At 59.3% G+C, this 52,530-nt stretch carries 51 protein-coding genes, 1 tRNA gene, 2 rRNA genes and 1 pseudogene (2 of these 55 cut by a window edge); 28 read left to right on the top strand and 27 right to left on the bottom strand.

Features of this window, described 5'->3' with window-relative positions; all coding sequences use genetic code 11:
- The 6 genes from N2A41_RS20160 to N2A41_RS20135 form a co-directional block, all read left to right on the top strand.
- Positions 1–2,020: ribosomal RNA gene (locus N2A41_RS20160) — 23S ribosomal RNA — on the top strand; it begins 858 nt to the left of the window's first position.
- A 260-nt stretch (positions 2,021–2,280) separates the two neighbouring features.
- Positions 2,281–2,395, top strand: a 5S ribosomal RNA gene (gene rrf / locus N2A41_RS20155).
- Positions 2,396–2,540: 145 nt separating this feature from the next.
- Positions 2,541–2,617: transfer RNA gene (locus N2A41_RS20150), tRNA-Met, on the top strand.
- Between the two features lie 226 nt (positions 2,618–2,843).
- Positions 2,844–3,398: a hypothetical protein gene (locus N2A41_RS20145; protein WP_260109550.1), complete on the top strand. Its 555-nt coding sequence runs from the start codon at positions 2,844–2,846 to the stop codon at positions 3,396–3,398.
- 18 nt (positions 3,399–3,416) lie between these two features.
- On the top strand, positions 3,417–5,273 hold the full coding sequence (locus N2A41_RS20140; protein WP_260109549.1) for an AAA family ATPase: 1,857 nt from the start codon (positions 3,417–3,419) through the stop codon (positions 5,271–5,273).
- Complete coding sequence (locus tag N2A41_RS20135; protein ID WP_260109548.1) at positions 5,270–6,070, top strand: ATP-dependent Zn protease; 801 nt, start codon at positions 5,270–5,272, stop codon at positions 6,068–6,070. The genes N2A41_RS20140 and N2A41_RS20135 overlap by 4 nt, the downstream gene beginning before the upstream one ends.
- A 254-nt stretch (positions 6,071–6,324) precedes the next feature.
- On the opposite strand, the gene N2A41_RS20130 is transcribed toward N2A41_RS20135, so the two are convergent.
- Positions 6,325–7,271 (bottom strand): IS630 family transposase gene (locus N2A41_RS20130; RefSeq protein ID WP_222282285.1). Its coding sequence is split into 2 segments (ribosomal slippage): positions 6,325–6,930 and positions 6,933–7,271, totalling 945 coding nucleotides; the frame shifts between segments, so codons are not numbered across the junction.
- Between the two features lie 508 nt (positions 7,272–7,779).
- Here N2A41_RS20130 and N2A41_RS20125 point away from each other — a divergent pair.
- A pseudogene (locus N2A41_RS20125) lies at positions 7,780–7,932 on the top strand (NADP-dependent oxidoreductase); the annotation flags it as partial.
- A 663-nt stretch (positions 7,933–8,595) separates the two neighbouring features.
- Here N2A41_RS20125 and N2A41_RS20120 read toward each other — a convergent pair.
- Complete coding sequence (locus tag N2A41_RS20120) at positions 8,596–9,096, bottom strand: YciE/YciF ferroxidase family protein (protein ID WP_017967227.1); 501 nt, start codon at positions 9,094–9,096, stop codon at positions 8,596–8,598.
- 463 nt (positions 9,097–9,559) lie between these two features.
- Between N2A41_RS20120 and N2A41_RS20115 the strand changes: the two genes are divergently transcribed.
- Complete coding sequence (locus N2A41_RS20115; protein ID WP_170262995.1) at positions 9,560–10,087, top strand: sigma-70 family RNA polymerase sigma factor; 528 nt, start codon at positions 9,560–9,562, stop codon at positions 10,085–10,087.
- 194 nt (positions 10,088–10,281) lie between these two features.
- Complete coding sequence (locus N2A41_RS20110) at positions 10,282–11,082, top strand: SDR family NAD(P)-dependent oxidoreductase (protein WP_222280630.1); 801 nt, start codon at positions 10,282–10,284, stop codon at positions 11,080–11,082.
- 58 nt (positions 11,083–11,140) lie between these two features.
- Here N2A41_RS20110 and N2A41_RS20105 read toward each other — a convergent pair whose 3' ends face one another.
- Positions 11,141–12,241: a flavodoxin family protein gene (locus N2A41_RS20105; RefSeq protein ID WP_222280631.1), complete on the bottom strand. Its 1,101-nt coding sequence runs from the start codon at positions 12,239–12,241 to the stop codon at positions 11,141–11,143.
- A 175-nt stretch (positions 12,242–12,416) separates the two neighbouring features.
- On the opposite strand from N2A41_RS20105, the gene N2A41_RS20100 reads away from it, so the two are divergent.
- Complete coding sequence (locus N2A41_RS20100) at positions 12,417–13,814, top strand: cytochrome P450 (RefSeq protein ID WP_260109547.1); 1,398 nt, start codon at positions 12,417–12,419, stop codon at positions 13,812–13,814.
- Positions 13,815–13,858: 44 nt separating this feature from the next.
- On the opposite strand, the gene N2A41_RS20095 is transcribed toward N2A41_RS20100, so the two are convergent.
- Genes N2A41_RS20095 through N2A41_RS20060 form a run of 8 tightly spaced genes read right to left on the bottom strand, consistent with a single transcriptional unit; the run spans position 13,859 to position 23,295 of the window.
- The gene (locus tag N2A41_RS20095) at positions 13,859–14,620 is read right to left on the bottom strand and encodes a TIGR04290 family methyltransferase (protein ID WP_162115716.1); all 762 of its coding nucleotides are present in this window, start codon (positions 14,618–14,620) and stop codon (positions 13,859–13,861) included.
- Between the two features lie 33 nt (positions 14,621–14,653).
- The gene (locus tag N2A41_RS20090) at positions 14,654–15,709 is read right to left on the bottom strand and encodes a UDP-glucuronic acid decarboxylase family protein (protein ID WP_162115715.1); all 1,056 of its coding nucleotides are present in this window, start codon (positions 15,707–15,709) and stop codon (positions 14,654–14,656) included.
- A gap of 10 nt (positions 15,710–15,719) precedes the next feature.
- Positions 15,720–16,838, bottom strand: coding sequence for a CgeB family protein (locus N2A41_RS20085; protein WP_260109546.1), 1,119 nt, complete (start codon positions 16,836–16,838; stop codon positions 15,720–15,722).
- Positions 16,835–17,923: a CgeB family protein gene (locus N2A41_RS20080; protein WP_260109545.1), complete on the bottom strand. Its 1,089-nt coding sequence runs from the start codon at positions 17,921–17,923 to the stop codon at positions 16,835–16,837. The genes N2A41_RS20085 and N2A41_RS20080 overlap by 4 nt, the downstream gene beginning before the upstream one ends.
- Complete coding sequence (locus tag N2A41_RS20075) at positions 17,920–19,050, bottom strand: CgeB family protein (protein WP_260109544.1); 1,131 nt, start codon at positions 19,048–19,050, stop codon at positions 17,920–17,922. Before N2A41_RS20075 ends, N2A41_RS20080 begins: the two co-directional genes overlap by 4 nt.
- Positions 19,047–20,126, bottom strand: coding sequence for a glycosyltransferase family 4 protein (locus N2A41_RS20070; RefSeq protein ID WP_260111077.1), 1,080 nt, complete (start codon positions 20,124–20,126; stop codon positions 19,047–19,049). The genes N2A41_RS20075 and N2A41_RS20070 overlap by 4 nt, the downstream gene beginning before the upstream one ends.
- 23 nt (positions 20,127–20,149) lie before the next feature.
- Positions 20,150–22,192, bottom strand: a complete 2,043-nt coding sequence (locus N2A41_RS20065) for an NAD-dependent epimerase/dehydratase family protein (protein ID WP_260109543.1) — start codon at positions 22,190–22,192, stop codon at positions 20,150–20,152.
- Positions 22,189–23,295 carry an NAD-dependent epimerase/dehydratase family protein gene (locus tag N2A41_RS20060; protein ID WP_222296023.1) on the bottom strand — a complete coding sequence of 369 codons (1,107 nt, stop codon included), beginning with the start codon at positions 23,293–23,295 and terminating at the stop codon, positions 22,189–22,191. The genes N2A41_RS20065 and N2A41_RS20060 overlap by 4 nt, the downstream gene beginning before the upstream one ends.
- Before the next feature lie 273 nt (positions 23,296–23,568).
- Here N2A41_RS20060 and N2A41_RS20055 point away from each other — a divergent pair, with 273 nt between their 5' ends.
- The gene (locus N2A41_RS20055; RefSeq protein WP_222296022.1) at positions 23,569–24,555 is read left to right on the top strand and encodes an MDR/zinc-dependent alcohol dehydrogenase-like family protein; all 987 of its coding nucleotides are present in this window, start codon (positions 23,569–23,571) and stop codon (positions 24,553–24,555) included.
- Positions 24,555–25,577 carry a Gfo/Idh/MocA family protein gene (locus N2A41_RS20050; protein ID WP_222296021.1) on the top strand — a complete coding sequence of 341 codons (1,023 nt, stop codon included), beginning with the start codon at positions 24,555–24,557 and terminating at the stop codon, positions 25,575–25,577. Before N2A41_RS20055 ends, N2A41_RS20050 begins: the two co-directional genes overlap by 1 nt.
- A 39-nt stretch (positions 25,578–25,616) precedes the next feature.
- On the opposite strand, the gene N2A41_RS20045 is transcribed toward N2A41_RS20050, so the two are convergent.
- On the bottom strand, positions 25,617–25,829 hold the full coding sequence (locus tag N2A41_RS20045) for a hypothetical protein (protein WP_170282043.1): 213 nt from the start codon (positions 25,827–25,829) through the stop codon (positions 25,617–25,619).
- A gap of 205 nt (positions 25,830–26,034) precedes the next feature.
- Here N2A41_RS20045 and N2A41_RS20040 point away from each other — a divergent pair, with 205 nt between their 5' ends.
- From N2A41_RS20040 to N2A41_RS20010, 7 genes are all read left to right on the top strand, one after another.
- Positions 26,035–26,592, top strand: coding sequence for a DUF1003 domain-containing protein (locus tag N2A41_RS20040; RefSeq protein WP_170282042.1), 558 nt, complete (start codon positions 26,035–26,037; stop codon positions 26,590–26,592).
- A 233-nt stretch (positions 26,593–26,825) separates the two neighbouring features.
- Positions 26,826–29,225, top strand: coding sequence for an FdhF/YdeP family oxidoreductase (locus tag N2A41_RS20035; RefSeq protein WP_260109542.1), 2,400 nt, complete (start codon positions 26,826–26,828; stop codon positions 29,223–29,225).
- A 134-nt stretch (positions 29,226–29,359) separates the two neighbouring features.
- Positions 29,360–29,965 carry a c-type cytochrome gene (locus tag N2A41_RS20030; RefSeq protein ID WP_162115708.1) on the top strand — a complete coding sequence of 202 codons (606 nt, stop codon included), beginning with the start codon at positions 29,360–29,362 and terminating at the stop codon, positions 29,963–29,965.
- A complete protein-coding gene (gene coxB / locus N2A41_RS20025; RefSeq protein WP_260109541.1) occupies positions 29,962–30,954 on the top strand; it encodes a cytochrome c oxidase subunit II in 993 nt (330 codons plus the stop codon). The genes N2A41_RS20030 and coxB overlap by 4 nt, the downstream gene beginning before the upstream one ends.
- Complete coding sequence (ctaD, locus tag N2A41_RS20020) at positions 30,951–32,864, top strand: cytochrome c oxidase subunit I (RefSeq protein ID WP_170258596.1); 1,914 nt, start codon at positions 30,951–30,953, stop codon at positions 32,862–32,864. The genes coxB and ctaD overlap by 4 nt, the downstream gene beginning before the upstream one ends.
- Entirely contained in the window at positions 32,861–33,463 is a 603-nt protein-coding gene (locus N2A41_RS20015) for a cytochrome c oxidase subunit 3 (RefSeq protein WP_162115705.1), read from the top strand. Before ctaD ends, N2A41_RS20015 begins: the two co-directional genes overlap by 4 nt.
- Before the next feature lie 391 nt (positions 33,464–33,854).
- A complete protein-coding gene (locus N2A41_RS20010) occupies positions 33,855–34,262 on the top strand; it encodes a c-type cytochrome (protein ID WP_260109540.1) in 408 nt (135 codons plus the stop codon).
- Position 34,263: 1 nt separating this feature from the next.
- On the opposite strand, the gene N2A41_RS20005 is transcribed toward N2A41_RS20010, so the two are convergent.
- From N2A41_RS20005 to N2A41_RS19985, 5 genes are all read right to left on the bottom strand, one after another.
- Positions 34,264–35,124, bottom strand: coding sequence for a c-type cytochrome (locus N2A41_RS20005; protein ID WP_017967251.1), 861 nt, complete (start codon positions 35,122–35,124; stop codon positions 34,264–34,266).
- Between the two features lie 142 nt (positions 35,125–35,266).
- Positions 35,267–37,069 carry a thiamine pyrophosphate-binding protein gene (locus N2A41_RS20000; RefSeq protein WP_260109539.1) on the bottom strand — a complete coding sequence of 601 codons (1,803 nt, stop codon included), beginning with the start codon at positions 37,067–37,069 and terminating at the stop codon, positions 35,267–35,269.
- A 114-nt stretch (positions 37,070–37,183) separates the two neighbouring features.
- Positions 37,184–37,354: a hypothetical protein gene (locus N2A41_RS19995; RefSeq protein ID WP_168724663.1), complete on the bottom strand. Its 171-nt coding sequence runs from the start codon at positions 37,352–37,354 to the stop codon at positions 37,184–37,186.
- A complete protein-coding gene (locus tag N2A41_RS19990) occupies positions 37,354–37,506 on the bottom strand; it encodes a hypothetical protein (RefSeq protein WP_168724662.1) in 153 nt (50 codons plus the stop codon). Before N2A41_RS19990 ends, N2A41_RS19995 begins: the two co-directional genes overlap by 1 nt.
- Before the next feature lie 59 nt (positions 37,507–37,565).
- The gene (locus N2A41_RS19985; protein ID WP_017967255.1) at positions 37,566–37,985 is read right to left on the bottom strand and encodes a response regulator; all 420 of its coding nucleotides are present in this window, start codon (positions 37,983–37,985) and stop codon (positions 37,566–37,568) included.
- A 352-nt stretch (positions 37,986–38,337) separates the two neighbouring features.
- Here N2A41_RS19985 and N2A41_RS19980 point away from each other — a divergent pair, with 352 nt between their 5' ends.
- The gene (locus N2A41_RS19980) at positions 38,338–38,598 is read left to right on the top strand and encodes a hypothetical protein (protein WP_017967256.1); all 261 of its coding nucleotides are present in this window, start codon (positions 38,338–38,340) and stop codon (positions 38,596–38,598) included.
- A 52-nt stretch (positions 38,599–38,650) separates the two neighbouring features.
- Here N2A41_RS19980 and N2A41_RS19975 read toward each other — a convergent pair whose 3' ends face one another.
- Entirely contained in the window at positions 38,651–39,997 is a 1,347-nt protein-coding gene (locus tag N2A41_RS19975; RefSeq protein ID WP_260111076.1) for a PQQ-dependent sugar dehydrogenase, read from the bottom strand.
- Positions 39,997–40,443 (bottom strand): DUF2231 domain-containing protein, encoded by a 447-nt coding sequence (locus N2A41_RS19970; RefSeq protein WP_170258592.1) that lies wholly within the window; start codon positions 40,441–40,443, stop codon positions 39,997–39,999. The genes N2A41_RS19975 and N2A41_RS19970 overlap by 1 nt, the downstream gene beginning before the upstream one ends.
- A gap of 565 nt (positions 40,444–41,008) precedes the next feature.
- Here N2A41_RS19970 and N2A41_RS19965 point away from each other — a divergent pair.
- Positions 41,009–41,728, top strand: a complete 720-nt coding sequence (locus tag N2A41_RS19965) for a Crp/Fnr family transcriptional regulator (protein WP_162115701.1) — start codon at positions 41,009–41,011, stop codon at positions 41,726–41,728.
- 34 nt (positions 41,729–41,762) lie between these two features.
- Here N2A41_RS19965 and N2A41_RS19960 read toward each other — a convergent pair whose 3' ends face one another.
- Both N2A41_RS19960 and N2A41_RS19955 read right to left on the bottom strand, forming a co-directional pair.
- Entirely contained in the window at positions 41,763–41,990 is a 228-nt protein-coding gene (locus tag N2A41_RS19960; protein ID WP_162115700.1) for a hypothetical protein, read from the bottom strand.
- A gap of 95 nt (positions 41,991–42,085) precedes the next feature.
- Entirely contained in the window at positions 42,086–42,457 is a 372-nt protein-coding gene (locus tag N2A41_RS19955) for a hypothetical protein (RefSeq protein ID WP_017967262.1), read from the bottom strand.
- A 256-nt stretch (positions 42,458–42,713) separates the two neighbouring features.
- Between N2A41_RS19955 and N2A41_RS19950 the strand changes: the two genes are divergently transcribed.
- From N2A41_RS19950 to N2A41_RS33455, 3 genes are all read left to right on the top strand, one after another.
- Positions 42,714–43,013: a hypothetical protein gene (locus N2A41_RS19950; protein WP_162115699.1), complete on the top strand. Its 300-nt coding sequence runs from the start codon at positions 42,714–42,716 to the stop codon at positions 43,011–43,013.
- Positions 43,010–43,318 carry a hypothetical protein gene (locus N2A41_RS19945; protein WP_020486205.1) on the top strand — a complete coding sequence of 103 codons (309 nt, stop codon included), beginning with the start codon at positions 43,010–43,012 and terminating at the stop codon, positions 43,316–43,318. The genes N2A41_RS19950 and N2A41_RS19945 overlap by 4 nt, the downstream gene beginning before the upstream one ends.
- 122 nt (positions 43,319–43,440) lie before the next feature.
- The gene (locus N2A41_RS33455) at positions 43,441–43,692 is read left to right on the top strand and encodes a DUF6894 family protein (RefSeq protein ID WP_162115698.1); all 252 of its coding nucleotides are present in this window, start codon (positions 43,441–43,443) and stop codon (positions 43,690–43,692) included.
- Here N2A41_RS33455 and N2A41_RS19935 read toward each other — a convergent pair.
- The gene (locus N2A41_RS19935; RefSeq protein WP_162115697.1) at positions 43,676–44,416 is read right to left on the bottom strand and encodes a Crp/Fnr family transcriptional regulator; all 741 of its coding nucleotides are present in this window, start codon (positions 44,414–44,416) and stop codon (positions 43,676–43,678) included. The genes N2A41_RS33455 and N2A41_RS19935 overlap by 17 nt on opposite strands.
- Before the next feature lie 412 nt (positions 44,417–44,828).
- On the opposite strand from N2A41_RS19935, the gene N2A41_RS19930 reads away from it, so the two are divergent.
- Positions 44,829–45,971: a Crp/Fnr family transcriptional regulator gene (locus N2A41_RS19930; RefSeq protein ID WP_260109538.1), complete on the top strand. Its 1,143-nt coding sequence runs from the start codon at positions 44,829–44,831 to the stop codon at positions 45,969–45,971.
- A 23-nt stretch (positions 45,972–45,994) separates the two neighbouring features.
- Here the strand turns inward: N2A41_RS19930 and N2A41_RS19925 are convergent, their stop codons facing one another.
- From N2A41_RS19925 to N2A41_RS19910, 4 genes are all read right to left on the bottom strand, one after another.
- Positions 45,995–46,249 (bottom strand): hypothetical protein, encoded by a 255-nt coding sequence (locus tag N2A41_RS19925; protein WP_017967270.1) that lies wholly within the window; start codon positions 46,247–46,249, stop codon positions 45,995–45,997.
- A gap of 67 nt (positions 46,250–46,316) precedes the next feature.
- Positions 46,317–46,577, bottom strand: a complete 261-nt coding sequence (locus tag N2A41_RS19920; RefSeq protein ID WP_026154469.1) for a hypothetical protein — start codon at positions 46,575–46,577, stop codon at positions 46,317–46,319.
- Positions 46,578–46,690: 113 nt separating this feature from the next.
- Positions 46,691–47,218, bottom strand: coding sequence for a DUF4142 domain-containing protein (locus N2A41_RS19915; RefSeq protein ID WP_017967272.1), 528 nt, complete (start codon positions 47,216–47,218; stop codon positions 46,691–46,693).
- Positions 47,219–47,386: 168 nt separating this feature from the next.
- Positions 47,387–48,163, bottom strand: coding sequence for a cytochrome c oxidase assembly protein (locus tag N2A41_RS19910; protein WP_222296010.1), 777 nt, complete (start codon positions 48,161–48,163; stop codon positions 47,387–47,389).
- Positions 48,164–48,366: 203 nt separating this feature from the next.
- Here N2A41_RS19910 and N2A41_RS19905 point away from each other — a divergent pair, with 203 nt between their 5' ends.
- Together N2A41_RS19905 and N2A41_RS19900 are read left to right on the top strand one after the other, a co-directional pair.
- Complete coding sequence (locus tag N2A41_RS19905) at positions 48,367–49,536, top strand: zinc-dependent alcohol dehydrogenase (RefSeq protein WP_260109537.1); 1,170 nt, start codon at positions 48,367–48,369, stop codon at positions 49,534–49,536.
- 323 nt (positions 49,537–49,859) lie between these two features.
- A complete protein-coding gene (locus N2A41_RS19900; RefSeq protein ID WP_260109536.1) occupies positions 49,860–50,363 on the top strand; it encodes a gamma-glutamylcyclotransferase family protein in 504 nt (167 codons plus the stop codon).
- A 54-nt stretch (positions 50,364–50,417) separates the two neighbouring features.
- Here the strand turns inward: N2A41_RS19900 and N2A41_RS19895 are convergent, their stop codons facing one another.
- Positions 50,418–51,443, bottom strand: coding sequence for a sensor histidine kinase (locus N2A41_RS19895; protein WP_170262967.1), 1,026 nt, complete (start codon positions 51,441–51,443; stop codon positions 50,418–50,420).
- 207 nt (positions 51,444–51,650) lie between these two features.
- Between N2A41_RS19895 and N2A41_RS19890 the strand changes: the two genes are divergently transcribed.
- On the top strand, positions 51,651–52,530 hold the 5' portion of the coding sequence (locus N2A41_RS19890; RefSeq protein WP_162115693.1) for an HWE histidine kinase domain-containing protein. It continues 158 nt past the right edge of the window; only the first 880 of its 1,038 coding nucleotides appear in the window; it begins with the start codon at positions 51,651–51,653; its stop codon lies beyond the right edge, outside the window.

The following is a 52,530-nucleotide window of genomic DNA, read 5'->3' as shown; positions in this document are numbered from 1 at the left end:
TCTGTTGCAATAGATTGGGATGACTTGTGGCTAGGGGTGAAAGGCCAATCAAACTCGGAAATAGCTGGTTCTCCGCGAAATCTATTTAGGTAGAGCGTCGAGCGAATACCCCCGGGGGTAGAGCACTGGATGGGCTATGGGGACTCACCGTCTTACTGATCCTAACCAAACTCCGAATACCGGGGAGTACTACTCGGCAGACACACGGCGGGTGCTAACGTCCGTCGTGAAAAGGGCAACAACCCTAACCTCCAGCTAAGGTCCCCAAGTCATGGCTAAGTGGGAAAGGATGTGAGGATCCCAAAACAACCAGGATGTTGGCTTAGAAGCAGCCATCATTTAAAGAAAGCGTAACAGCTCACTGGTCTAAATAAGGGTCTTTGCGCCGAAAATGTAACGGGGCTGAAGCCATGCACCGAAGCTGAGGATGTGTAGCAATACACGTGGTAGCGGAGCGTTCCGTAAGCTGATGAAGGGAGACCCGTGAGGGCTCCTGGAGGTATCGGAAGTGCGAATGTTGACATGAGTAACGATAAAGAGGGTGAGAGACCCTCTCGCCGAAAGACCAAGGGTTCCTGCTTAAAGTTAATCTGAGCAGGGTTAGCCGGCCCCTAAGGCGAGGCAGAAATGCGTAGTCGATGGGAACCACGTTAATATTCGTGGGCCTGGTGGTAGTGACGGATTGCACAAGTTGTTCTGGTTTATTGGATTATCAGGGCAGCGGAGCGGTTCCAGGAAATAGCTCCACCGTATAGACCGTACCCGAAACCGACACAGGTGGTCAGGTAGAGTATACCAAGGCGCTTGAGAGAACTATGTTGAAGGAACTCGGCAAATTGCACGCGTAACTTCGGAAGAAGCGTGACCCCATGGTAGGCAACTATTATGGGGTGGCACAGACCAGGGGGTAGCGACTGTTTATCAAAAACACAGGGCTCTGCGAAGTCGCAAGACGACGTATAGGGTCTGACGCCTGCCCGGTGCTGGAAGGTTAAGAGGAGAGGTGCAAGCTTTGAATCGAAGCCCCAGTAAACGGCGGCCGTAACTATAACGGTCCTAAGGTAGCGAAATTCCTTGTCGGGTAAGTTCCGACCTGCACGAATGGCGTAACGACTTCCCCGCTGTCTCCAACATAGACTCAGTGAAATTGAATTCCCCGTGAAGATGCGGGGTTCCTGCGGTCAGACGGAAAGACCCCGTGCACCTTTACTATAGCTTTACACTGGCATTCGTGTCGGCATGTGTAGGATAGGTGGTAGGCTTTGAAGCGGGGACGCCAGTTTCCGTGGAGCCATCCTTGAAATACCACCCTTATCGTCATGGATGTCTAACCGCGGCCCGTTATCCGGGTCCGGGACAGTGTATGGTGGGTAGTTTGACTGGGGCGGTCGCCTCCGAAAGAGTAACGGAGGCGCGCGATGGTGGGCTCAGACCGGTCGGAAATCGGTCGTCGAGTGCAATGGCATAAGCCCGCCTGACTGCGAGACTGACAAGTCGAGCAGAGACGAAAGTCGGTCATAGTGATCCGGTGGTCCCGCGTGGAAGGGCCATCGCTCAACGGATAAAAGGTACGCCGGGGATAACAGGCTGATGACCCCCAAGAGTCCATATCGACGGGGTTGTTTGGCACCTCGATGTCGGCTCATCGCATCCTGGGGCTGGAGCAGGTCCCAAGGGTTTGGCTGTTCGCCAATTAAAGCGGTACGTGAGCTGGGTTCAGAACGTCGTGAGACAGTTCGGTCCCTATCTGCCGTGGGTGTAGGAATATTGACAGGATCTGTCCCTAGTACGAGAGGACCGGGATGGACATATCTCTGGTGGACCTGTTGTCCTGCCAAGGGCATAGCAGGGTAGCTACATATGGACGGGATAACCGCTGAAGGCATCTAAGCGGGAAACCCACCTGAAAACGAGTATTCCCTATCAGAGCCGTGGAAGACGACCACGTTGATAGGCCGGGTGTGGAAGTGCGGCAACGCATGAAGCTTACCGGTACTAATAGCTCGATCGGCTTGATCGTTCTCATTGACTATGCTCATCGAACAAAGTTCGATGTGCCAGACCTTTGTCCTGACGCGCCATGGCGCTGCGGACGGCCCGCCAAACGATTGGCGACGGCCTCTGGCCTGTATGGGTGCCACAAGCACCCGCAGCCGGAAGAGGTTCCAAAAGACGTGTTCAAAACCAGCGAAAGAGAACCAAATAACGCTATTCGCTATTGGCTACTCCCTATTCGCTCCAAATCCAGCTTCTCAAAACAACAAAGTTGCGCTTTGCCGACCTGGTGGTTATGGCGGGGTGGCTGCACCCGTTCCCTTTCCGAACACGGCCGTGAAACGCCCCTGCGCCCATGGTACTTCGTCTTAAGACGCGGGAGAGTAGGTCGCTGCCAGGTCTGCAAAACGCAACTTTGATAAAACAATCTTCTCTAAACAAAACAAACGGCCCATGCCGTCGCAAAAGGGCCGCTCACAAGCGGCCCTTCTGCGTTGAACAGACAGACAAGAAATACCATATTTGCCATAGGCAAAATAAAATGGCGCGGGGTGGAGCAGCCCGGTAGCTCGTCAGGCTCATAACCTGAAGGCCGCAGGTTCAAATCCTGCCCCCGCAACCACTGAAACTTGCAAATTTGCCCACTCCGGGTATTTGCTCTTGAGTTCCTCCGCGTAAGCGTCGAGGAGCTTTTGTTTTTTGGCTTCCGTGTCGATCTCGCCGGAGGCAATCTTCGCCATCAGGTCGTTCTGGGCGGCAGCCAGAAATTGCTGCTCGAGCACGTCAATCGCCTCCATGGATGCCATGATGTTGGCGATTGATCCGTGGACCTGCAGGGATGCCGGCTGATGGCCCGGCGTCTTGCCGATCACGACGGTCTGGATCAAATCGCGCACTATGGGCATCAGCCGCTGCTTGGCTTGTTCATCGGCATTGTGGCGAGCGAGGAAGATGAGCTTGCGGATGATGATCTCCATATTAGTGGGATTGAACTGCGCCTTGAGCTTGGCGATCTTCTCCTGAAAATCCTCCACCGGCTCTGCCAGTGCATTCAGGTCCGCCGCCAGCTTCTCGCGCGTCGCTTCCAGTTCGTCCAATTGATCGTCGAGCGCGGCGAGGCGAGGGCGGCCTTCCGCAGCTCGATCGCTGATCTGCTGGATGATGCTGTTCTGGCGTTGGGTGGTCGCCTTCAGCGCGGCCGTCAGCTCATCCCGTTGGGAAGGCGACTGCTTCAGGAGGTTGACCTTATGCGTAATCATCCTCTGCGAAATGCGATCGAAAATCTCCATCGAGTAGAACGCCACCGGAATGCAGTTCAGGACCCATTGGGCCGCCTTGAGCGATCTTCACGCTGCCATGCCTCGTGCTGGTGCTGCGGAAATTGTTTCCGCTTCTTTGGTTGATGCGATGGAGGAAGGCTGATGGATCGTCTCTCTTCTTTCCTGCTTCGACGCCTGCGTCATGTCCAGCGCCGTAAGACCCGGCGGTTGGCCGTCCGTACCGGCCTGCTGACCATGACCGCCGCCATCGTCGACGGCCATGTCGTCGGCCGCTTTACGCCGGCCTTCGATCAGTCCTATCTGACGGGCGAGGCCGAGCGAGATCGGCAGTGGGTGCGCGATCATCTCGCATCCTTCCTGATCGAGGCCCCGATGGACGCGAGCAGGCGGCCCGACCTCCTGTCCCCCGCATCTGTCTGGCCGGCGCATCTCAAGCGACACTCTCCAACCGGAAGCGGCGTCGATGATACGACGCCTATCTATGCGGTGAGGGCTGTCGGCGAAGCCGGTGAGGTGCCGAGCATCAAAGACATGGCGACAGTGCTTTTGCTCGCAGCGACCATGGAGGAATCGGGTGTTGAGCTGCGCGATGTGGTCTCGCTCCTTCGTCGGCCTGCTGCAGTCTTCGCCGTGGAGGTGCTGGTCGAAGGGTTCGAGCGGGCGCTGCCGCAGCTTGTCGAAGCGACAGCCTTTATGCCGTTCGGCCCCTATGTCGGCATGGCCGCGGATTTTACCTTTGTTGACGAAATCTGGAGGTGGGTAGAAGGCGAAACCAAACGTGTCTTCCTGCAGATTCCGGTCGCCCGGACTGACCGCCCAAGCCGCTCGTCCATGCGGCGCCAGTTGCTCTGGGCCGTGGCGCACGGCTCGCCGGTTCTTGCCGTATCGGAGACTGATCAGGGCGTTCCGGATCAAATCGATCTGACTTGCGACGTGCGGCTTAGCGGCAGCGGAATCGACACTATCCTCATCACGGATCTGCTGGAAGCGGTATACGGAAGCGGCACCGTCTCGTCCCATGCCGGCTCCATTGCCGAGATCGACGCGGGCGCATTGACTCTGGACGATCTTGCCATCGCCATCCGGCCTAGCCGAGCGCTGCTTGCCAGCATTGATGCGCTGGCCGGGCTGGCGGACCACAATCGCGAGGATCGCGACGGTGAAAAAGACAGAGACACTACTGCCTCCGCGCGGCGGCTGATCATGCAGAGCCCCACTGATCGAGCGCGCCAGACATCGCAGGAGCGCACCGCCGATGGCGACGCCTCGTCCTCATCGACGGACAAACGCAAAGGCGGATCGAAAGGCAAGCCGACCGGTGCGGAGGTCATCCAGCCAGAGCCTGCCGACCGTGGAGTGTCGGGAAAGGGTGGACCGGCGCTGCTGATCGAGACCTTGACCGGATACGGCGCGGCAAAGGACTGGGCGCTCGGGTTGAAATCGGACCTGGCGGATTATCTTGCCGGGGATCTTGCCTGGTCCGATATGAGCACCAAGCTTCTCTTGTCCGGCCCACCGGGAATCGGCAAGACGACCTTTGCACGCGCTTTATGCAATAGTCTGCAAGTGCCTCTGGTCGTCACCTCCGTCTCGACCTGGCTGCAAGGAGAGTATCTTCATGCAGTGCTTGATCGTATGGCGGACACTTTTACCCAAGCGAGGGCACAGGCGCCGTGCATCCTCTTCGTCGACGAGATCGATGGCATCGGCATGAGGGTAAGCGCTTGGAGGCAGTACGCGGACTACTGGAACGCTTGCGTCAACAAGCTGCTTGAGCTCCTCGATGGCGCGGTGAAGAGCGAGGGCGTCATCGTTGTCGGCGCCACCAACCGGCCGAATGAGATCGACGAAGCGATCCGTCGATCAGGGAGGCTGGAGACGCACATCGACATCCCACGGCCCGACATTCTGCCGCTCGCTGGCATTCTCGCCCATCAACTCGGTCCCGATCTCGACATCATCGTGGGAGTGGAAGGTCTGGAAGGAGCGCAGCCATGATCAGGATCACGGAAACCAGACGCGAAACGTTTCGGCCCGATAGCGCTCGGGAAGGAAGTAACGGGGCGGATCGGCATGAAAGAGACAACCTCGTTGCGCAAACTCTCCTGCGTCTGGCAACGCGGGCGATGGGCCTCACCGGCGCCGACATTGAACGCATCGTGCCCGAGGCAAGGCTAAAGGCGCGATGCGAAAAGCGGCGCCTGACTTATGACGATATCGAAGCCGGCATCCGCGGTCATCGACCGCCGGTTCCTTATGACGTCCGCTGGCGATTTGCGATCCACGAGGCAGGTCATGCCATCGTCCATCACGCTCTGCGTCTCGGATCCATCAAGGGCCTAACGATTGATACCAAGGACGGGGGCCACAACGCGGTGTCTTTCGCGACTGGCGCACCGGATACCGCGGAATGGTATGAGCGGCTCCTCGCCATGTTACTAGCCGGACGCGCGGCCGAACTGATCGTGCTCAAATCTGCGTCGGCCGGTTCCGGCGGCGCAGAGCACAGCGATCTCGCCCGTGCGACATGGATCGCTCTCGACATGGAGCAGGCCCTCGGCTTCGGCGGTCATCATCCCTTGCTCTATCTCGCACACCGGGATCTAACCGTTGCCCTGACGCGCGACGTCGAGCTCGCAGATCGAGTTCATCGGCGGCTGGAGTTTGCGCAGGCAAGGGCAACCGAGGTGATCCGCGAAAACCGAGCCGCCTTCGACCGGCTGGCGCGGGAACTCTTTGATCACCAGGCGCTCGATGGGGATGCGGTCGCCGCGATTCTAGGCGCGCCGGCCTGAAAGGCTATCATAGACCAGCACGCCACTGCTCAGACGGCGGCGTGCGAACACTATCAGGACTTGGCCGTCCTGCGATCCACGTCGCCTTTGGTTGCGGGCACGTTGAAACAAATTGAGCTCATTTATTTCAATGCCACGGAAATCCGATTCAGAACCTGAAGATTCCGTTTCTGCGACAAACGCCTTGCGCCGGTCCTCTCTCCATCGACGGCTATCAACGACAACAAGAGGGAAACACTTAGAGCGGGATTGTTTTATGTCCGTTCATATCCGGCTTCCTTGAAGTAGTTTTGGCACTCTTTCGGCGAGACGGTTTGAAGGGTGGCTGCCAGCGCGTCGTCGATGGCCTGTCGGGTTCGAGCCTGCGCCTTGCGCAGCTCGTGCTTGATCTTGGCGAAGAGTTTTTCGATCGGATTGAGATCGGGGGAATACTGCGGCAGGAAGAACAATCTGGCGCCGGCCTTGCGGATGGCGGCACGGATAGCGCCGGCCTTGTGCGAGCCGAGATTATCCATGACGACGATGTCGCCGGGTTTGAGCTCCGGTACCAGCACCCTCTCGACATAGATGCGAAAGCGTTCGCCATTGATCGGGCCGTCGATGATCCACGGTGCGCTGACGCGGTCGGCCCTGAGGGCTGCGACAAAAGTCATGGTATTCCAGTGGCCGAAGGGCGCATGGCCCAACAGCCGTTCGCCGCGCGGCGCCCAGCCCCTGAGCGGCGTCATATTCGTCTTCGTCCAGGTTTCGTCGATAAAGACAAGGCGAGATGGATCGATGCGATGGCGATGCTTCAGCCAGCGCGCCCGCCGGGCGGCAACATCGGGCCGCTCGCGCTCGCTGGCGACCAACGTCTTTTTTTATAACTCAGCCCTTCCTCATGCACGAAGGTCCGGACGGCGCTGTAATCCACTTTCAGGCCGCGCTCTCCGAGTTCCGCCACCAACCCGCGCAAGGTGAACGCCTGCATGTGGCAGCGATCGATCAACCAGACCCGATGTTTACCTGAGATCGCCCGTGGCTTGTGCCCGCCCATCTGGCCGGGAGCCGCGCTGCCCGTCTCACGCAAGCGCCGGACCCAGTCGATCGCGGTGCTGATGCCAATGCCGAAGCGCTTTGCCGCCGCTCGACACGACAGGCCCTCGCGCGTTACTGCGCCAACAACGCGTTCCCGAAGATCATCCGAAAAAGGTTTCGCCATCCAGACCGGCCTCCTGCACCGGCCAGAATGGTGAATCTGATTTGCACCAGAAAGGGAATCCCTGTTCCGATTCCGACTAAAACAATCCCGCTCTAGCACCTCAGTCTCAGCGCGAGCTGAACGCGAGGCAGCCGCGGATCCGACGCCGGTAGATAATAATATTAAGAATAATTCAGGGTGAATTTCGGGAAAAGTTAAATAAAATAGCCATAGAAGAAGTTCTAGCGTCTAGAATTAATATAATTTCTCCTTTTATTATAGAAAATATAACCATCGATAACCAGTACTTATCGCTGGTCAGGATCTGATTTAAAATTTACGGCCATGGCGGAAGATAAATCGCATATCGCTTCTGGTTAATTGCTTATTTACCATATCTTCAATGCCTTACGATCTCTCAAAATTGCCGACCCGGACCCTGCTGCGGCTGCTGCGGCCGATTTCTCGCCCCGGCCTCGCATTGGCGCGCCTGGACGAGCGCATCGCCCGTTCTTCGGTCGGACCGGGCGATCGTACCCAGCTGTCCGAGCTCGTTCAGCGGGTCCGGGACGGAAGAGTTCGGACGAACATCGGCAAAGTTCCAAGTCTGGACGATGCGGTCGCCGCCTTCAATTCGACGGAGCGGCGCGCGGGAAAGACGGTCATCCGCATTCTCCCGTGAAAAACAACGGAAGGCGCTGAGCACTGTGCCGCGAGTGCGCTGGTCCCGTTCGCCGGAGGCGCGTCAGCGGTCCGTTGTTGTTTGTGAGAGGATGATGTCACTGCCGGCGGTCACCATTTGTGATCTTTCTGTTGAAACGCATCGCGCCTTGCGCGCGCGACTCGCCTATGAGCCGCCGGAGCCGATATGTTCGCGAGGCAACGGAGAGTGTTGCAGCTCTCGGTAGGGCATGCGACGCCGCGTTGCCAGCCTTATCAGGAAAGTCAGGAGCGGCGGATCTAGCTGTCCACCGTCGATCGATTGCTTTTCGGTCGATTAAGCGCCTATCGACGTATGCATCTGCCCGCAGACCGTAAGGCTCTCACGCATTGCCTTCACCCGCATTTCGGCATCTTCAAATGAATAGGCCCAGATCTTGGCAGACCAAGTCGATTGGCCCATCTCGTATTCAAGTGCGAAGAGATACATTACCTGCCCGTGGTCGTCCGCTCGGACGAATTGAGCGTCAGGCCGTTCGCGCCTGTCGCGGAGTTTATCGAAACTGATTACGCTCATATCGAACTCATCTAGCATTGGGGCATGATGGCTTGCCGTCTATCGCCGAGGCCGAGTGCAAAACGATAAACGGCCGCCATGCGGCGGCCGTGAAGGCGCGTTACCGTATCAGGCCGCTCGCTTTCCCTTGGCATTTGCTGTGGACTCGGCAATCTGCGTGAGTTTCTTGTCGGTCGCCTCTTCTTCCGCAAGTGTTGCCTGCAGCAGCGGGACGGCGTCCTTGAGGCCGAGTTGCTTTGCCCATGCGATCAGCGTGCCATAGCGAGCGATCTCGTAGTGCTCCACGGCCTGAGCCGAAGAGATCAGTCCGGCATCCAGGGCAACCGTGCCCTTGAACTCCTCCATGATCTCATCAGCTTCGGCAATGATTCCCTGAATGGCTTCGCAGGTCTTGCCACGTGCCGGCTTGCCGATCATTTCAAACACCTGTTCGAGACGTTCGACCTGGGCCTGGGTCTCGTCCCGATGCTGCAGAAAACCGGCTTTGCCTTCCTCCGACTGGGCGGCGCGGGCCATTTTCGGCAGCGCCTTCAGGATCTGTTTTTCGGCGTAATAAATATCCTTGAGCGTGTCGAGGAACAGATCGTTTAGGGTCTTCTCGGTTGCCATTGAGTCCTCCTATGGCTGTTAATGAGCTCTCGCCGGTCGAACATTTGAGCGCGGAGATGACGCCCCGGTAACGGCGGCGCCATCTCTGTCCGGCCAAGGACGAGGCCGACTCAAAGGGTTGCAGTCGGCGATAGATCAAACCATTGCCGGCGTTTGTTGTTCCTGCCCTGCCTATCTTTTCACGAGATCTGGCACCTTACGCACGGACCTCGCCGGATAACGTGAGCGTTATCAATGCTGCGGCATCGCCGCAGGAACGATTTTTGCCGGATCGTCGTTTCAAGTCTGGATCGTGTCGCCTACCAGCGATGCCTTTGGACGATCTGCCACTGCCTTCCGGCATCTTTGTGCGTCCTGTTGCTTTGGAAGAGGTATGCCGATGAGCGAAAATGAGATTTTCGTCCGTTATCGTACAGCAACAATTAAGATGTCCGGAACTTTCCTTTCATCCCAGGAGAGAAAAATGACGTCTTTATCTTCACCACGTCCCGCGTCGCATTGCCAAAAAACATCCTCGGTCGAGCTGGAGATTGTTGAACTGACACCGGCGTTGCACGCGTTTGCCCGAAGATTCCTGCGCAGTGAGGACGACATCGATGATCTCGTGCAGGAAACGCTGCTGAAGGCACTGAATTCAATTCATCTCTACCATCCCGGCACCTCTCTTAAATCCTGGCTCTTCACCATCCTTCGAAATACGTTCTGCAGCAACTATCGTCGCCGGCAGCGCGAGCCGGTCGGGATGGATGTGACGATGGAGCAAGTCGCAATCGCGCCAAGCCAGGAGTGGGCGCTTCGCGAGCGCGAACTGCGACAGGCATTGACGCGCCTCTCCGACGACAGACGCCGTGCCCTGACGCTGGTCGCCGCCGGAACGAGTTATGAAGAGGCCGCCAGGATCTGCGGCTGCCGGGTTGGCACCTTGAAAAGCCGCGTCAGCCGCGCCCGCGAAACCCTGCAATCGCTGCTGGGGAACCAACTCATCGACTGATGCCGCTCCTGTTCCGCCAGCCGCCAATCAGCAATCATCACACAGCCGTCCTTTTATGCGGCTGAACATCGGGAGCCACATGGCGCACCACCGAGCTCCCGCACCACACGTTCGAGACGCCGCCCCTCGCCGGAACATACCCTCTCTTTTCAGGTTCGGTGGCTGCAGCTTTTCCGAACTCTAGGAGACAAAACATGGATAGGAATGAACCTGGCAAAGGTCTCGCGGTGATTACCGGCGCCTCGACGGGTATTGGCTATGAACTTGCCAAATGCGCGGCGCAGGAAGGCTATGATGTGATTATCGCCGCCGACGAGAGACGCATCCAGCAAGCAGCGGCGAGCCTCAAGGAATTTGGCACTTCGGTCGAGGCGATCGAAACCGATCTTTCCACCGAAGAAGGCGTCGACCGGCTGATGGAAGCCATCGAAGCTTCTGGGCGGTCGGTCGATCTGCTGATGGCCAATGCCGGGCGCGGCCTCGGCAACGGTTTCCTCGACCAGGATTTTGCGCAGGTCCGGAAAGTCGTCGATACGAACATCGTCGGCACCATTTATCTCGTCCAACAGATCGGCAACCTGATGCGCAGCCGCGGCGAGGGTCGCATTCTGCTGACCGGCTCCATCGCCGGTTTCATGCCTGGTTCCTATCAGGCCGTCTACAATGGCACAAAGGCTTTCATCAACAGCTTCTCTTTCGCGTTGCGCGAGGAGTTGAAAGAGACCGGCGTGACCGTCAGCTGCCTGATGCCCGGCGCGACCGACACCGAATTTTTCAGGCGCGCCGACCTCATGGATACCTCCGTCGGACAGGCCAAAAAGGATGATCCCGCCGAGGTTGCCAAGATCGGCTTTGACGCCATGATGGACGGCGAAGGCGATGTCGTGAGCGGCTGGAAGAATAAGCTGCAGGCAGCCGTTGCCAAGGTGACGCCGGCGAGCATTCTTGCGCATCAGCATGCCAAGATGGCTGAACCAGGTTCGGGCAAGGAGTAGATTATCCCGACGGGTCTAACGAGATCGGCAATCACGTCTAGACCCGTCGGGCTGCCGCTCATTTCTCACGCGGCTGCTTCAACCGCCTTCCCGCCGTCACCATCTTGCTGTTGCGTCGTGACGTGATGCCTTCCAACAGCGTCCGGGCGGCATTGCGCACTTCCTCCTGAAAGGCTTTATCTCTTTCGAAGGCGTCGTGGCTGGTGGCGTAGGGCTCCCAATAGCCGATGTAGCGTTCGACCTCGGCCAATGCTCCTGCCGGTATGAGGTCCATCGACGTCAGCCAGTTCGAAACGCTGTGGCGGACATTCTCGACACCTTCGGTATCGCCGTGGACGACGACCGAAAACAGGCGGCCGGAAAGATGGCGAGGATAGTCCCATCCCTGCATCTCAAGCTCTTTGGCCTCCTTGGCATGTTTTCCATGCGTGCTTGTCGGATCCGGATTGCCTCCGTCGGCGCAGACAAGCCGGTCGATCATCAGTTTCAGCGGCGAGGACGTCTGGTACCAATTCACCGGACTGACGATCATGATGCCATGGGCCTCGACCCACATTGGGTAGATATCGTTCATCCAATCGTGGATCTGTCCGAGCGAGTAATTCGGATAGCAGGAGCACGGCCAATGACAGAGTGCGGCCGATGTCGAGAAGCACGCCTTGCACGGATGGATCTGTCGGCCGTATTCGGAAGCGATGCGACTGAGGTCGAGGACATTGACGATGGCGCCGGCGGCGGCGAACACCTCCTTGGCGATTTCGACCATCCGAAAACTTTTCGAAAGCTCGCCCGGACAGGTATGTTCGCTTCGCGACGAACCGTTGATGAGAAGGACGCGCGATGGCGCGCGCTCGTCCTCGAAGCGCGCTTGCGCAGCGCGAATTTCGCCGCTGGCCACAATCCAATCCACGGCGAGATCATAGTCTGGATCGGCAAAGCCTGGTCCAGCCTTTCTGGTTATGGGACTCTTTCGCGAATGGGCGTAAGCATCCCAGGCAGCCGCGGCGAGTTTGCCGAGTTCGGCTTCCAGGGGCTGATACGCTGCATCCATGAACTGGCTCAGGAAACGCGTCTTGAATTCGCTCTCGTCGAGGCGAGGGCTTGGGCTGCCTTTTCGCGGTTCGAGGTCAGGTGCGTCTGCGGCTGGTTCGTCAGGCATGGGGCCTCCACGCATCTATGCGCTCGACACAACGCGGTGAGCCGACTTCTGTTCCGCTGTCTCCAAGTTGCATCATGTATCAAGGATCAGTGATTCAGACCGGAACAATCGGCCGTTGTCCTGGTTCGGAAATGAAGCCGATCAAATATCCCATGCAGCAAGGGGCTTTGCGGTCATGAATTCTCGCAACCAAGCCGTCTTTTCCAATGCAAGACCCGCCGGCTTCGCCCGCATAAATCGCGCCAGCTGGATCGACACACTGCGCGTGGTTGCGGCTGTCATGGTTCCGACGGCTGCCAAAGGCATCATCATTCGCCGCCCGATTATGGAACGCCTGGCACAGCGGCAGGGTCTGGATACCGGCGCCGTCAAGCAGATGCCGCGGCTGGTGAAAAAATATGGTCGGGCACCTCTCCTTTTGCCTATACCATTCCGGCCGCAGTTGCTTATCCTTGACCCTGTCGACGTCTCGACGGTGCTCCAGTGTTCGCCCCAGCCATTTGACACGGCAACCCGGGAGAAGCGTGCCGCTCTTGCGCATTTCGAACCGGAAAACGTGCTCATTTCAGACGCCTCGCAGCGAGCCGAGCTTCGGCCGATCCATGAACATGCTTTGGCAAGCGCGGACCGGCTGCATCCATCTACGGCCCGCTTCAAGGCCATCGTTGATACCGAACTCCTGGAGGTTTTGAACGGCATCGGTTCCGACGGCCGGAACGAACTCGATTGGTCAGCTTTCTCGCAAGCCTGGTTCCGGATTGTCCGCCGGATCGTACTCGGCGATCTCGCACGCAACGACGTCACTTTGACCAAGACCTTGAACGACCTTCGAAGCCGGGCGAATTGGGCTTTTGCAGCTTCCATCGATCGGCGCAAGCGCCGGCAGTTTCAGCAGCAGCTCGGCCAATATCTGCGCCAGCCGGGAGAGGGCAGTCTGATCGGTCGGCTGCCGAAAGGCAGCGATTTCGGTTTGGAAAGCCAAGTGGCCCAATGGCTGTTTGCCTTCGACGCTGCCGGAATTACCATTTTCCGGACGCTTGCGCTGCTTGCCTGCCATCCGAGCTACTGGGCCAAAGCCGTTGACGAAGCCAAAGATCCCGAACTTGATCGTCCTTTCACGCGCAATTGCCTGCTCGAGGCGCTGCGCCTCTGGCCGACGACCCCCGTCATTCTCAGAGAGCTGACGGCGGATATCAAAACCGGCGATAGGACCGTGGCGCGCGGCACTGGCGTCGTTATCTTCGCGCCTTTTTCTCACCGGGATCCGGAGTTGGCTTATGCCAACCGCATGGAACCGAGTATCTGGGGACCGAACGACGCGTTGCCGGCGATCGGATTCGTGCCTTTCAGCGCCGGCGCTGCCATATGTCCAGCCCACAACCTCGTACCGACGATTGCAAGCCTTGCCATTGGCACGCTGTTGTCGGGGACTGATGTCACGCTGCTTCAGCCATCTCTGACAGTCGACGATCTGCCCGGCACCCTCAACCATTTCGATATTCGGCTACGGCTCAGCAGGCAGCGGGTTGGGGCCAGTGCACCGCATGCTGCGGCAGGCTTTCCGCCTCATTGAAATCCATTCCTCGTCGCAGTGGCGATCCGCAGCAACGATAGTCTTTAGATCATTACTACCAGGGGCGGCTCTACCGCATAATGGCGTTGGCCTCGTCGGCAAAGATAGACCTCGCGTTCCGGATGGGCGTCAATTCGAAAGCCGGCGCTGCGCAGCATTGCCTCGGCCGCCGCCTGGTTGGGAATGAACCAGTTTGTCGGATCGGATGCATAGCGTTCTTCGACAAAGAAAAGCTTCGGATATTCAGGCTGGTCGAAGATGTTCCATTCTGAAAAGTCGTAATCTTCCCTAAGGTCGGGAATGCGCTCGTCGCCGCGCTGGAGGCATTGGAACAGCATCATGTCACCGACAGCGTGTTCATAAAGAAGATCCAGCGCCAGCAGGGGGTGTCGCAGGTGATAGAGCACACCCATGAAGATTACCAGATCGAATTTCTCGCCTAGTCGGGCGACGTCATAGACCGACATCTGCCGGAATTCGATTTCCGCTTGCAATTGTTCCGCCGCGAAGCGGGCCTGCGCCAGGTAGCGCGGGTCGGGATCGATGCCGACGACACGGGCGGCGTTGCGGCGTTTCATCTCGAGGGAATAGAAGCCGGCGTTGCAGCCGACATCGAGCACGGTGAAGCCGCTGAGATCGGCCGGCAGCACATGCTGGAACCCTTTCCATTTGAAGGTGGGATAATCTCCGAGGAAATGATCGGCCGCTGTCATGTGGCCGCCGATGTTCAAATTCTGAAACCACGGCCCGAGTTCCTGAATCCGCTTTTGCAGCTCCTGATCTCTCGTCGGCTGTGCTGCATCCATCTCGGCTCTCCTTTGTCATTTATCGCTCGCATGTCAGACGCCGATCGCGGTGCGTCCGGCTTTTGCACGCCGCCGCCAAGTCGACCGCCGCGTGACCTGCGCGCCATCGAAGCCGCCGTCAGGACGGGCCGCGGCGATGAACCACTCGGCGGTCAGACGAAGACCTTCGGCAAGCGGAATCGTCGGATGCCAGTCGAGAAGTTCTTTTGCCCGTGAGATATCGGGCCGTCTGCGCTGAGGGTCGTCTTCCGGCAGCGGCTTGTGGACGACAACGGATGTCGACGGCACCATGGCCAACACCATATCGACCAGCTGGTTGATCGTGAATTCGCCGGGATTGCCGAGATTGACCGGGACGCCCGGATTGGGATCGACATCCATCAGCGCCATCAGGCCCGCGACGAGGTCGCTGACGAAGCAGAAGGAGCGCGTCTGATCGCCGCTTCCATAGATCGTCAGCGGCGCGCCTGATATGGACTGCACCAGCAGATTGGAGATGATCCGCCCGTCGCTCGGCTGCATACGCGGCCCATAGGTGTTGAAGATGCGGGCAACACGTGCGTCCACCTTGCCGGCCCGCAGCGTATCGAAGCAAAGCGCTTCCGCCGCCCGCTTGCCTTCGTCGTAGCAAGCGCGCGGGCCTATGCAGCTGACATTGCCGCGATAGTCCTCCGTCTGCGGATGCTCGACGGGATCGCCATAGACCTCGCTCGTCGACGCCTGCAGGAGCGAGGCATGATGCTGTTCGGCCAGCGAAAGCAAATTGCCGGTGCCCGCGACACAGGTCATCATCGTATGCACCGGGTCTGCCTGGTATTGTGGGGGCGATGCCGCACAGGCGAGGTTGTAGATCTGGTCCAAAGGCTCGTCGAGGCTATGGAGATGGCAGATGTCCTTTTCGACCAAACGAAACTTCGGATGGTTGATCAACGGCCGGACATTGTCCTCCGATCCGGTGATATAGCTGTCGACACAGATCACTCGGTCGCCGCGTGCCAGCAGCGCATCGCATAAATGCGAACCGACGAAACCGGCTCCTCCGGCGACCAGCACAGTCTTCACTCTTCCGTTTCGCGTCCTTTGCAGCATCATGCGTCTCCTAGGCTGAAATGGATTGAGGTTCGGGGGCGCTGTCGTTCACCCCTTCTTCTGGCAGTTCTCGCAGGGCGGCGGCGAGTTCACGAGCCCGCACCTCGCCGGTATGGCGCTGCATCACCGTCGCCGCGGCGGCCGAAGCCAGCGCACGACGCCCTGCGGCAGAGGTGGTTGTCAGGGCGTCGACGACATCCCCCGATCCTTTGGCGATGATGATTGCCTGACGGTCGGCAAAGAGCTCGTCCAGGCCGCGCCAGTCGTCGCTGATGATCGGCGTGCCGCAGGCAGCGGCCTCGAACAACCGCACGCTCGGCGACCAGCCCGCTGCGATCATGTCGCTTCGAGTGACGTTCAGCGTAAAACGCTGCCGGCTGTAGAAGCTCGGATGATCAGGGGGAGGCAGGTGCTCGATGCGCTCGACGTTTGGCGGCCAGTCGATATCCCCGGGATATTGAGGACCGGCAACCACGAAGCTTAGATGCGGCAGCTGCCGGGCAGGCTCGATCAGCAGCCGCTCCAGCGTTGGCTGCCGGTCGGGGCTATAGGTGCCGAGATAGCCGAAATCCCAGCGGAAGGCTTCGCCGGTCGATTTGTATCGGCTCGCATCGACGGAGCAGTAGAGAGCGATCGCTTTGCGCGCGCCGTATCTGCGTTCGAGCCTAGCCAACACGTCACCGCCGGAAAACGAGAAGTAGCCGTCGAAGGTCGCAAGCTGTCGGCGCGCCAGATACTCCTCGTCGCCACGGTCGAGTTTCGCCAGCGTGACCGGCGTATCGATGTCGTAAAAGCAAAGGCGCCGCGGCTTCAGGGCGGTGATCCTGTCGATGACCGTCACGCCAGAGGGCACATAAGACCCGATGACGACCGCGTCCGCCGCCTTGATACGATCGGCATGTTTTTCGATCATCTCATCGATGTCGCTGTAGTGGACGAGCTGGCAGAAGTCAGGGTCGGGAAGATCTCGATGCGCTGCATACCAGGGCACATCGTGTTCCAGGAACAGCACCCGGTGCCCCTCAGCGCGCAAGCCGCCGATGAGGGCGCGATAGGTCGTTGCGTGACCATTGCCCCAGGACGACGACAAGGAGAGGCCGAGGATGACGATATCAAGAGGACTGGTCATTCGGCAGCCTCCGCTCGCGTGGCGCGGGCGCGGAAGATGGCATCGGCGGTCTCGGCGCGATTGCTATAGGTATGTTCGGCAAGCACGCGTCTCAGCGCCCGCTGTCCGATCGCCTTGGCCTGCGGCCATGTCAGGCCGGTCAGAAGATCGGTGACATCCTTGCCGTCCCGCGCCACCAGGATTTCGTCACCAGGCTTGAGAAACAGGTCTATGCCCTGCCAGTAGTCGGTGATCAGGCAGGCGCCGGCGCCGGCGGCTTCGAAAACGCGGGTTGCCGGCGAAAAGCCGTTTTCGGCCATGCTGGCGCGGGAAATATTGAGCACGGCTTTCGGCGTCGCATTGAAAGCATTGTGGTCACGGGTCGGGACATGCCCGATGTGAACGGTATTCGAAGACATGGATTTGTCGCTCCAGCCGGACCCGCCGAGCAGGAAATTTTGCTGTGGCAAGCGGGCAGCCGGCTCGAGGAAAAATTGCTCGACCCGCGCTTCGCGGTCAGGGAGACGGTTTCCGAGAAAGGCAAGATCCGCGGTGAACCGCGCCTCCTCCTGCACCGGATAATGGGTTTGAGGATCGAGCGCGTTATAGATCGGCACACAGTCGGCTGCCCCGAGGCTGCGATAGGCGTCGACCACGGGGTTGCCGCCGCCATAGGTGAGGACGAGGTCGATCCCGCCCAGGGATTTGCGAAGCGGGTGCTCGGGACTCTGCCGCAGCTCTGAGAGCGTTGCCGGCGCATCCACATCCCAAAAGATTTTCAGAGCCCCTTGTCTGGCATGGCGAAGGACTTCCTGCAGCAGGAGATCGTCCTCGAAACCGACGCCGCTGGCTTTGACGACGATATCGGCCTCGGCCGCAGCCGCCGTCACCTCCTTCAGCGCCTCGACGGTGCCTTGGTAGACGACGACCTTGCACCATTCGGGCGGATCGATATCACGGTTTTTCTGCCGCTCGTAGACGTCGGGCTCGTAGAAGGTGATGTCGTAGCCCTTCTGCGCCAGAGCGCGCAGCAGGCCGCGATAGTAAGTGGCGGCACCGTTCCAGTAGGCGGAAACCAGGCTTGATCCGTAAAAGGCGATTTTCATTCGGCAGCCTCCTTGGCTGGCAGCTGGCCGACGACGCCCGCCGTGCCGCATTGCTCCAGAATGGAGAAGAGTTCATCGACGCGATGCCGGCAGGTGTGCCGCGCCCGGATCGTCTCGAGACCGGATGTGACCAGCGCAGCCGCGAGAGCATCGTCCGTTAGCACCTCACGCAACAGGCGCGACATCTCCCGGCCATTCTCGGCGACGAGATAATCCCTGCCCGAGCTGAAAAGCGCCTCGGCATCTTGCCAGGGTGCTGAGATCAGCGGGATGCCGCAGGCCAGCGCTTCGAAGACACGGATCGTCGGAATGCCGGGGAGGTTTTCGACATAAGGGCGCCGCGGAATATGCACGGTCGCTTTGTGGCCGGCGAAAGCGAGCGGCGCCTCTGCATTGGCGATCCAGCCGCCATAGTCGATGCCTGCATCCTCAAGAGCGTCAAACGCCTGTTTGGGATAGCGCACCCCGCGAACGGTCGTCTTCAACCCGAGCTCACGCGCGGGGCGGACGAGGAATTCCATCAGCTCGGCGGAGCGCTCGTCATCGCCCCAATTGCCGATCCAGATGAGATCGCCTGTCTTTTCGATCTCCGGCCTCGGATAAAACAGCGCGTCGTCAGCCGCCTCATGCCAGGTGAACACCGATCTGCCCCAACCGGCCTGCAGATAGCGCTGCCGCAGCGTCTCGCCGAAGGCGAGCACGCCGTCATAATCCTCAAGCGTCAGTCCGGCGATGTCGCTCTTTGCCGACACGGCGCGGTGATGTGTGTCGTGGAACAACAGGGTGAAATCGGCGCCGCTGCGCCGGGCTTGGCCGATCCGTTCCACCAGAGCCGGCTCCGTCCATTCATGGACGACTACGACGTCCGCCTCGGCGATCGCCGCCTCGTGATCGAAATGCGGTCCGTACATTTGCGAACGAAGCTGCGGGAACGTCTCGTGAAATTTCTCGACCGCCCTCGGCCCTTGATCGCTGAGCAGGTTGCTCCGGCTCCAGGATTCCTCGGGTTCGAGCGCTAGCGCCTGGTGATCGCGGCGTGTCAGCTCCCGCATGATGCCGCGCAGGAAGTGAGCGTTGCCGTGGTTCCAATCCGAAACAAGCGAATGGGTGTAAAACAGGAATTTCATGATTGCTCCGCCGTTGCCGGGGTGAAAATGTCGTTCATCAGTCGCGCGTATGTTTCGAGCATCGATGCCGCCTGGCGTTCCAAACTGAAGGCTCGCGAGCGCTCCAGCGATCGCACCACGAGTTCGGCGAGCAATTGCTCGTCTTCGCAGAGGCGCATGCACGCTGCTGCAAGGGACTGGGGATCATGCGGATCGAAGAACAGCGCGCACCCATCCCACAGCTCGCGATAGGTTGGGATATCAGACAGCACCAGAGCCGCGCCGCATCGCGCCGCCTCGAGAGCGGTCAGGCCGAAGGGCTCGTAAACGGACGGCGATACGACAATTTGCGCGCTCTGCATCAAGGCGATGGTCTTCGGATAGGGGAGCGGCCCACGATCGTCGGCGTCTTTGAGCTGCAATCGCTGCCCATTGGGACCTGAGCAAGAGCCTGCCATGACGACGGGCAAGGGCATTGCTGCTGCCGCCCTGTCGAGGACGACCCCGTTCTTGCCGTCATCCCACCAGCGCCCGGCCGCGAAGACGAAAGTCTTCTTTGGACGCTGGTCGGATCCGACGCGGCTCGCATTGTAGACCACCCTCAGCCGCGAGAGCGGACCATAGGCGGCTTGCAGTGCATCCGCATGGCTCATGCTTGGCGCAAGGACGGCATCGGCGCGGTCGAAACCTTCTTTGTTTGCATCGCACTGCCATCCCCAATCCGGCGGCACCAGCGTCTGGCGCACCGCGGCAAACCAGGTGACGACGCAGGAATGGGACACGACGACTACGGGCAGCGGCGTGTCGATCCCGGCGGCCTGGGACGGCAGGTTGAGATGCAGCAGATCGACGTGATAATCCCTGGCAATGCGGGAAATTTCGGTGGGCGCGGCTGATATTTCGGCCCTGCTCGACGCCATCCAGTCGAGAGGGGCATCGAGCCATACCAGCTGTCCCAGCGCTTTCGCCTCTGCGGTCTGCGTTGCCGACGGTGCGGGGCCGAGACCGGCAAAGACGATTTCCATCCCCTGGCGCCGAAGCCCGGCGGCGAGATCCATCGCATAGCGCCAGACGCCGCCAACCGCATCCAGGGTCATCAAAATCCGGACTCGTCGACGGATCATGCGGAGGCCCTCCGATCGCGGCGCAGGAGCGGTCGGCCGCCGAAACGATTTTCGACAAGCCACTCCGCGAGGTGCTGCAGTCCGCTTTCCCAGCCGACACGCGCACTCCAGCCGAGAGTCTGTTGCAGCTTGCGGGTGTCGGCGACGAAGAAATACTGATCGCGTGATCGCCAGTCGTCGAAGGAGGTTTCGACCGGGTGCCCAATCAGCCTGCCGATCGCGCGCAGGACTGCAAGCACGCTGACGGCATTCGCCGGACCGCCGCCCAGATTGAAGACGCGGCCTTTGATCCCGTCAATGCCATCGAGAACGCCGCGATAGGCGGCAATCGCATCCGCGACGTGAAGAATATCGCGAACCTGCTTGCCGTCGCCGTAAATTGAGACCGGTTCGCCGGCGAGCGCCCGGATCAGGAAATGCGCCACCCAACCCTGGTCCTCGGTGCCGAATTGGCGCGGGCCGTAGATGCAGCTCATGCGCAGCACGGCCGTCGGGATGGAGAAGGATTTCGCATAGTCCAGCACGTATTGGTCGGCCACGCCTTTCGAGCAGCCATAGGGGGTGCAGAAATCAAGCGGCCTGTCTTCGCCGATCCCGTATGATCGGACGGTCTCATCGACCGGCATGTAGCGGTCCTCGGCCTCCCGCATGGCAAGGTCGTCGAGCCCGCCATACACTTTGTTGGTGCTGGCAAAGATCACCGGAGCCTGGCGACCGGCCTTTCGCACCGATTCCAGCACATTGATCGTGCCGCGCGCATTGGCCTCGAAGTCATTGATCGGGTGAATGAGGCTGGTGGTGACCGCGGTCTGGGCGGCGAAATGAAAGACTGCTTTGGCGTCGGCGAAGGCTGCCTCGATGCTTCTGGCGTCGCGCACGTCGGCAAGCACCGGATGTAGCCTTGACCCATGCCTCTCGGTCAGCCAGCCGAGGTTTTGGTCGACGCCGGGCCGCCCGAGATTGTCGAGCACGACGACGTCTTCGCCGTCCTGGAGGTAGCTGTCGGCGAGGTTCGAGCCGATGAAGCCGCAGCCTCCGGTGATGACGATCGGGGCGGCTCCCTTGTCGAGGTTGGGCGTGGCGAGCCGCGCGACCTGCTCGAGCCGATCGACGCCGCCTTCCATCAGCAAACGCGCGAGCAGCTTCGGCTGATTCTCGTGGGTGACGGCACCAAGATGATAGTGCCGCGGATCGAACCACAGGCCCTCCTGCACCGGCACGTCCGGCGGCACATCGCGCCAGGAATACCAATACATCCGGTCGGCCGGCACGCTCAGAGCCCTCACGAAACGCCGTGCCTGCTCCATCTCGTCGTTGCGCCAGGTCGAATAACCGGTTTCGGTAATCCAGATCTCGGCCTTGTCATTAAAGCGGTCGATAATGTTTCGCATCTCGCCGAGATGCATGTCCCAGCCGCCCCAGGTGCCTTCCTCGCTGTCCCACGTGCCGGGAAAACCGTGGAAGCCGACGGCATCGACGACGCCGAGCACACCGCGCTCGCCCATCAGGTTAAGCCAATAGGGGTCGAAGGGGCATGGCCCGCCGAGCACCGGCTGCCAGCCGCGATGTTTGGCCCAGTAGGCGGCGGCGCCGACCATCTCGCAAAACAGCAGGAAGTCCTTGTCCTCGCGCCAATCCCAGTCGAGCAGGTTGTTAGGCTCGTTCCACAATTCGATATGACTGAAATACTGACCGTATCGGGTGAGCACGTGGTCGACGAAGTCGGCATAGGATTTGAGATCGGCCGGTGCGCCGGAGGACCTTCCGGTCCGCGACAAGGACGGCGGCGTGTAGTGAAGGCAGGGCAGGAGATCGATCTCGCGGCCAAGCTTCGGGATCAGCCAGTCAAACCATGCTTCGCCACCCGGAGCGAGGTATTCGGCCCATGACAGATGGGTGCGCAAGTAGCTGGCGCCGCTGATGCGGACGTCTGCGATCGTCTGCGACGTCCGCTCGTATTCGCCCGGGCGGAACCATTCGACGAAGCCATAGGATCTTGAGGACGTGCCGGTCGCGGCGGACAATGCGGCTATGGTCATGATACCAGCCCCCTTTCCTCCAACTGCCGCTTCATTTCCGCGCCGCGATCGATCGCTCCGGTCTGTTTCACCCAATCGACGAAAGGTCCGAGCGCGTTTTCCAGCATGAAGCGCGGCTCAAAGCCGAGCAGTTCACGCGCCTTCGCAATGTCGGCAAAGCAGTTGCGGATATCGCCGGACCTCGCCTTGTTCATGATTTCGGGCAGGATCTCAGGCACGCCCATCGCATCGGCGAGAAGCGTTGCGACTTCCGCGATCGTATAGGCCTGACCGCTGCCGATATTGATCACATGTCCCGGCGCATTGGGTTTTTCGAGCGCCAGGCGGAAAGCGCGCGCGACGTCGCGCACATGCACGAAATCTCGCCGCTGCTCGCCATCCTCAAAGATCATCGGCGGCTGACCATTGGCGAGCCTTGAAGCGAAGTTCGCCAACACTCCGGTATAGGGATTGGACAAGGCCTGGCCGGCGCCGAACACGTTGAAGAGACGGAGCGCCACCGCCTCGAGGCCATAGGCTTCGCCAAAGATCAGGACCTGTTTTTCCTGCGCATACTTGGTCAGCGCATAAATCGAGGAGAGATCCACCGGCTTTTCTTCATCCGTCGCAACCGGCCTCAGGACTTTGCCGTCAACGCCGCGCGGATTCCATTGACCGGCCTTGATCTCGTCGCTGCGCCGCCTGACCAGGTCGAGCTGCGCACCGTCGGCGGTTTCATAGCGGCCCTCGCCATAGACGCTCATAGACGAGGCGACGACAACGCGTTTGGGTCGGCGGCCGATCATCGCCTCCAGAAGAACCGCGGTGCCAAGATCATTGCCCCCGACATATCGAGCGATCTCGTACATTGACTGTCCGACACCGACCTCCGCAGCGAGGTGGATGACGCCATCGGCACCCAACAGAGCCCGTTCGACCGCAGTCTTGTCTCTGACGTCGCCGCGGATGATTTCGGCAGCCTCCGGCAGCGACGTTTCAGCATCGCCGTGAACCTGATCGATCAATGCATCGAGAACCCGTACCTCATACCTATTGTCGAGAAGCTCCTCGACAACATGTCTTCCGATGAAGCCGCAGCCGCCAGTTACAAGGATCATCGCCATCTGATTTCCGTCCGCTCAAGTTGAAGATGACCTGCCGAACCAACCGAGGCGAAGATTGTTCCTGCATCAATGTCATCTTCTTTGACATGTTCTTTGACATCGTCCGGAACAACTGGCGGCGTCGCTGGTTCGGCGGCCAATCTATAAGCGAAATAACGTCTCGAAGATTGAGAAGCGGCGACCTGGTGAGAGGTCGATGGTCGGAATCGGAGCCACACTGCGGCAACGACGTCTGCCAACACCAAGCCGGCCAATTAGATGAAGGAGCAACTCATGAACGTGTTGCCAAGGGCGACCGAGGGAGCGATCCGGGCGGCAATCATCACCGGCCCCGGACAAATATCGGTCGAAGAGAGGCCTCTTCCCCAGCCAGGGCCGGGCCAGGTCAGGATCAGGATCGAAGGGTCGGGCGTGTGCGCTTCCAATCTTGCGCCCTGGGCAGGGCCAGAATGGATGACCTTTCCGACGGAGCCGGGTGGTCTCGGTCACGAGGGATGGGGCAGGATCGATGCGCTTGGGGAAGGGGTGTCTGGCCTCAGCCTGGGAGACCACGTCGCTGCACTCTCATATCATGCCTACGCAACCCACGATATCGCGGATGCCGACATGGTCGTGCCGCTGCCGCCGGCGCTCGACGGCCAACCCTTTCCGGGCGAACCGCTCGGCTGCGCGATGAACATATTCCGGCGCAGCCGCATCGAGCCGGGCCAGACCGTCGCCATTATCGGTATCGGATTTCTCGGCGCCTTGCTGACGCAGCTTGCCAGCGGCGCCGGTGCGCGCGTCATCGCCATCTCGCGCCGTCCGTTTTCCCTCGAGACCGCCAAGCGCATGGGCGCCGCCGAAGTACTGGCGATGGACGACCACTGGCGGATCATCGAAGCTGTGAGAGTGTTGACCAACGGTGCTTTCTGCGACCGCGTCATAGAGGCGGTCGGCAAACAGTGGCCGCTCGATCTCGCCGGCGAACTGACCGCGGAGCGCGGCCGGCTGGTTGTGGCCGGATACCATCAGGACGGTCCGAGGCAGGTCAATATGCAGCTCTGGAACTGGCGTGGCCTCGACGTCATCAATGCTCATGAACGCGATCCAAGGATTTATATCAGCGGCATGCGCCAGGCGATCGAAGCGGTCGTTTCCGGCAGGCTCGATCCATCATCGCTCTATACCCATGTTTATCCGCTCGAGGGCCTGGGCGAGGCGCTCGACGCCACTCGGGACAGGCCGGATGGTTTCCTCAAGGCGATGGTGACGTGCTGATGAACAGGTTGGTAGAGCGCTCTCTGCAGATGCGGGTCAAGCCTGTCAGACTCGGCTTCCTCGGTGTCGGCTGGATCGGCAGAAATAGAATGGAAGCAATCCTCCGCACGCAGATGGCCAAAGCTGTTGCCATCGCCGATCCCTCCGAAGACATGCGGAAAGAAGCCCTGCGCCTTGCGCCGGATGCGGAAATCGTCGCCGATCTCGATGCGCTCCTGTCGCTCGACCTCGACGGCGTCGTCATCGCCACTCCGAGCGCCCTGCACGCCGGGCAGTCGATCCGGGCGCTACAGGCTGGGGTTGCAGTATTCTGTCAGAAGCCACTCGGCCGATCTGGCGCGGAAGCGGCAGCGGTCGTGGCCGCCGCCAGATCAGCCGACAGGCTGTTGAGCGTCGATTTCTCCTATCGTTACACGCAAGGCATGCAGCGCATCCGCGATTTGCTCAGATCAGGCGAGCTTGGCACGGTCTTCGCCGCCGATCTGGTCTTCCACAATGCCTACGGTCCCGACAAATCCTGGTTTTACGACAAATCGCTGTCGGGCGGAGGATGCGTGATCGACCTCGGCGTCCACCTCATCGACATGGCGCTCTGGTGCCTCGACTTTCCCGAGGTTGTCGACACCACGAGTACCCTGATGAAAGGCGGCGAGCCAATCAGCGCAACGGGGGATGTCGAAGATTTCGCTGTTGCCACCCTGACGTTGGCGACTGGCGCGGTCCTCCGCCTCGCCTGCTCCTGGCGGCTGCAGGCAGGATGCGATGCGGTCATCGGCGCCGACTTCTTCGGAACATCGGGGGGTGCATCTTTCAGGAACGTCGGCGGGTCGTTCTATGACTTTGCGGCCTATCGCTTCCGCGGCACATCGACCGAAGAAATTGTCCGGCCTCCCGACGATTGGGGTGGCCGGGCGGCAGCGGACTGGGCCGCCCGGCTCGCCAGTGGTCAGGCTTACGATCCGTCCTGCGAACGCCTTGTCGAGGTCGCCGAAATCATCGACGACATCTATCGGCGCGGATGAAGCGGCGGCGTCGGGGCGACCGGACGAAATTGTTTGCGGTCATCGGTGAATCGGCTGGAACCGCCGAGCCTCTTTCCGGTTTTGGCGGTCGCAAATCATCTGCGGGATGAACATGGCCTCTCGAACAGCAGGGAAGACATCAAAGCCGCCGGGAGCCTCGAGCGATATGCTCGCCCGCAGCAAAATTCCTGCCTGGATCGTCAAGGCGCTTTTTTCCAGCGGCATCAAGCGTGTCAGTAAATTGTCCTCCATGACCGACGACGAACTCCTGGCGCTTCCCGGCATAGGTAAGCGGGCCGTGGAATTCATCCGGTCGTCTCTGAACAGCTGTGAAAGCGGCGGGAGCGGGAAGCCAAGCCATCGCGAATCGCCGGTTCGCCGGTGAAATGAGCAGCACTGCTACGCGCGGAACTCTCTGCTTTCAAGGAGGTTTGGATTTCCCAATATGGAAGATTCAATGTCGGTGCCGAGATCCGAGCAGAAGCAAAGCACGATATCGAGACGTCTCGACCGCAACATCGAGGCTCTGCTGAAGCGGCGAGAGGAGGAGGCGCGACAATCGAGCCGGCAGGAGCGGGTGGCCGATGCCATTACCCGTTTCGCGGGATCGATGAAGTTCGTCTACCTGCACCTGCTGGTCGTTACGCTCTGGATCATCTTCAATACCGGCCTGCTTCCGCTCATGCCGGTCTTCGACCCGTCATTTGTCATTCTGGCGATGGTCGCTTCCGTCGAAGCCATTTTCGTCTCGACATTCGTGCTGATCAGCCAAAATCGTATGGCGGAAGCTGACGACAAGCGCGCCGATCTCAACCTGCAGATCTGTCTTCTGGCAGAGCATGAGACGACGGAGTTGCTGACCCTGGTCTCAGCCATTGCCGAGAAGCTCGGCATCGAAATCGAGACGACAGAAGAGCTCGAGGAACTAAAGGAGCAGGTGAGACCGGAAGAGGTGCTGGACGAAATCGAAGAGAAAATGCACCGGCGGGGAACTACAAAACCGCCGCCAGCGTAAAAGGGGCCCAAGGCCCGCCTGATCATCGGTGCACTACCGCATGATGTGGCAGAATTCCGGCGGGTCCCAACCGCATCTCCGCGACCGCGGAACAACGGGTCCTTTCGGGAGTTTGGCAGCAACACTGGCGGCAGTCGATTCGACCTTCCAGTGTCAGGACTGGATGTCCGACCGGCGGCTGCCCCGCAGGGCATCAGCAGCAGTTGCGATAACTCTCGGGATAGTTCAAAACCATGACGTCAAAACCCAGAAGAACACCGAAGATCGGATTTGACAGCGGGCCAGCGGGCGGATGGGGCTCGGCAAAATCGGTGGGAGAAATCCTTGTCCGCGAACATATCCCCCTCTCGGGCCCAGCGCTCTTGGCGCATCAGAACAAGCCGGATGGATATATGTGCGTAAGCTGCGCCTGGGCCAAACCCGCCAAGACCCATCCGCTTGAATTTTGCGAGAACGGCGCCAAGGCGACGACATGGGAGACGACAAATCAACGAGCAGATCGGGCTTTTTTCGCGGCGCATACCCTGACCGAACTCGAAAGCTGGCGCGACCACGACCTGGAGGAACAGGGGCGTCTCACCCATCCGATGCGATGGGATCCGACAGCGGATAAATATGTTCCGGTCTCGTGGGCTGCCGCTTTCGAAGAGATCGGCCGCGAATTGCGGGCGATTTCGCCGGAGAAGGTGGACTTCTATACGTCGGGCAGGGCTTCGCTCGAGACATGCTACATGTATCAGCTCTTCGCTCGCATCTTCGGCAGCAATAATCTGCCCGACTCCTCCAACATGTGTCACGAGAGTTCATCCGTCGCGCTGCCGGAAAGCATCGGCGCTTCCGTCGGCACGGCGGTTCTTTCCGACTTTCAAAATTGCGACTGCATATTCTATATCGGCCAGAATGTCGGAACGTCGTCGCCACGTCTGCTGCATGACCTTCAGGATGCGGTCGACCGTGGTGTTAAGATCGTAACCTTTAATCCGCTGAGAGAACCGGGGCTACTGCGCTTCATCAATCCGCAGGCGCCGAGCCAGATGCTGACGGGTAAGGAAACACCGATTTCCAGCGAATATTATCAAGTCAGGAACGGTGGGGACGTCGCGGCCATCTTTGGCGTCTGCAAGGCTTTGATAGAGGCCGACGACGCCCTGCATAGCTCCGGTTTCAGCAGAGTCGCTGGATCCGATGCAGTGCCCGGCGATCCTGCCAATGCGGCAGCCGTTGCCTTTGCGGCCTCGATGCGGGCGGTCGATAGAAAACACGTCCTGGACCATGATTTCATCACCGAACACACCTCCGGCTTCGAGGAGTTCGCCGCCGCCGCGCGGGGCTATCAGTGGCCGGAGTTGGAACGAGTATCAGGGTTGACCCGCGAGCAGATGACGCACGCGGCCCGTACCTATGCCGCTTCCGATGCGGTTCTTATGGTCTATGGGATGGGGCTGACACAGCATGTCATGGGCGTTCAAAATGTTCAGATGGTGGTTAATCTTGCCCTGTTGCGGGGCAATATTGGCAAGCCCGGCGCCAATATCTGCGCCGTCAGAGGCCACTCCAATGTCCAGGGGCAGCGCACGGTCGGCATAACCGAAAAGCCGGGTCTTGTACCGCTGGACAAGCTGGCGGAACTTTATCATTTCGATCCGCCGCGCTGGAAGGGTCACACGACCGTCGATGTCTGCAAAGCCATTCTGGGCGGCGAAAGCCGGGCCTTCGTCGGCCTCGGCGGCAATTTCCTGCGCGCAGCCCCTGAGACGGAGGCGATGGAAGCTGCATGGCGAAAGCTACGCCTGACCGTGCAGATTGCCACTAAGCTTAACCGAAGCCATGTCATCCATGGCGAGATCGCTTACCTTCTTCCGTGTCTTGGCCGGTTGGAGATCGATAAGCAGGCAAGCGGCCCGCAGGCGGTGTCGATGGAAAGTTCGGTGGCACATTTCCACGGCTCGCGGGGCAGGGCGACGCCGGCCAGCCCGGACCTGCTGTCCGAGCCGGCCATCATCGCCGGCATCGCGAAGGCGACGTTGCCGGAAAGCCCCGTGCCTTGGGATAGCTGGGTTGCGGATTATTCCGAGATTCGCGATGCCATCGAGCGGACATATCCGGAGACCTTCAAGGGATTCAACCGGCGGCTCTTCCAGCCCGGCGGTTTTCCACGGCCGCTGCCAGCCAGGGAGCGCCGCTGGGTGACTCCGAACGGCAAGGCGAATTTCATCACTCCGCAACGCCTGTTTCCGCAGTTCGAAGGCGTTGGCGACGAACGAGTTCTTCACCTTATGACCTTACGGTCAAACGATCAGTTCAACACGACGATTTATGGTTACAGTGACCGCTTCCGGGGCATCGACGGTACGCGCCGCGTAGTTTTTGTGAACGCCGCCGATATTGCCCGGTTGGGTTTTGTCGCCGGAGACTTTGTCGATCTGTCGACGGCCATTGAGCCCGAGACTAGACGCATGATCTCCGGCTTCAGAATTGTCCCCTACGACATTCCGGTCGGATGTTGCGCAGCCTATTACCCTGAAGCCAATCCGCTCTTTCCACTCGACCACCACGACGAGAAGGCCAAAACGCCATCTTACAAGCTGCTGCCAGTCCGCCTCAGTCGATGTGAAACAGCACCACTCGAGTGAATGGCTTATAAACAGGATGATTTTAGGAGATCAGTCGGCCCAAGACCGAATTCTGTTTCACAATACATAGCTGGAGCATGATGTCATCCGAAATCCGGTCATGCGTTCGGGATCATGCTCTAGAGGATCAAGCGATGCCGGAGAAGATTTTGAAGGGGAGCCTTGGCTGGTATTCGAGCATCTTAGTTTTAATCCTTGCCATCATCTTGGCCGCCGCTATCGGTTGGCTGCGGGAGCCGAGGCAGTACCGTGTCGACCCGCCGGTAGCGGCGGCGCTGGACGGTATCCGGTTGATGGCAAACGGGATCAGCGGCGCGCCCCCGGAAATCTATTTTGCGCTCAACAAGCCTTATGAGGCGACTGGCTACGACCTAAGCCAGGGTAAGCGGCTCTACAGCTGGTTCGGTTGTGCGTCCTGTCACGGTGACGGCAGAGGCGGGGCTGGTCCGTCCTTCCTCGACGGATGGTGGCTCTATGGCCCTTCAATGGTGTCGATCGTCGCCTCCATTCGCGACGGACGGCCGCATGGGATGCCGGCCTTCAAAGACAGGATGACGATCGATCAGATCTGGCAGCTCGCCGGCTATGTCAAGACGATCGGAGCCTATTCCGCCAACCCTGTCGCCCCCGGCCGCAACGACGATCGATATACGCGCCCGGCCGAAAACCGAGCGCCCGCCGCCAAATTTTTCGAGGAAGGTCCAATCCCGCTGCATCCTCAGCAGGGGCCATCGCCGTGAAGCTCCGCTGTCTGCCGCTCGCGCTATTGATCATGCTTTCCGGGTGCAGCACTGCGCAGTCGGTACTCCACGCTCATGGTGAAGCGGCCATTGCGCTTAAGAACCTGATCATCTTCATTGCGTGGGTAGCTGCCATCATTTGGCTCGCCGTGGTGGGTTTTTTGACATTCGCGCTGGTGCCCCGCAGGAACCACTCCGCGGGCCCGGATAATCGCTCGGAGCGGACGATGACGATCGCCGTTGCGACGGCCACTGCTGCCACTGCGCTCATCATCGGCATCCTCACCGTGGCAAGTTTCTATACGACCCGCGCCTTGAACAGCGGTGGAAACGCCGATGTGACGGTCGTTGTCCGGGCCCAGCAGTGGTGGTGGCAGTTCATTTATGCCGATCACGATCAAACGCAGATATTCCAGACGGCGAATGAGCTTCACATCCCCGTGGGTAAAACCATCCGCCTTCGACTTCAGGCGGTCGATGTCATTCATTCCTTCTGGGTGCCGAGCCTCGCAGGCAAGTTGGATCTTATCCCGGGGCGAGAAAATACCCTGACTCTGCGGGCCGAAAGGCCAGGTATCTATCGTGGCCAGTGCGCCGAATTCTGCGGTCTTCAGCATGGCCACATGGCCTTCGCCGTCATTGCAGAAGACGATGCGGACTATCAGCGCTGGTTGGCCAGGCAACGCCTCGATGCCGCAAAGCCGACCGAAGCCGAGGCGATCGCCGGGCAAGGGGTCTTTCTGGCAAAACAGTGCGCCGCCTGTCACGCGATCCGCGGAACCTCCGCATCGGGATCAACCGGACCCGACCTCACCCATGTCGCGGGGCGGCGCACTATCGCAGCCGGCCTGCTTGAGACCACCCGCGGCTCGTTCGCCGCCTGGATTGCCGATCCCCAGACCCTGAAACCCGGAAACAACATGCCGATGGTACCGCTGACGGCCGATGAGCTGCGGCAGCTTTCCGCCTACATGGAAAGTCTCCGATGAAAAAGGATCAAGCCTCAGCGGTTCCGGCCGATACCGGGCTTGCCGATGCCGAGGTCGAGCGCCAGCTTACGACAATCTGGGGCTCGCGCCCGGGTTTCTGGGGCGCCGTCGCATCCGTCGATCACAAGGTCATCGCCCGACGCTACATCGTGACGGCCTTCATCTTCCTCATCCTCGGCGGATTGCTTGCGCTCGCCATGCGCCTGCAATTGGCGCAGCCGGAAGCCCGCTTCATCAGCCCCGACCGTTACAACCAGATTTTCACCATGCACGGGTCGAACATGATGTTCCTCTTCGCCGTCCCGGTGATGGAAGCCATCGGCGTTTACTTCGTGCCTCTCATGGTCGGCACCCGCAACATCGCGTTCCCGAGGCTGAACGCCTTTTCCTATTGGGTATTCCTTTTCGGGGGAGTCCTGCTCTGGCTGTCCTTCGCGCTCGACACCGCCCCCGATGTCGGCTGGTTTGCCTACGTGCCGCTATCGGGACCCGAATATAGTGCGGGCAAACGCGCCGATATCTGGGCGCAGATGATCACCTTCACCGAACTCTCGGCGCTCGCGGTCGCCGTTGAAATCGTGGTCACCGTCTTTAAGCAACGGGCGCCGGGTATGTCGTTGGACCGGATCCCGGTGCTTGTCTGGGCGATGCTTGTCATGTCGTTCCTCGTCATCATGGCCATGCCGGCGATCATGTTCGCCAGTTCGACGCTGATCCTCGACCGCCTCGTCGGAACGCAGTTCTACAACCCGGCGGAAGGGGGCGATGCGCTGCTGTGGCAGCATCTGTTCTGGTTCTTCGGCCACCCCGAGGTCTACATCATCTTTCTGCCAGCCGTCGGAATGGTGTCGACCATCCTGCCGGCGTTCGTCGGGCGTCCGCTCTTTGGTTATCTCCCGCTGGTGATGGCGATGATCGCCACCGGCGTGCTGTCGTTCGGGCTCTGGGTGCATCATATGTTTACGGTCGGGCTGCCGCGGCTCGGAGAGAGCTTTTTCACTGCGTCCAGCATGGCGATTTCCATCCCGGCCGGTATCCAGATCTTCTGCTGGCTGGCGACGATGTGGGCGGGGCGACCGGTCTTTCGAACGCCGCTGCTGTTCGTGATCGGCTTCATCGCCACATTCGTAATCGGCGGTCTGACCGGAGTCATGGTGGCGTCGGTTCCTTTTGACACCCAAGTGCACGACACCTATTTCGTCGTCGCACATTTTCATTACGTGCTGATCGGCGGCGCTGTCTTTCCCTTGATAGCCGCCATTTACTACTGGTTTCCCAAGATGACCGGCAGGATGATGAGCGAACGGCTGGGCCGTTGGGCGTTCTGGTTGATCTTCATTGGTTTTCACCTGACGTTTTTTCCGATGCATCTTCTCGGCCTGCTGGGCATGCCGCGTCGCGTCTACACTTATCAGCCCGAGCTGCCCTGGGCCGGTCTGAACCTGTTCATCAGTCTGAGTGCGGTCCTGTTGGCACTGGGCTTCCTCGTTTTCTTCGTCGACGTCGTCCGCAGCTGGCGAAACGGCCTGCCCGCCGGCCCCAATCCCTGGAAGGCAACGACCCTGGAATGGGCGACATCTTCGCCGCCGCCCTCCTACAATTTTCGCCGCATTCCCGTCGTGGATGCGCGCGAAGCGCTTTCGCCGAACGATGGCGAGCTGGCGGTTGCAAGCGGGCTGAGAACGGATCGTCGGGAGCTTCTGGTGACGAGTGTGGTCGAAGCGCTGCCGGAAGCGCGCGAGTCGTCGCCACGTGACAGCGTCTGGCCGCTCTGGGCGGCGATCGCCACAGCGGTCATGTTGATCTGGTCGATGTTCTCGCCTTGGGCCGTCGTCTGGGGCTCCATTCCGATTGCTGTCACATTGATCGGATGGTTCTGGCCAAAGGGCAGCCCGGAGGATGAATCATGAAGGATCGGATTGTGCTCGACGTCTCGAAACTGTCCCTGCACGGGATGGGCACTGCGTCTCCGACGTGGTGGGCGACGGGAGCCTTCATGCTCATCGAAGGGTCGGGCTTCGGCCTGGCGATTGCCGTCTACTTCTACCTGATGAGCCTCGCACCGCAGTGGCCGATCGATGCGCCACCGCCAGACTTGCTGGCCGGTACGTGTCTGACAGGCCTGCTTCTTATCAGCGTCATCCCTAATATGATGGTATCGCGTTGGGCAAAGCATAAGAAACTGAGAAGGGTACAGCTCGGCCTCGTGGTGATGTCGCTCTTGGGCATTGCTCCGCTTGCTTTGCGCGTTTTCGAATTTCCGGCTCTTCATATCAGTTGGGATGACAACGCCTATGGCTCGATCGTCTGGACCCTGCTCGGACTGCATACGACGCATATCCTTACCGATCTGATCGACACGCTGGTGCTGACATGTCTGATGTTTTCCCGGCACGGCGACAACGCCCGTCGTTACGGCGACGTCCAGGACAACGCGCTTTATTGGAACTTCGTCGTCATTGCCTGGCTTCCGCTCTACCTCTGCATCTATTGGGTGCCTCGCCAATGAGTGTCGCTATCGCAAGAATTTCAGGATTGACACTGTCCCCGGCCGCCTGGGCCGTAAGCACCCAGCTCGGGCAGATGCTTCCCTCCGCAGATTGCGACACGGGAACCGGATGGATCATATTCGCAACTTTTCTGTCAGCTGCTCTGGCTATGGCAGGCGCGCTGATCTCATGGCGGAGCCATCTCTCCGCTGTCTCACGCAGCGCCAGCTTCATCAGCAATGTGGGTATCTTGTTTGGGGCCGTCTTCGCCTTTGCTCTCATTCTACAGGGGGCGGCGACGCTGCTGCTGAATCCATGCGCGCACTGATCACCTTCATCCTGATGATTCCGGTTCTGCGGTGCTCGATATGGCGTTGCTGCAGATCGATACAATAGACAAGAGAGGCGCCAATGCAGATCTCTTATGCTCGCCTTAGCTACGTCATGGCCGGTGTCGTCCTGATACTGGTCTCGATCGGCGTCGCAGCCAATATCGTCAAAGACCGGGAGAGGCGGCAGAACGTTGCCATCGCCATGACATCAGGCGACCCCACGCGGGCGGCGGAGATATTTCGCCGCTATGGATGTGTGGGATGCCACATTATCCCAGGCGTTCCCGGCGCCGACGGGAAGGTCGGCGGGCCGCTGACCGATCTACGGCAACGCGTCTACATCGGCGGCGTCGTCAACAACACGCCGGAGAACCTCGTGCAATGGATCGTTTTTCCGCAACGGTTTTCGGCGAATTCGGCCATGCCGGCAACCCGGATTTCCGAGGCCGAGGCAAGGGATCTCGCCGCCTATCTCTACGAGCAGTAACTCACGGATGCGGCGTCGGCCGAGGCGGCAGCGATTTGACATAGCGTGCAATCGCATCACGATCGCCTTGCGGGAGCTGTGCAGTGTTGATGACCACATCCGCCATTGACGAGCCAACCCGGCCATGGTCCGGCGTCTCACCGGTGCTAAGCATGAGGGCGATCTGCGCCTCAGACCAGTGGCCTATCCGGCGCGGAGTGATGTTCGGCACAAAGCCGGTGCCCTCGGGGTCCGAGCCTCCGGCAAAGCGTGTCGACGGCTTGATGGCGCCAAGCACGTTCCGGGTCGAATGACAGTCGGCGCAGTGGCCGAGCGTTTCGACCAGATAAGCGCCGCGATCAGCGGCGTTGCCCCCGACCGTCGCCCCCGACTTACCCTCGCGGAAGAACAGCAGCTTCCAAAACGCAAGGAGACGGCGAAATTTGAGCGGCAGAGCCAGATCGTGTGGTGGCGGCCGTCCGGCTACCGGCGGCAACGTCTGCAGGTAGGCGTAAAGGTCTCTCACATCGTCGAGCGACATGCCGGTATAGCTTGGATAGGGGAATGCCGGATAGTAGTGCTCGCCACGGGGAGAAACGCCGGCGATCAATGCATTGGCGAGATCGGCGACCGACCACGCTCCGATTCCGTCCGTTGGATCCGGCGAGATGTTCGGCGGCCTGAATATTCCGAACGGTGAGGCGAGAGCCAGACCGCCACCTAATTTTAATCGGTCGGGCTGGCCCGGGGTCGCGTGGCAAGACGTGCAGTCGGCGGCCAAAAAAACCAATTTTCCTTTCGTTGCGTCGCCAGCCGTTAATGCGGCGGTCTTTGAATCGAAGTGCGGATCAGCATCGGTGATGTAGCGAAAGAGAAAAACCAAGGCGAAAGCGCAAGCCAGAACCCCGGCTATTAGCCCAATTGGTAGGGGCGACAACAAGCTACGCAAGCGATGCGCTACGCCGCGAAGACAGTCATCGACAGTAGACAAACTGCTCACAATGTTCTTTCCGCCAGCTCACAGTTCACGGCGTGCCCGGCAAATCGGTCGTAGTTTCGGATATCTCCTGTTGCTGTTCGCCAGCGATCATCATCTCGCGAAGCGGCGGGCGGGATATGTTTGCCTCGATCGCCTCATGACCAGGCGTCTCGGGAAGAGCATCGCGAAAGTTCTTGGCGTAGTCTCTCGGCATCTTAGGCGGCATCATCGGCTCGTATTGGTCGACGAAGGCTTGGACGATGACAGGCCCGGCAACTGAGAAAGCTTCAGTCAAAGCCGGTTCGATCTGATCGAACTCCCGGATCGTGAAGCCGCGGCCTCCCATTGCTTCTGCGGCGAGGGCGAAATCGATCGGTGCCAACTCGCAGGCGAATTGCGGATTTCCAAGAAACATCATCTGTTCCCAGGCAATCTGATTGAGCATGCCGTTGCAAATCACCAGCAATTTCAGCGGGAGAGCGAGACGGACGGCCGTCGAGAACTCTCCGAGCTGCATACCGAACCCGCCATCGCCGACGACCGCGTAAATCGGTCGTTTCGGATCGGCAACGCCAGCGGCGATCGTGTAAGGCAGGCCCGAGGCCATCGAGGCGAGCGCGCCCGAGACGGCGAACCGGTTCCCCGTGCCGAGATCAATATGGCGGGCCGCGAGTTCGGTGTTCTGTCCGGAATCGGCTACGAGGACACCGTCAGGTGCAATGCGATTGCCGAAGGCGCGGACCACCGCCTGCGCCTTCAAGGGCGCACTTCGCTCCGTCTCCATCATTTCCATCTTTCGGCGCCAGCCGGACATTGCTGTTTGCGCCTGTTCCAGAAACGAGCGATCCGTCTTCCTCCTCAGCCTGACATTGAGGAGCCGCAGCGTTTCCCTCGCGTCGCCCACTAGGCCAGCATCGATAGGGAAGCGCAGACCCATCCGCTGGGGGTCACTGTCGACCTGCACGCCACGGGCGGCTTCGGGTCGCGGATAATATTCGATATAGGGAAAGGAGGAGCCGACGATCAGCACAGAGTCGCATTGCTCCATGACCTCTTGCGACGGTCCAGTGCCAAGAATTCCGATTCCGCCGGTCGTCAATGGATCGTCGTCGGCGAGAGCCGTTTTGCCGAGCAAGGCTTTGGCGACCGGCGCGGCGAGCAGGTCGGCAGTCTCGCGCAATTCTTCCTGGGCGCCGACGGCGCCCCGGCCAGCGAGGATGGCAACCTTGCGGGCGCTATTCAATATCTCGGCGGCATGATCGAGCTCGCTATCGTCGGGCACTTGGCGGCCGCGGAAAAAGCGGTTCGGCACGTGTTTTGGCCGGTTGCGTTTCGAGCGCGATTTCGAGTCCATCTCCTGGATGTCGTTGGCGATGGAGAGATGCGCAACACTGCGGCGCGAAAGCGCAGAACGACAGGCAAGGCTGGCGACATTTTCCATATGCGAGGCATCACTGACATGCGCATTGTAGATAGCGACATTGTCGAAAACGCGGGTCAGGTCGACGTCCTGCTGGGTGAAGGTCTCGATCAGGTCGTGAAACTGCGTTCCGGTGATCGCAAGCACCGGCATCTGGTCGAGCTTGGCATCGTAGAGACCCGTCAGCAGATGCGTGCCTCCCGGTCCAGACGTCGCAAGGCAAACGCCGAGATTTCCGGTGAACTTGGCGTAGGCGCTCGCCATGAAGGCGGCCGATTCCTCATGCCGGACCTGGATGAAGCGGATCTGATCTTGGCGCTTGCGCAACGCCTCCATGACCCCGTTGATCCCGTCTCCAGGAAGGCCGAAGATGACCTTCACGTCCCACTCGATCAGCGTGTCTATCAATATATCGGCGGCATTGGGCATCGAACTCGTCCTCTGCTTGTCAAAGACCGCAAACCTTTGTCGCAATGAAAGGTTCCGAGCTTGCGTCCTTGGGCCAGCACCCAAATATGCCAGGCAGATCCGCCACGGATGCAGTCACGTTCTGTGCGCCAGCCCGTAGACGAGGATCATGGTGTAAAGCAGGAAGGCGATGGCGGCCACGGTCGCGATCAAGATGACCGCAATCCGCCCACCTGAAAGGCTATTTCGCTGTTGTTCAGCGCTGGTACGGGTTGCCTGAATGGGATCGTTTTCGGGCCTGTCCATCAGGGCTTCACTTCCGTCGAAATCTTTACAGGCTCGTCATTTCTGCCGCTTGCGTTAAACGAGATTATTGAGCCGCAAACGATCAAAAGCCCGACTAACGTGATGGCGCCGATGTAGATGATCAAAGCCCGACCGTCCGATTGCTGGTTCATCTGCCTCTCCCTTGGTTCGCCAAACCAAAGAACAACGGCAATGTTCCCGCCAGATGGCCCTATCGCGTCTTTTTGCTTTCCCTGCAGCCATCGACTACAATCGACGTCGGCCCTTGACGTATGCAGCGCATGACTTCCGTCAGCAATGTCGCCGGCTCGCACGGTTTTTCCAACCACACGCCTTCGGAAAATGATAAGGCATCCGGGTGCATCTTCCGCTGAGCACCGGTGTAAACGATGAATGGGATATTGCGGTCGCGCAAAGATCTGGCAATCGCTCCAGCGACCCCGTCCGTCAATTCGATGTCCATCACCACGAGATCGGGATCGTTCGCTGTCAGCCACTCTTCGGCTGCTCGACAAGACGACACTGTCTCTATCCGATCGAAGCCGGCGCCATGAAGGATGTCTTCCACGTCCATCGCGATGAAAATCTCATCCTCCATCAGAAGGATGGACGTCGTCCCTGCAACGTTCATGGCCAAACTCCTAAAATACAGGGTGATACAATAAACCTTTCCGGCCAAAATGCAGGGATCGTGCGCTATCGCACCGTCATCTCACCTGAGCATCTGTTGCGGCATGTCGGTTATCAAATATCAGTACCATCGCGATCCTTCATCGTTTCGATCTTCTGAGAGGCTTAATCAGTCGCTCATATTCCTCCTCAGATTTTCCATAGGTGTCGGAAGCTCCGCTCCAGCGCGAGACGATCTCTGCCTCTTGCCCGCGTCATGTTGAGGCACGCTATCGCCTGGAACTTTCCCTCGTGAGATCGGTTCGGCACCGTGCCGCGAGAGACCGCGGGGCCGAAATCGAACGGAGGTTTCAATGACAACCGCAACTACGACGACCGATCATTCGGCAATTCGCAAATGGGTGGAAGCGCGCAAGGGACAACCCTCCCGTGTCAAAGGCGCCAAGCAAGGTGGCATACTGCGGATTGACTTCGGAGAGCCGGAAGAGAACCTGGAAAAGATCTCCTGGGACGAATTCTTCGCCATTTTCGATGAAAACGAGCTGGCCTTTCTTTATCAGGACAAGACCGAGGATGGGACAAGCCGGTTCAACAAATTCGTCAGTCGAAAATGATTGGCTGACATCGTCGAATAGGCCGTGCTGCCATCTCTATGTTCGCCAGGAGCTAAGGCGCGCCGGTGACGCGCCAGATCGTATCGCCGACGTCGTCGGCGATTAACAGCGCCCCGGCCTTGTCGACGGCAAGTCCGACCGGCCGGCCGTGTGTTTCGTCCTCGCCTCGCAGGAAGCCGGTGACGACATCCTCCGGTTTGCCGCTCGGACGCCCCTCCTTGAAGGGCACATAGACTACCTTGTAGCCGTTGAATTGATAACGGTTCCAGCTTCCATGTTCGCCGATGAACGCTCCGCCTTGATATTGCGCCGGCAGATTTTGGGCGGTGTAAAACACCATGCCGAGAGGCGCGACATGGGAGCTCAGCGCGTAGTCGGGAATGATCGCCTTGGCGACAAGGTCAGGCCGTTGCGGCTCGACCCGCGGGTCGACATTCTGGCCGAAATAGCTGTAGGGCCATCCGTAAAAGCCGCCATCCTTGACCGACGTCATGTAGTCCGGAACCAGATTGGGGCCGAGTTCATCACGTTCGTTGACCACGGTCCAAAGAGCATGGGTCTGTGGTTCCCAGCTCAATCCGTTGGGATTGCGCAAGCCGTCTGCAAAAATGCGGTGGCGTCCCGTCTGTCTGTCGACCTCCCAGATCGACGCACGATCCTTCTCCGCCTCCAAGCCATTCTCTGTGATATTGCTGTTCGAACCGACGCCGACATAGAGCAACCTGCCGTCCTCACTGGCAACGAGGCTCTTCGTCCAGTGGTGGTCGATCGGTCCACCAGGAAGTTCCGTCAGTACCGTGCCCGGCGCGCTGATCTTGGTTTCACCCGATTGATAGGGATAACGGATGATCGCGTCGGTCGCCGCAACATAGAGATCGTTGTCGACAAGCGCCACGCCGAATGGCGAGTTGAGATGATCGAGAAAAGTCTCCTTGACCTCGGCCACGCCATCACCGTCGGCATCGCGAAGCAAAGTGATGCGGTTGCTCCCTTCGGTGCTCGCTTTGCCGCCTGACGTTGCCATTGCCTCGATCCACCCCATGACAAGGTCCTTCGGGCGCTTGATGGCCGCCTCCGGCGGCGCGACCGATTCGATTGCGAGAATGTCGCCATTCGGCAGCAGGTAGACGGCGCGAGGATGTTTCAGTCCTGTGGCGAAAGCCTTGATCTGAAGACCCTTCGGAACCACTGGCGTCTCGCTTTCCTTCCACCCGACGACCGAGGCGATATGCATCGGCGGGAGGAGATATTGCGATTGTGCGGGCAGTTTCGGATTGGCACCGATTTCGCTGCTGGGATCGGCTTCATTCTCGCTGCAGGCTGTCAGGCCGAGGCTGCAACCGCAAAGCAGCGAGAAGGCCAGGACACGGAGATTGCGGGAGAGAAAAGATCGGCTCATCATGCAGCGTCCTCAAAAAACTGCCGCTGTACCATCCGCCCAAGAACCGCATTGATGACAATGACGACCACCGTCACCGCCGACAGCGTCAAGCCGGTCGGAACCACGGATGTCCATGCGTCGCGGCTGTGAACGAAGGCGTTGAAGAGCGCGAGTACAAAGACCGCGAGATTGCCGAGCGCGTAGAGCAATCCGATGCCTGCTCTTAACGGCAGCCGCCCAGTCGCGAAATCGGCAATGCCTCCGATTGCGGCGATTCCGCCAAGCAGCAGGCCAGCGGCCAGCAGCCATGACGAAAAGTTCGTCCACATCATCTCCGCGGTCCGCCAATAGGCGATATCCGTGGCCAACGCTCCGACAAAACACGCCGCTGAAAAATGAAGTGGGACAGCGCGAAACGGGTGAGAATAGATGAGTACGCGCGAAGAAGGGGTTGGATAGGTCATGTCTTAGATCCACATGAGGCGCTCAGGTGCAGCTAACCTTCGCCATTGCGAATTGTTCCCGCAAAGGGTGTCGTGGCTCGTGCAACCACGCGGTGGCGCGGGTCCTTGAGAGGTGTAAAGCACGCTTTGCGCTTTGAAGTCCGACATAATCTGATGTTTAATCATTGCGACTGAGAAGAGTCATGCCGAGGGTTCAAATCGCGTTTGGCTCTGCCTTGGTGTGCTACCTGGAGGGCGGATTGTCCGAGGTCCTGATCTCGATGCCGTCTTGGCGCTCCCCAATCCAACGCTGAGACCGACTGCTCCGGCTCACGCTCTCCATCTGAAAATAACCCTCGTCGCCTGGCCACTTCCACCGGAAAGGGGCTGCCGACGAGGGGTAGCCGACGGGCCGTCATTCGAGTGGTTTCGGCCATCGAAACCGTCAGGCCCTCTTGTTCACGGCGAACAGGGTCGCGCAGACTTCGAACCGTCTGTACGGTATGGCACAGTGTATTGCTCAACGATTCTAGATGGTTAGGTTCGCAGCAGCAACGGGCGAAGGACGGCCGCATGTGGACGAAACATGGATGACGAGCAATTGAATTTTAGAAATGAGCTGTTGCGGGCTTTGGGCCCACAAGAGCGCGATCTGATCGTGCCTCATCTGGAGCCAATCACTCTCGATGTCCCCTTGATGCTTGAGATGGAGAATACGCCGGTCGGCGACATCTATATCCCCGAGTCTGGGCTTGCATCGATCGTGGCAAGATTTCCAGGCGGGCGCGATATCGAAGTGGGCATCGTCGGCCGGGAGGGAATGACAGGTGCCGCCGTGATGCTCGGCGGTGATCAATCCGCCAACCGGACATTCATGCAGATCTCAGGCCATGGCTTCAAATTGCCGGCACCCATCCTTTCCGCGGCCATGGAAGAAAGCCGCGCCTTGCGCAGCCTGCTTCTCGCCTATGTCCAGACGCTGCTTGCGCAAACGACGTCGACGGTGCTGGCCAATGGTCACGCCAAACTCGAAGAGCGGCTCGCGCGGTGGTTGTTGATGGTCCATGACCGGACGGACGGCATGACGATATCCCTGACGCACGAGTTTCTCGCCGTGATGCTGGGGGTCCGCCGCGCCGGAGTGACGGTTGCGTTGCATCTGCTGGAAGGCAAAGGTCTGATCAGGTCCACCCGAAGGCAGATCGTCATTCTTAACAGGCGCGGATTGATCGAAGAGGCGCATGGCTCCTACGGCGCGGCGGAGGAGGAATATCGACGGCTGATCGGCAGTCCACTTGGGCGCTGAGTGATCTTTTGATCAAGACTGACGTGATCGGCGTTCAGCGGCGGCGCTTGCGGACAGATGCCAGGCGACCCACCGAAAGCAATTTGTTCTGGTCTGCCACTCCATGTCGGTAAAGGCTGATCAGCAAAGCCGCGATCTCCTGCGTCTCAGGCGCTCGCAGAGGCTTTCCCGTCTCGCGACATATGGTGTTCAAAATCGCCTGCAGATGACTGAGGTCAGCTGAATCAAGGGCCATCAAGTGAGCAGACTGAGAATCGAGCATAGTGCCTTTCCTCGAATAAAGGCTTCGAATTATGCAGCCATCATCATGAGGTCCGCACACATCAAGCGCAACGCTGCGTACGCAAGCGCACGGATCTAGTGATAATAACCCGAACCGGGTCCGAACAATGCGGCGACGATCGCGTTGATATCGCCAGGGCGATCGCTGAGGACAAAGCCGGCTGAGAGCGCTTCGGAACGATGCCCTTGCGCGAAGACGAAGGGTATTCGCCGCATCTCCAGCCATTCGTTCATTGTCAGCATCGCCTGGTCGGGGATGGTGACGTCGATGATCGCGGCGTCGTATGGCAAGGTTTCATCTGAGCTATGCATCGCGACCACATCGACGCTGCTGATGACGACCACAGCTTGGCGGGCGGCCCATGCCTCTTTGACGCCATCTGAGACAAAGCCCGGGCCTCCGATGATGACGATCGTCTTTCCAGCGACCGGACTGAGCGATTTCATAGCGGACGCCTGCAAAAGTCGGTTGGACCGTGATCATGCCGCCAAATGGCATTTCAGGCCGCTCTGGCAGGGCTGTGGGTATCATATTCAAGCTTGCCGTACCACGTTCATTTAATCCGCCGAACCCGATCGTGCCGCGTTGGTTCCCTGGCCGACGGCAAGGTGAAAGGGATCCGGACTCGTACGGTTCCGCACCAGCGGTTGAAATCGAAAATTTGGAATTTTAGGATCGCCTCATATGCTTGGGAGGAACACGATGACGCAGCACTCTGGAATTACGAAGCCGGCTCTGCAGCCTGGTGATATCGCCATGTTGCAGGCTGTTTTGCAGGGATGGTGTCAAGAGAAGTCATATGGCATTTCCAGTCCGGCGGCGCAGCATGTCGCGAGGGAACTTGTATCTTGGTTCGAGTGCGGCATTCGAGACCAGCGCAAACTCAGTGGCCTGATGCGATATATGCATATGGATTTCGACAGCGTATCGACCTCGACGAAAGCACCGCATTGCGAAACGCTGCGTCCTGCCGTCAATATTGGCTTAACCAGTGTGCTATGATGGACAGACTTCTCTATTTCAAGGCGATCGCCGCGGATCCGGCCGCGCTCGATGCCGTCGATCGGCAGATTGTCGTGGGGCAGATCGTTGATGAACTTCAAGAAATCTGCGATGGCGACGCTGCAGGCGGCGGTGCCGGCCGATACCCGGCGCTCATTCGTCTGCTTCAGACGATCCGCGCTTCGATGCTATCGATCGCCAGAGCCGACGACGAGTGTTGGCAGAGGATCGTTGATGAGCTCCTACAACTTCGCGCGACAATGGTCGATTTGAAGGGCGGCCAGAGCAGCAGGATTTCCCATTGAGGCGCCTAAAATAGTCGTGGACAGGACCCTCTTGATCGTCCTCCGCTATCTTCGAACCGAGACAGCAGGGCGAAATATTTCTAAGGAACTGACTAGAAATTTATGGCATTGATTCCTCAGCGATGGGGCGGGCGATGCCACGATTTTATTTCAACATCGTTTCCGGCACAGGGACGATCGCCGACTTCGAAGGTACCGAGCTAGCGACGCTCGAGGACGCCAAGCATGAGGCTGTACGCGACGCCAGAGCGCTGATGAGCCAAGCGGTGCTTTCTGGGAAAGATATCTCAGCCAGGGAAATCCAGGTTTGTAACGAAGAGGGCGCTGTTCTATTGATCGTCCCTTTCACGGAAACGATCAGACCTTTCGAGTAACCGATCGCCGGACCGGCAGGCCAATCAGGCGTTCATATTCCCGCTCCGGTATGCCGTAACTGCCCGCGGCGATTTCTTCCAATTTTGCCCGATCGATGATCCTGACATTTCCGCGGGTGGCCCTGATCGCCTTTATCCCTTCGATAATATGCAGCTCGTTGGTGACCCCCGATCGGCGTACGCCAAGCATAAGCGACAGGAATTCATGGGTGAGGGGCAGATCGTTTCCGACCAGACGATCATGGCACATCAGCAACCAGCGAGCGAGCCGCTCATGCATATTGTAGCGCCCGTTGGCGAGAGCCGATTGAGACAGCTGTATGTCGCAGCAATGCACGTAATTGAGGAGCAGGTCGTTGACCGCCGGAAATTCGGCCGACACCCGCTTGAGGGTTTTGACGGCGACCAGCAGGCCGGAGCCGGCGACTTGAAGGAAGGTGCGGTTGGGTGTTGTATCGGTCTTCAGCACCACATGGGCCCCCACCATGCCCTCGTATCCGACGTGCCCGACCTCGACAGCTTCGTCTTCGGCGCTGGTCGCCACCATCGACGCCAGACCCTCCTCGATGAAACAGACATGCTCATTCGGCTGATCGGATTCGACCAAGACATGCCTGGTCGGCAGGTGGACCGTTTCGGCATCTGCAGTGAGCAGGTCGAAGGCATCGACGGGCAGAGCCTTCAGCAGCAAGTTGCGAACGCTTCGCTGATCGAGTCCGGACATGCACGTCTCCTTCGGGAGGGAGCCCGCGCTCATACCAGCAGCCGTCGCGATCGTGGCAATGATCAGCTTATGCGTCAAAAAGGCTGGTATGGCCATATTCGGGAGGGGCTTTGTGCGGTTTTGACAATTCCGCTACGAGGCGCCAGAACCGATTCATCGCCCGGGACAATTGTTATGGATTGCGAGGCAAGCGGATCAAAAATCGCGCACTCGGCCGTTGATCTTCGATCTTGGCTTTCAACCGCTGCACGAGACCGCGTACCACCCTCATTCCCAGGCTTTTGACGTCGGTTTGAAAAGAGGAAAATTCCGGCGGCAGGCCTTTTCCGCCATCGGCGATTTCAAGGAATTTGGTCGTCGGTACTATGCGCCCTGACGATAACCGTGCCGGGGGACATCAGGGTAGGCGTGTTTGAAGGCGTTCGTCACCAACCCGTTGATGAGAAGGGCGATCTCTATTGCGCGACCGGCATCGACGGCGCATGGCTCCATCTCGACGGATACTGTGTGCTGGGAGGCAGACTGCTGCAGGCATTGGCAGAGGTTCGACAGGAAGTCCGCCAAATCCACCGTCTCGTATGCGGCTGGCGCCGGCTTACATTCGCACCTCCTACGGCGATTTCGCTGCAAGTCGTTTGCGTACAAAGATAGGAACGACCAGCACCGCGACGCGGAAAGCGATAGATGGCCCGCCCACATTCGGGGCCGATGGACAAACGACTTGCAATGGGGTCTCTTGCGGCCCATACTTCGATCATCGTTGGCAGAATTCTTGGCGCCGACGGCTGGGAGACGATCCGCTCTTGCCACACAAGAGGGCAAGGCGATGCCTCCTTTCGAAAGCAAAAATCTCTTCCTGCTCCATTTGACGACGCCACAGCTTTTGGTTTTCGAGAGAATTCTCGAGCCGCTCGCTTTGCCGCGCGATTTCGAACTCGCCTCTATAGGGCTGCCGGTCAGCCACTATTATTTCCTGGAAAGCGGCATCGCCTCCATGGTGGCAACTTCGCCCGAAGGCAAGAAAGCCGAGATCGGCCTGGTCGGCAGAGACGGCGTATCGCCGCCGGCCCTGACGATGGAGGCGGAGGCATTTTCGTTTGACGTAATGATGCAGGTCGGCGGCGCGGGACGTCGCGTGGAAGCGCGCGCTCTGGCAGGGTTTCTGTTTGATCAGCCCGTCGTTCGGCAACTGCTAGCACGCTTTCTTCAAGGCTTCTTCGCACAGGTCGCCCACACTGCGCTTTCCAATGCCGTTCACAAGATCGACGTCCGATTGGCGAAGTGGATATTGATGTGCCATGACCGTATGGACGGCGAGGAGATCGAGCTGACGCATGAATATATGGCGACCATGCTCGGAGTGCGCCGCTCCAGCGTCACCGAAGCGCTGCACATCCTCGAAGGCGAGCACTTCATCTATTCTCACCGGGGGCTTGTTATCGTTCGCAATCGCACATCCTTGGAAGCGTTCGCAGCTGACGCCTACGATGTTCCGGGAGTATCAGGCCGCAGTTGGCCGGATTCCGGCCATCGCTCATTGGCTGCGGTTCAGTAGTTCATTGATATAAGATGTGGGCGCTATTGCAGCGTCAACCGGTCGGGCCGATCCTTCCATTCCTTGTATGGCAACAGCATCTGGCCGGGAAACCGCCTTTCGATCGCGTTCTCCGTCAGAACGATTTTTGCGAAGATCTCATCGGTCGGCGAAGCTCGATTCAATGCTTCACTCCGCTTCTCCAGATCAGCCATCAGTTCGAAAAGCTCGTCGTCCGTCATTGCCTCGAGAGCCAAGGCGAACTCACGCTCCGAGACAGCCGCAAAATTCATCACCATGCACCTCCTGCCGACGGCGCGTTTCTGGGCCTTAGCCAGAAAGCACTGATCGGCAATTGTTTGGGCGTCACTTTCCCGGCAGGTCCTTCTCGGTCGTCGCAGCACCTGGAAGCCTTTGCTGCGACTGCTCCCTGTCCGAGCCGCGCACCGGAGCCGCCGGCGCCCGGGCAATATAGACGCCCGCTCCTAGCGCGCCGATCGCAACGATGAACGCACCGGCTATGGCGAAGACAGACCGTCGCCCGTCCTGCTTGATCATTCCGAAAGCAAGGGCAATTCCGAGAAGCGCTGCTCCTCCTGCCACCGCAAACAGCCAGAGATAATTCATCAGCATAGGCTCCCAATGTCCGGCCGCCTAACCCGAAGGGGAAAGAAAGGTTCCTGAAGCATTTCCGTTCTCTCCAAGTCACGGAAATGCTCCATCGCAGCTTCGGCGCAATCTTATTTGTTAAGCTCCTCCGCCATCTGCAGATGGTGTTCAAGCGCAGGCCTCGTGCTTGCCGCCCAAGCTTTCAGCTCCGCATTGTCGCCGCCTTCGCCATAGCGCTTGAAGAGGTCGACCGCATCTTCGTGCGCGGATTCCTGATCGGAATGATATTGCTTGATGAAATCACTACCTTGAAGGCCCTTCAGCTTGTCGAGCATTTTCTGCTGGGCGCTGGTCATGGCGGCTGGCAGCTGCGCCTTAACCTTGCCGCCGGAAATCAGCGCCTTGAGCTCGCTGCTCGTTTTCTCATGGTCCGTCACCATCTGCTGGGCAAAGGTCTTGGTTGCCGCATCGCCACGCTCGAGTGCCAGCTTGCTGGATTCGATCTCGAACATGTCGCTGGTGGCGGCCTCCTTCACGAAGTCCGCCGTCTTCGGTGCAACGCCGATCAGCGAGTTGACTCCGGTCTTTTCCGCGGCTGATTGGGCCATAACGGGTCCAGCAAGCGAAACCGCGATGGAGGCGATGATGATTTTCTTCATGGTCTGGTCTCCTGGTTGGTGGCATCAGAACTTCAAAAGCGCCAAACTGTTCCCGGCCCGCTCAGCAATTGTCACGGCGCCCGCTGGCCTTATCAGGGGGCGGCTGCACAAAGAGACCACGATGGCGCGGCGCTGCCTCGGCGAAACGCTCCGGCCATGCGCCGAAGCCTAACGAGGCAATCTCGCCGCGACTGGGTACCGTCCGGCTGAGAGCCCTCCGTCTGGCCGGGTGATGGCTTGAGCGATCCTGAACAGGAAGGCCGCGGCAAAGGGCAGTGATGCGGGAATCCACATCAACAGACCTGCGAGTTGCTGATCTTCAAGCGGCGACAGGCCATAGGCCGGCGCCGCCAGGAAGTGCGGACTGAACAGAGGATGGGATGCAAAGGTCAGGTACGCACCGAGCGCTGTCATCTGCAGAAGGGTTGCGGCGCAGACCACAAGTGCGCCGCCTGAAGGCCGTCGAGCATCGAGGATTTCCTTCCACAGCCACGCCGCCGACAGGAAAAGCGGGATTTCCATGATCCAATAGGGAATGCTCCCAGAGAGAGCCCAGGCGTAGGGCAGGGGCAAATGCCATAGCCAGAGCATCGTCGTGTGAAAGACGAATATGAAGATCGACGGCACTCGATCCAGGAGCATCGCGTGGCTGAAGAGAAAGCGCCACGTAAGCGGCGCAACGAGCGAGATCAACACGATATGATGAACTGCCCTTGCCGAGAACAACGCTGAACTGAGCGCACAAAGCGGGGAAACGAAGGCGACGGTGAAAAGAGCGATGGCGGTAAGCCACTGCCCGACGCGCTTGTCCCGACGCGCCGGCAACCAAGTCAACGCAGTCGCAATGCCTATCGCAAGCAGCAGATAGGGATCGAAATTCCAATCCCACATCAGCAACTGAGGTGCCGGCGCGCTGCCGCAATACGGATCAAGATTGAAGGTCATTTCATGCCCGCCATTGTCGATTCGGCCGCTAAACAAGCCTAACGCGGATTTGTTCCCGCCAAATGGGTCCGTCTCGCTTTCTGATGGAACAACTCCCGCGGATCACGGTTTGGCTGTCTTGAATTTTCAGACCGAGGGATGAAGGCCGAATGGGCAAGGCGGCGCGTTGGTTTTGCGGTTCCGATCGAAAGGCAGGCGAAGACATGAAAGCACTTACCTGGCATGGCAAACATGACATCCGATGCGAGAGCGTTCCCGATCCTCAAATCGAGGAAGGGCGCGACGCTATCATCAGGGTGACAGCCTGCGCGATCTGCGGGTCGGATCTCCATCTGTTCAACGGTGTGATGCCGGATATGCATAGCGGCGACATCATGGGCCACGAGACCATGGGCGAGGTCGTCGAAGTCGGCAATGACAATAAAAAGCTCAAGGTCGGTGACCGTGTCGTGGTGCCTTTCACCATCTCCTGCGGCGAATGCTTCTTCTGCCAGCGCGGCTTTTATTCGGGATGTGAACGCAGCAACCCCGATCCGTCGAAGGTCAAGAAGATGTGGGGGAACTCACCCGCGGGTCTGTTCGGCTACACGCATCTTCTTGGCGGCTTCAGTGGAGGTCAGGCGGAGTTCCTGCGCGTGCCTTATGCGGACGTCGGACCGATAAAGGTGCCGGACGGACTGACAGATGAGCAGGTGCTCTTTCTCTCCGACATCTTTCCGACGGGCTACATGGCGGCTGACTTCTGCAATATCCAGCCGGGGGACACGATTGCGATCTGGGGCTGCGGCCCTGTCGGACAGATGGCGATCAAGTCGGCCTTCATCCTCGGCGCCGAACGCGTTATCGCAATCGATACCGTGCCGGAGCGGCTTGCTCTTGCCGAAGCGTCGGGAGCAACCACTCTCGATTTCATGGACGAAGACATCTACGACAAGCTCATAGAGCTGACCAACGGGCGCGGCGCCGACGCGTGCATCGACGCGGTTGGCACCGAAGCCGATCCGTCGGCGAGCTGGGACTCAAGGCTTGACCGCATCAAGGTCGCTACGTTCATGGGAACCGATCGCCCCCACGTTCTTCGCCAGGCAATCCATTGCTGCCGCAACTTCGGCACGGTGTCGATCGTTGGCGTCTATGGCGGGTTCCTCGATAAGATCCCGATGGGTTCGGCGATCAATCGCGGCCTGACGTTCCGAATGGCGCAGACGCCGGTGCAGCACTACCTGCCACTACTCATGGAACGCATCCAAAAGGGCGAAATCGATCCGTCGTTCATTATCACGCATCGTGCGACCCTCGCAGAAGGTCCTGATCTCTACAAGACTTTCCGCGACAAGAAGGACGGCTGCATAAAGGTCGTTCTCAAGCCGTAGGGAAAGCCGCGGACGTCCTGGGATTACCGCCGGCATTGAAGAAAGGCCCGATCGATCATGCAGATGAAATCAAACGACCCTATCGAAGACCGGAATAAGCTGCGCCCACCGGAGATGGAGCTCGAGCCGATCCGGTCCGAAGGTGGAGGTGAAGACCCCGGTGCAGTTGTCGGCAAGCGCGTTAAAGCGCGAGCCGGCCGTCCTTCGGGGAGATCGGCGACGCGCCGCGCCCGGCCGGACAATGAAAGGGTAGAAGGATTGCCCGAAACAGACGCAGCAGACAACCTGGCGACGGCGCCACCCGTGATGAAGCGTGGCTGAGCGTGATCCTCGTCGGCCTGATGGAAACGCAGGCGATCACGATCGCTCCAAACTTTTGGGGGATTAGCCGATCACGCATGGGGCTGGCCCGGATGACACGGAACCTGTTCGTTTTTGGAACTTTAAAAAAAGGCTTTCCTCTTCATGAGCAGGGACTTTTCCGCGCCAGGTTTCTTGGAATTTTCCGGACGCGGGAATGTTATCCGATGCTGATTGCCGGCCCTTGGTTCGCTCCGATGATGTTCAATGAACCGGGCATTGGCTATCGCGTCGTCGGTGAACTTTACGAGCCTGGCGAGGATACGATAGCAAGGTTGGATCGGCTGGAATCGATCGGCATACCCGGCAACCTGCGCGTAGTGCTAGCCGTGGAACCAGTCGCCGGCGGGCCAATATGTTCAGCACTGGCGTACATGAAATCGCGTCGGCTCGCCGAGCCTGTTCACTCGAATTATTTGCGAGTCTATGAGGACAGTCGGTTTATCCCATTCGATCGGAGAGACTGAGACGCCTGCAGCCTGGCGCCGTGTGGTTTCCCCAATGCCCGCTCAGCATTCCACTTATTCCTCGGCGTCGGAATAGGTCTTATATTGCAGCTTCTGGAGCGACGCATCGAGCTTCAGGATGAACCCTGTCGGCGGGTAATCAAGAGCGACCTCTCCGAAGGCCGCCAGGCTGGAGTTGACGAGGCGCGTACCAAACCCCTTGTTGTTCGGCGCCACCACCGCCGGGCCCCCGGCTTCTTGCCACCTGAAGTCCAGGCGCTTTTCGCCCGCCGCGCCGCGCACGGACCACTCGATTTCAATCGTCCCGGTATCGACCGACAGCGCGCCGTACTTGTTGGCATTGGTGACAAGTTCGTGCAGCACGAGGGAAAATGCAAGAGCCGCCTGAGGCCCCAGTTCAACCGCAGGACCGCGTGCTTCGAAACGTCGTGACGCCTCAAGCCCAAGATTGATCGCGGTCGCCTCGACGATCGTCGCCATGGTCGTGCCCAGCCAGTTTTGCTGAAGCAAAATGTCGTGCGCCTTCGAATAAGCATTGATGCGTGCCGCGATCGACTGCTCCGCATCCTCCATAGAGCTGGCGTTTCGGAAGGACTGGCTGGTGATAGCCTGAACGACGGCCAGCGTATTCTTCATGCGGTGAGAGAGTTCGTGCATCAGGACGCGCTGTCGCTCCTCATTCTCTCGCTGCTCGGTGCGATCTCTCAGAATCTTTACGAAGCCCTCGACTTCCCCGTTGTCCGACGTCAACGCCATCATCTGCCCGGATGCCCAGAACGATGAGCCGTCCTTGCGAACGTGCCAGCGCTCATCATTGCCATGACCTTCCGTTAAAGCGGCAGCCATTTCCCGCTGGAGAATCCCGGCCTGCCGGTCTTCCTCGGTGAAGATCATGGCCGCGGGCTGGCCGATAATCTCGGGCTCATCCCATCCGAGAATCCGGCGCGCGCCCTCGTTCCATGTGGTTATCAGCCCATCCAAGTCCGTGGAGATGATCGCATACTCGATTGCGCTTTGCAGGATGGCTTCGAGAAAGCGCTCCCGTGACCGGCTGGAATTGGAAAAGAGCTTCATGATCATATGTTGCGCCTGATCCTCCGGAGCTGCAAGGCCGATCGACCACATCCCGATTCTATAGCGGAGGCCATCGTGTTGACCAAGATGCGGATGTGGCTCTTCGCCGGGCAGGTGTCGGATGAGTAAATCACGCACTCAAACGAGCGACCTTCTCGGAAACAAAGATACGCGAGCCGCGTTATCAGCCGACGTCTTAGTGAGCGTGAAAGCATGACAGGCCATTCGAGAGAAAAACTGCATGGGGATTTGCCTTCCGCATCTTCAAAAGCAGCCTCCGCCGATCGGAAAGAGCTGGCAGCGATCGCGTTTGAACGCACCAGGATGCCGATGGTCGTCACCGACGCGCGTAAATCCGATCAGCCGATCGTGCTTGCAAACAAGGCATTCCTCGCACTGACAAGTTATGAGGCCCATGAAGTGTTAGGCCGCAACTGTCGTTTCCTGCAGGGCCCTGCGACGTCTCCGATCGCCGTCGCCGAAATTCGTGCCGCCATCGCCGGCGAGCGTGAGGTCAGCGTAGAGATCCTCAATTATAAGAAGAGCGGGGAGCAGTTCTGGAACCGCTTGCATCTAAGTCCCATCCATGGGGATGACGGAAGGATACTGTATTTCTTTGGATCTCAGATCGATATGACGGAATATCGGCGGATCGAGGCACTGGAGGCCTCCGAGCACCGCCTGCTGATGGAAGTCGACCACCGGTCCAAGAATGTCCTGGCAATCGTTGACAGCATTGTCCGTCTGAGCAATGCCGATGACCCGGCCCTTTACGCCGCCGCTATTCAACACCGCGTGCAGGCGCTCGCCCGTGCCCATACCTTGCTTGCTGCACGAAGATGGACAAGCGTTTCTCTTGAGGAACTCATTCGCCAGCAGGTGTCGCCGTTTGCGGCCACCCGCGCTTTTTTTAGCGGACCGGATATCAAAATGGCTGCGCCGGTCGTCCAGCCCCTTGCGCTCGTGCTCCATGAACTCGCTGTCAACGCAGCCCACCACGGTGCGCTTGCCGCTACGCAAGGTAAGCTTTCAATCAGTTGGAAGCCAAGACCGTCCGGGGCAGGCTTTAACATCCGGTGGCAGGAGGTGGGCA

The organism is Rhizobium sp. SRDI969 (genome assembly GCF_025152725.1).
GTDB lineage: Bacteria > Pseudomonadota > Alphaproteobacteria > Rhizobiales > Rhizobiaceae > Rhizobium > Rhizobium leguminosarum_I.
The sequence above is the reverse complement of the archived record's forward strand: the minus strand, read 5'-3'. Positions and strand labels throughout refer to the sequence as shown.

Bases quoted from the DNA above. Each gene is read 5' to 3' on its own strand.
- N2A41_RS20145 (WP_260109550.1), top strand. From the start codon at position 2,844: ATGGCCCGGCGTCTTGCCGATCACGACGGTCTGGATCAAATCGCGCAC.
- N2A41_RS20140 (WP_260109549.1), top strand. From the start codon at position 3,417: ATGGATCGTCTCTCTTCTTTCCTGCTTCGACGCCTGCGTCATGTCCAG.
- N2A41_RS20135 (WP_260109548.1), top strand. From the start codon at position 5,270: ATGATCAGGATCACGGAAACCAGACGCGAAACGTTTCGGCCCGATAGC.
- N2A41_RS20120 (WP_017967227.1), bottom strand. From the start codon at position 9,096: ATGGCAACCGAGAAGACCCTAAACGATCTGTTCCTCGACACGCTCAAG.
- N2A41_RS20115 (WP_170262995.1), top strand. From the start codon at position 9,560: ATGACGTCTTTATCTTCACCACGTCCCGCGTCGCATTGCCAAAAAACA.
- N2A41_RS20110 (WP_222280630.1), top strand. From the start codon at position 10,282: ATGGATAGGAATGAACCTGGCAAAGGTCTCGCGGTGATTACCGGCGCC.
- N2A41_RS20105 (WP_222280631.1), bottom strand. From the start codon at position 12,241: ATGCCTGACGAACCAGCCGCAGACGCACCTGACCTCGAACCGCGAAAA.
- N2A41_RS20100 (WP_260109547.1), top strand. From the start codon at position 12,417: ATGAATTCTCGCAACCAAGCCGTCTTTTCCAATGCAAGACCCGCCGGC.
- N2A41_RS20095 (WP_162115716.1), bottom strand. From the start codon at position 14,620: ATGGATGCAGCACAGCCGACGAGAGATCAGGAGCTGCAAAAGCGGATT.
- N2A41_RS20090 (WP_162115715.1), bottom strand. From the start codon at position 15,709: ATGCTGCAAAGGACGCGAAACGGAAGAGTGAAGACTGTGCTGGTCGCC.
- N2A41_RS20085 (WP_260109546.1), bottom strand. From the start codon at position 16,838: ATGACCAGTCCTCTTGATATCGTCATCCTCGGCCTCTCCTTGTCGTCG.
- N2A41_RS20080 (WP_260109545.1), bottom strand. From the start codon at position 17,923: ATGAAAATCGCCTTTTACGGATCAAGCCTGGTTTCCGCCTACTGGAAC.
- N2A41_RS20075 (WP_260109544.1), bottom strand. From the start codon at position 19,050: ATGAAATTCCTGTTTTACACCCATTCGCTTGTTTCGGATTGGAACCAC.
- N2A41_RS20070 (WP_260111077.1), bottom strand. From the start codon at position 20,126: ATGACCCTGGATGCGGTTGGCGGCGTCTGGCGCTATGCGATGGATCTC.
- N2A41_RS20065 (WP_260109543.1), bottom strand. From the start codon at position 22,192: ATGACCATAGCCGCATTGTCCGCCGCGACCGGCACGTCCTCAAGATCC.
- N2A41_RS20060 (WP_222296023.1), bottom strand. From the start codon at position 23,295: ATGGCGATGATCCTTGTAACTGGCGGCTGCGGCTTCATCGGAAGACAT.
- N2A41_RS20055 (WP_222296022.1), top strand. From the start codon at position 23,569: ATGAACGTGTTGCCAAGGGCGACCGAGGGAGCGATCCGGGCGGCAATC.
- N2A41_RS20050 (WP_222296021.1), top strand. From the start codon at position 24,555: ATGAACAGGTTGGTAGAGCGCTCTCTGCAGATGCGGGTCAAGCCTGTC.
- N2A41_RS20045 (WP_170282043.1), bottom strand. From the start codon at position 25,829: ATGGAGGACAATTTACTGACACGCTTGATGCCGCTGGAAAAAAGCGCC.
- N2A41_RS20040 (WP_170282042.1), top strand. From the start codon at position 26,035: ATGTCGGTGCCGAGATCCGAGCAGAAGCAAAGCACGATATCGAGACGT.
- N2A41_RS20035 (WP_260109542.1), top strand. From the start codon at position 26,826: ATGACGTCAAAACCCAGAAGAACACCGAAGATCGGATTTGACAGCGGG.
- N2A41_RS20030 (WP_162115708.1), top strand. From the start codon at position 29,360: ATGCCGGAGAAGATTTTGAAGGGGAGCCTTGGCTGGTATTCGAGCATC.
- ctaD (WP_170258596.1), top strand. From the start codon at position 30,951: ATGAAAAAGGATCAAGCCTCAGCGGTTCCGGCCGATACCGGGCTTGCC.
- N2A41_RS20015 (WP_162115705.1), top strand. From the start codon at position 32,861: ATGAAGGATCGGATTGTGCTCGACGTCTCGAAACTGTCCCTGCACGGG.
- N2A41_RS20010 (WP_260109540.1), top strand. From the start codon at position 33,855: ATGCAGATCTCTTATGCTCGCCTTAGCTACGTCATGGCCGGTGTCGTC.
- N2A41_RS20000 (WP_260109539.1), bottom strand. From the start codon at position 37,069: ATGCCCAATGCCGCCGATATATTGATAGACACGCTGATCGAGTGGGAC.
- N2A41_RS19995 (WP_168724663.1), bottom strand. From the start codon at position 37,354: ATGGACAGGCCCGAAAACGATCCCATTCAGGCAACCCGTACCAGCGCT.
- N2A41_RS19990 (WP_168724662.1), bottom strand. From the start codon at position 37,506: ATGAACCAGCAATCGGACGGTCGGGCTTTGATCATCTACATCGGCGCC.
- N2A41_RS19985 (WP_017967255.1), bottom strand. From the start codon at position 37,985: ATGAACGTTGCAGGGACGACGTCCATCCTTCTGATGGAGGATGAGATT.
- N2A41_RS19980 (WP_017967256.1), top strand. From the start codon at position 38,338: ATGACAACCGCAACTACGACGACCGATCATTCGGCAATTCGCAAATGG.
- N2A41_RS19975 (WP_260111076.1), bottom strand. From the start codon at position 39,997: ATGAGCCGATCTTTTCTCTCCCGCAATCTCCGTGTCCTGGCCTTCTCG.
- N2A41_RS19970 (WP_170258592.1), bottom strand. From the start codon at position 40,443: ATGACCTATCCAACCCCTTCTTCGCGCGTACTCATCTATTCTCACCCG.
- N2A41_RS19965 (WP_162115701.1), top strand. From the start codon at position 41,009: ATGGATGACGAGCAATTGAATTTTAGAAATGAGCTGTTGCGGGCTTTG.
- N2A41_RS19960 (WP_162115700.1), bottom strand. From the start codon at position 41,990: ATGCTCGATTCTCAGTCTGCTCACTTGATGGCCCTTGATTCAGCTGAC.
- N2A41_RS19955 (WP_017967262.1), bottom strand. From the start codon at position 42,457: ATGAAATCGCTCAGTCCGGTCGCTGGAAAGACGATCGTCATCATCGGA.
- N2A41_RS19950 (WP_162115699.1), top strand. From the start codon at position 42,714: ATGACGCAGCACTCTGGAATTACGAAGCCGGCTCTGCAGCCTGGTGAT.
- N2A41_RS19945 (WP_020486205.1), top strand. From the start codon at position 43,010: ATGATGGACAGACTTCTCTATTTCAAGGCGATCGCCGCGGATCCGGCC.
- N2A41_RS33455 (WP_162115698.1), top strand. From the start codon at position 43,441: ATGGGGCGGGCGATGCCACGATTTTATTTCAACATCGTTTCCGGCACA.
- N2A41_RS19935 (WP_162115697.1), bottom strand. From the start codon at position 44,416: ATGTCCGGACTCGATCAGCGAAGCGTTCGCAACTTGCTGCTGAAGGCT.
- N2A41_RS19925 (WP_017967270.1), bottom strand. From the start codon at position 46,249: ATGGTGATGAATTTTGCGGCTGTCTCGGAGCGTGAGTTCGCCTTGGCT.
- N2A41_RS19920 (WP_026154469.1), bottom strand. From the start codon at position 46,577: ATGAATTATCTCTGGCTGTTTGCGGTGGCAGGAGGAGCAGCGCTTCTC.
- N2A41_RS19915 (WP_017967272.1), bottom strand. From the start codon at position 47,218: ATGAAGAAAATCATCATCGCCTCCATCGCGGTTTCGCTTGCTGGACCC.
- N2A41_RS19910 (WP_222296010.1), bottom strand. From the start codon at position 48,163: ATGACCTTCAATCTTGATCCGTATTGCGGCAGCGCGCCGGCACCTCAG.
- N2A41_RS19905 (WP_260109537.1), top strand. From the start codon at position 48,367: ATGAAAGCACTTACCTGGCATGGCAAACATGACATCCGATGCGAGAGC.
- N2A41_RS19895 (WP_170262967.1), bottom strand. From the start codon at position 51,443: ATGATCATGAAGCTCTTTTCCAATTCCAGCCGGTCACGGGAGCGCTTT.